Source organism: Deferribacter autotrophicus (assembly GCF_008362905.1).
In the GTDB taxonomy this organism is placed as follows: Bacteria; Chrysiogenota; Deferribacteres; order Deferribacterales; family Deferribacteraceae; genus Deferribacter; species Deferribacter autotrophicus.
In genome coordinates, this window is sequence record NZ_VFJB01000003.1 from 7,501 (window position 1) to 65,171 (window position 57,671).

At 33.5% G+C, this 57,671-nt stretch carries 59 protein-coding genes and 1 pseudogene (2 of these 60 only partly in view); 38 read left to right on the forward strand and 22 right to left on the reverse strand.

What is annotated here, in order from left to right:
* The 12 genes from FHQ18_RS02105 to FHQ18_RS02160 form a co-directional block, all read right to left on the reverse strand.
* A protein-coding gene (locus FHQ18_RS02105; protein WP_149265520.1) for a flagellin N-terminal helical domain-containing protein crosses the window boundary here: on the reverse strand, window positions 1–2,175 show its 5' portion. Its footprint begins 1,350 nt before the window's first position; 2,175 of the gene's 3,525 nt are visible here — the first part of the coding sequence; its start codon is at window positions 2,173–2,175; its stop codon lies off the left edge, out of view.
* A 10-nt stretch (window positions 2,176–2,185) separates the two neighbouring features.
* A complete protein-coding gene (gene flgK / locus FHQ18_RS02110; protein WP_149265521.1) occupies window positions 2,186–3,940 on the reverse strand; it encodes a flagellar hook-associated protein FlgK in 1,755 nt (584 codons plus the stop codon).
* Between the two features lie 9 nt (window positions 3,941–3,949).
* A complete protein-coding gene (locus FHQ18_RS02115; protein ID WP_149265522.1) occupies window positions 3,950–4,435 on the reverse strand; it encodes a flagellar protein FlgN in 486 nt (161 codons plus the stop codon).
* Window positions 4,436–4,476: 41 nt separating this feature from the next.
* Window positions 4,477–4,773, reverse strand: coding sequence for a flagellar biosynthesis anti-sigma factor FlgM (gene flgM, locus FHQ18_RS02120; protein WP_149265523.1), 297 nt, complete (start codon window positions 4,771–4,773; stop codon window positions 4,477–4,479).
* A gap of 115 nt (window positions 4,774–4,888) precedes the next feature.
* Window positions 4,889–5,239, reverse strand: coding sequence for a rod-binding protein (locus FHQ18_RS02125; RefSeq protein WP_149265524.1), 351 nt, complete (start codon window positions 5,237–5,239; stop codon window positions 4,889–4,891).
* On the reverse strand, window positions 5,236–6,327 hold the full coding sequence (locus FHQ18_RS02130) for a flagellar basal body P-ring protein FlgI (protein WP_149265525.1): 1,092 nt from the start codon (window positions 6,325–6,327) through the stop codon (window positions 5,236–5,238). The genes FHQ18_RS02125 and FHQ18_RS02130 overlap by 4 nt, the downstream gene beginning before the upstream one ends.
* Before the next feature lie 9 nt (window positions 6,328–6,336).
* Entirely contained in the window at window positions 6,337–7,044 is a 708-nt protein-coding gene (locus tag FHQ18_RS02135; RefSeq protein ID WP_149265526.1) for a flagellar basal body L-ring protein FlgH, read from the reverse strand.
* 212 nt (window positions 7,045–7,256) lie between these two features.
* Complete coding sequence (gene flgA, locus FHQ18_RS02140) at window positions 7,257–8,117, reverse strand: flagellar basal body P-ring formation chaperone FlgA (RefSeq protein ID WP_149265527.1); 861 nt, start codon at window positions 8,115–8,117, stop codon at window positions 7,257–7,259.
* Between the two features lie 14 nt (window positions 8,118–8,131).
* Complete coding sequence (gene flgG, locus FHQ18_RS02145; RefSeq protein ID WP_149265528.1) at window positions 8,132–8,920, reverse strand: flagellar basal-body rod protein FlgG; 789 nt, start codon at window positions 8,918–8,920, stop codon at window positions 8,132–8,134.
* A gap of 26 nt (window positions 8,921–8,946) precedes the next feature.
* Window positions 8,947–9,711 (reverse strand): flagellar basal-body rod protein FlgF, encoded by a 765-nt coding sequence (flgF, locus tag FHQ18_RS02150; protein ID WP_149265529.1) that lies wholly within the window; start codon window positions 9,709–9,711, stop codon window positions 8,947–8,949.
* A complete protein-coding gene (locus FHQ18_RS02155) occupies window positions 9,712–10,332 on the reverse strand; it encodes a hypothetical protein (RefSeq protein WP_149265530.1) in 621 nt (206 codons plus the stop codon).
* 131 nt (window positions 10,333–10,463) lie between these two features.
* Entirely contained in the window at window positions 10,464–12,137 is a 1,674-nt protein-coding gene (locus FHQ18_RS02160) for an IS1634 family transposase (protein ID WP_149265531.1), read from the reverse strand.
* Window positions 12,138–12,364: 227 nt separating this feature from the next.
* Here FHQ18_RS02160 and hslV point away from each other — a divergent pair, with 227 nt between their 5' ends.
* Together hslV and hslU are read left to right on the forward strand one after the other, a co-directional pair.
* Window positions 12,365–12,892: an ATP-dependent protease subunit HslV gene (gene hslV / locus FHQ18_RS02165; protein WP_149265532.1), complete on the forward strand. Its 528-nt coding sequence runs from the start codon at window positions 12,365–12,367 to the stop codon at window positions 12,890–12,892.
* Between the two features lies 1 nt (window position 12,893).
* Entirely contained in the window at window positions 12,894–14,219 is a 1,326-nt protein-coding gene (gene hslU / locus FHQ18_RS02170) for an ATP-dependent protease ATPase subunit HslU (protein WP_149265533.1), read from the forward strand.
* A 288-nt stretch (window positions 14,220–14,507) separates the two neighbouring features.
* On the opposite strand, the gene FHQ18_RS02175 is transcribed toward hslU, so the two are convergent.
* Window positions 14,508–14,750, reverse strand: coding sequence for a hypothetical protein (locus tag FHQ18_RS02175; RefSeq protein ID WP_149265534.1), 243 nt, complete (start codon window positions 14,748–14,750; stop codon window positions 14,508–14,510).
* A gap of 194 nt (window positions 14,751–14,944) precedes the next feature.
* Here FHQ18_RS02175 and FHQ18_RS12825 point away from each other — a divergent pair, with 194 nt between their 5' ends.
* Both FHQ18_RS12825 and FHQ18_RS12575 read left to right on the forward strand, forming a co-directional pair.
* Window positions 14,945–17,329 (forward strand): flagellin N-terminal helical domain-containing protein, encoded by a 2,385-nt coding sequence (locus tag FHQ18_RS12825; protein WP_149265535.1) that lies wholly within the window; start codon window positions 14,945–14,947, stop codon window positions 17,327–17,329.
* Window positions 17,330–17,346: 17 nt separating this feature from the next.
* Window positions 17,347–17,517, forward strand: coding sequence for a hypothetical protein (locus FHQ18_RS12575; protein ID WP_188020318.1), 171 nt, complete (start codon window positions 17,347–17,349; stop codon window positions 17,515–17,517).
* 26 nt (window positions 17,518–17,543) lie between these two features.
* Here the strand turns inward: FHQ18_RS12575 and FHQ18_RS02185 are convergent, their stop codons facing one another.
* The 3 genes and pseudogenes from FHQ18_RS02185 to FHQ18_RS12830 form a co-directional block, all read right to left on the reverse strand.
* A complete protein-coding gene (locus tag FHQ18_RS02185; protein ID WP_149265536.1) occupies window positions 17,544–18,200 on the reverse strand; it encodes a hypothetical protein in 657 nt (218 codons plus the stop codon).
* Window positions 18,201–18,642: 442 nt separating this feature from the next.
* Window positions 18,643–19,626 (reverse strand): annotated as a pseudogene (locus tag FHQ18_RS12755) (IS256 family transposase).
* On the reverse strand, window positions 19,596–19,730 hold the full coding sequence (locus FHQ18_RS12830) for a hypothetical protein (RefSeq protein ID WP_281285438.1): 135 nt from the start codon (window positions 19,728–19,730) through the stop codon (window positions 19,596–19,598). Before FHQ18_RS12830 ends, FHQ18_RS12755 begins: the two are co-directional and overlap by 31 nt.
* Before the next feature lie 270 nt (window positions 19,731–20,000).
* Between FHQ18_RS12830 and FHQ18_RS02200 the strand changes: the two genes are divergently transcribed.
* The 7 genes from FHQ18_RS02200 (at window position 20,001) to FHQ18_RS02230 (ending at window position 26,925) form a co-directional block, all read left to right on the forward strand.
* Entirely contained in the window at window positions 20,001–20,552 is a 552-nt protein-coding gene (locus tag FHQ18_RS02200; protein WP_149265539.1) for a Uma2 family endonuclease, read from the forward strand.
* Window positions 20,553–20,677: 125 nt separating this feature from the next.
* Complete coding sequence (locus FHQ18_RS02205; protein ID WP_149265540.1) at window positions 20,678–21,058, forward strand: hypothetical protein; 381 nt, start codon at window positions 20,678–20,680, stop codon at window positions 21,056–21,058.
* The gene (locus FHQ18_RS02210) at window positions 20,943–21,644 is read left to right on the forward strand and encodes a nucleotidyl transferase AbiEii/AbiGii toxin family protein (RefSeq protein WP_149265541.1); all 702 of its coding nucleotides are present in this window, start codon (window positions 20,943–20,945) and stop codon (window positions 21,642–21,644) included. Before FHQ18_RS02205 ends, FHQ18_RS02210 begins: the two co-directional genes overlap by 116 nt.
* 367 nt (window positions 21,645–22,011) lie before the next feature.
* Window positions 22,012–24,312: a flagellin N-terminal helical domain-containing protein gene (locus FHQ18_RS02215; RefSeq protein WP_149265542.1), complete on the forward strand. Its 2,301-nt coding sequence runs from the start codon at window positions 22,012–22,014 to the stop codon at window positions 24,310–24,312.
* 60 nt (window positions 24,313–24,372) lie between these two features.
* Window positions 24,373–24,723: a flagellar protein FlaG gene (locus tag FHQ18_RS02220; RefSeq protein WP_149265543.1), complete on the forward strand. Its 351-nt coding sequence runs from the start codon at window positions 24,373–24,375 to the stop codon at window positions 24,721–24,723.
* 572 nt (window positions 24,724–25,295) lie between these two features.
* Window positions 25,296–26,267, forward strand: a complete 972-nt coding sequence (locus FHQ18_RS02225) for a lysophospholipid acyltransferase family protein (protein ID WP_149265544.1) — start codon at window positions 25,296–25,298, stop codon at window positions 26,265–26,267.
* Between the two features lie 64 nt (window positions 26,268–26,331).
* Window positions 26,332–26,925 carry a hypothetical protein gene (locus tag FHQ18_RS02230; protein WP_149265545.1) on the forward strand — a complete coding sequence of 198 codons (594 nt, stop codon included), beginning with the start codon at window positions 26,332–26,334 and terminating at the stop codon, window positions 26,923–26,925.
* 66 nt (window positions 26,926–26,991) lie between these two features.
* On the opposite strand, the gene FHQ18_RS02235 is transcribed toward FHQ18_RS02230, so the two are convergent.
* Both FHQ18_RS02235 and FHQ18_RS02240 read right to left on the reverse strand, forming a co-directional pair.
* Complete coding sequence (locus tag FHQ18_RS02235; protein WP_149265546.1) at window positions 26,992–28,077, reverse strand: TRAP transporter substrate-binding protein; 1,086 nt, start codon at window positions 28,075–28,077, stop codon at window positions 26,992–26,994.
* 139 nt (window positions 28,078–28,216) lie between these two features.
* Window positions 28,217–29,302 (reverse strand): TRAP transporter substrate-binding protein, encoded by a 1,086-nt coding sequence (locus tag FHQ18_RS02240; RefSeq protein WP_149265547.1) that lies wholly within the window; start codon window positions 29,300–29,302, stop codon window positions 28,217–28,219.
* Between the two features lie 522 nt (window positions 29,303–29,824).
* On the opposite strand from FHQ18_RS02240, the gene dnaX reads away from it, so the two are divergent.
* Genes dnaX through recR form a run of 3 tightly spaced genes read left to right on the forward strand, consistent with a single transcriptional unit; the run spans window position 29,825 to window position 32,359 of the window.
* A complete protein-coding gene (gene dnaX, locus FHQ18_RS02245; protein ID WP_149265548.1) occupies window positions 29,825–31,399 on the forward strand; it encodes a DNA polymerase III subunit gamma/tau in 1,575 nt (524 codons plus the stop codon).
* 12 nt (window positions 31,400–31,411) lie between these two features.
* On the forward strand, window positions 31,412–31,726 hold the full coding sequence (locus FHQ18_RS02250; RefSeq protein WP_149265549.1) for a YbaB/EbfC family nucleoid-associated protein: 315 nt from the start codon (window positions 31,412–31,414) through the stop codon (window positions 31,724–31,726).
* Window positions 31,727–31,759: 33 nt separating this feature from the next.
* Window positions 31,760–32,359 (forward strand): recombination mediator RecR, encoded by a 600-nt coding sequence (gene recR, locus FHQ18_RS02255; protein ID WP_149265550.1) that lies wholly within the window; start codon window positions 31,760–31,762, stop codon window positions 32,357–32,359.
* A gap of 515 nt (window positions 32,360–32,874) precedes the next feature.
* Here the strand turns inward: recR and FHQ18_RS02260 are convergent.
* The 4 genes from FHQ18_RS02260 to hfq are packed head-to-tail and all read right to left on the reverse strand — an operon-like array spanning window position 32,875 to window position 34,982.
* Window positions 32,875–33,561, reverse strand: a complete 687-nt coding sequence (locus FHQ18_RS02260) for a class I SAM-dependent methyltransferase (protein ID WP_149265551.1) — start codon at window positions 33,559–33,561, stop codon at window positions 32,875–32,877.
* A gap of 18 nt (window positions 33,562–33,579) precedes the next feature.
* Entirely contained in the window at window positions 33,580–34,083 is a 504-nt protein-coding gene (gene tpx, locus FHQ18_RS02265; protein ID WP_149265552.1) for a thiol peroxidase, read from the reverse strand.
* Window positions 34,084–34,098: 15 nt separating this feature from the next.
* Window positions 34,099–34,476: a response regulator gene (locus FHQ18_RS02270; RefSeq protein ID WP_149265553.1), complete on the reverse strand. Its 378-nt coding sequence runs from the start codon at window positions 34,474–34,476 to the stop codon at window positions 34,099–34,101.
* A 5-nt stretch (window positions 34,477–34,481) separates the two neighbouring features.
* Window positions 34,482–34,982 carry an RNA chaperone Hfq gene (gene hfq / locus FHQ18_RS02275; protein ID WP_149265554.1) on the reverse strand — a complete coding sequence of 167 codons (501 nt, stop codon included), beginning with the start codon at window positions 34,980–34,982 and terminating at the stop codon, window positions 34,482–34,484.
* A gap of 153 nt (window positions 34,983–35,135) precedes the next feature.
* Between hfq and FHQ18_RS02280 the strand changes: the two genes are divergently transcribed.
* The 24 genes from FHQ18_RS02280 to istA all read left to right on the forward strand — a co-directional run.
* Entirely contained in the window at window positions 35,136–35,639 is a 504-nt protein-coding gene (locus FHQ18_RS02280) for a YceD family protein (RefSeq protein WP_149265555.1), read from the forward strand.
* A gap of 14 nt (window positions 35,640–35,653) precedes the next feature.
* Window positions 35,654–35,836, forward strand: coding sequence for a 50S ribosomal protein L32 (rpmF, locus tag FHQ18_RS02285; RefSeq protein WP_149265556.1), 183 nt, complete (start codon window positions 35,654–35,656; stop codon window positions 35,834–35,836).
* Window positions 35,837–35,842: 6 nt separating this feature from the next.
* Complete coding sequence (plsX, locus tag FHQ18_RS02290; RefSeq protein ID WP_149265557.1) at window positions 35,843–36,916, forward strand: phosphate acyltransferase PlsX; 1,074 nt, start codon at window positions 35,843–35,845, stop codon at window positions 36,914–36,916.
* A 36-nt stretch (window positions 36,917–36,952) separates the two neighbouring features.
* A complete protein-coding gene (locus tag FHQ18_RS02295) occupies window positions 36,953–37,930 on the forward strand; it encodes a beta-ketoacyl-ACP synthase III (RefSeq protein WP_149265558.1) in 978 nt (325 codons plus the stop codon).
* Window positions 37,931–37,940: 10 nt separating this feature from the next.
* Window positions 37,941–38,867, forward strand: coding sequence for an ACP S-malonyltransferase (fabD, locus tag FHQ18_RS02300; RefSeq protein WP_149265559.1), 927 nt, complete (start codon window positions 37,941–37,943; stop codon window positions 38,865–38,867).
* Window positions 38,864–39,613, forward strand: a complete 750-nt coding sequence (gene fabG / locus FHQ18_RS02305) for a 3-oxoacyl-[acyl-carrier-protein] reductase (protein ID WP_149265560.1) — start codon at window positions 38,864–38,866, stop codon at window positions 39,611–39,613. Before fabD ends, fabG begins: the two co-directional genes overlap by 4 nt.
* 21 nt (window positions 39,614–39,634) lie before the next feature.
* Window positions 39,635–39,871 carry an acyl carrier protein gene (gene acpP, locus FHQ18_RS02310; protein ID WP_149265561.1) on the forward strand — a complete coding sequence of 79 codons (237 nt, stop codon included), beginning with the start codon at window positions 39,635–39,637 and terminating at the stop codon, window positions 39,869–39,871.
* A 39-nt stretch (window positions 39,872–39,910) separates the two neighbouring features.
* Window positions 39,911–41,149, forward strand: a complete 1,239-nt coding sequence (gene fabF, locus FHQ18_RS02315; RefSeq protein WP_149265562.1) for a beta-ketoacyl-ACP synthase II — start codon at window positions 39,911–39,913, stop codon at window positions 41,147–41,149.
* A complete protein-coding gene (gene rnc / locus FHQ18_RS02320; RefSeq protein ID WP_149265563.1) occupies window positions 41,142–41,837 on the forward strand; it encodes a ribonuclease III in 696 nt (231 codons plus the stop codon). The genes fabF and rnc overlap by 8 nt, the downstream gene beginning before the upstream one ends.
* Window positions 41,837–42,850 carry a radical SAM protein gene (locus tag FHQ18_RS02325; RefSeq protein ID WP_149265564.1) on the forward strand — a complete coding sequence of 338 codons (1,014 nt, stop codon included), beginning with the start codon at window positions 41,837–41,839 and terminating at the stop codon, window positions 42,848–42,850. Before rnc ends, FHQ18_RS02325 begins: the two co-directional genes overlap by 1 nt.
* Entirely contained in the window at window positions 42,771–43,301 is a 531-nt protein-coding gene (rsmD, locus tag FHQ18_RS02330) for a 16S rRNA (guanine(966)-N(2))-methyltransferase RsmD (protein ID WP_149265565.1), read from the forward strand. Before FHQ18_RS02325 ends, rsmD begins: the two co-directional genes overlap by 80 nt.
* Window positions 43,298–43,786 (forward strand): pantetheine-phosphate adenylyltransferase, encoded by a 489-nt coding sequence (gene coaD / locus FHQ18_RS02335; protein WP_149265566.1) that lies wholly within the window; start codon window positions 43,298–43,300, stop codon window positions 43,784–43,786. The genes rsmD and coaD overlap by 4 nt, the downstream gene beginning before the upstream one ends.
* Window positions 43,767–44,789 (forward strand): deoxyguanosinetriphosphate triphosphohydrolase, encoded by a 1,023-nt coding sequence (locus FHQ18_RS02340; RefSeq protein WP_149265567.1) that lies wholly within the window; start codon window positions 43,767–43,769, stop codon window positions 44,787–44,789. Before coaD ends, FHQ18_RS02340 begins: the two co-directional genes overlap by 20 nt.
* A 13-nt stretch (window positions 44,790–44,802) precedes the next feature.
* Window positions 44,803–46,029 (forward strand): response regulator, encoded by a 1,227-nt coding sequence (locus tag FHQ18_RS02345; RefSeq protein WP_149265568.1) that lies wholly within the window; start codon window positions 44,803–44,805, stop codon window positions 46,027–46,029.
* A gap of 14 nt (window positions 46,030–46,043) precedes the next feature.
* Window positions 46,044–46,403 (forward strand): response regulator transcription factor, encoded by a 360-nt coding sequence (locus FHQ18_RS02350; protein ID WP_149265569.1) that lies wholly within the window; start codon window positions 46,044–46,046, stop codon window positions 46,401–46,403.
* The gene (locus FHQ18_RS02355; RefSeq protein ID WP_188020319.1) at window positions 46,400–46,867 is read left to right on the forward strand and encodes a chemotaxis protein CheW; all 468 of its coding nucleotides are present in this window, start codon (window positions 46,400–46,402) and stop codon (window positions 46,865–46,867) included. Before FHQ18_RS02350 ends, FHQ18_RS02355 begins: the two co-directional genes overlap by 4 nt.
* Window positions 46,868–46,879: 12 nt before the next feature.
* On the forward strand, window positions 46,880–49,030 hold the full coding sequence (locus FHQ18_RS02360; RefSeq protein ID WP_149265571.1) for a methyl-accepting chemotaxis protein: 2,151 nt from the start codon (window positions 46,880–46,882) through the stop codon (window positions 49,028–49,030).
* Between the two features lie 2 nt (window positions 49,031–49,032).
* Window positions 49,033–51,351 carry a hybrid sensor histidine kinase/response regulator gene (locus FHQ18_RS02365; protein ID WP_149265572.1) on the forward strand — a complete coding sequence of 773 codons (2,319 nt, stop codon included), beginning with the start codon at window positions 49,033–49,035 and terminating at the stop codon, window positions 51,349–51,351.
* Window positions 51,332–51,709, forward strand: coding sequence for a chemotaxis protein CheW (locus FHQ18_RS02370; RefSeq protein ID WP_149265573.1), 378 nt, complete (start codon window positions 51,332–51,334; stop codon window positions 51,707–51,709). Before FHQ18_RS02365 ends, FHQ18_RS02370 begins: the two co-directional genes overlap by 20 nt.
* Window positions 51,684–53,117: a response regulator gene (locus tag FHQ18_RS02375; RefSeq protein WP_149265574.1), complete on the forward strand. Its 1,434-nt coding sequence runs from the start codon at window positions 51,684–51,686 to the stop codon at window positions 53,115–53,117. Before FHQ18_RS02370 ends, FHQ18_RS02375 begins: the two co-directional genes overlap by 26 nt.
* Window positions 53,117–54,163 (forward strand): phosphoribosylformylglycinamidine cyclo-ligase, encoded by a 1,047-nt coding sequence (gene purM / locus FHQ18_RS02380; protein ID WP_149265575.1) that lies wholly within the window; start codon window positions 53,117–53,119, stop codon window positions 54,161–54,163. The genes FHQ18_RS02375 and purM overlap by 1 nt, the downstream gene beginning before the upstream one ends.
* Window positions 54,160–54,771 (forward strand): phosphoribosylglycinamide formyltransferase, encoded by a 612-nt coding sequence (purN, locus tag FHQ18_RS02385; RefSeq protein WP_149265576.1) that lies wholly within the window; start codon window positions 54,160–54,162, stop codon window positions 54,769–54,771. The genes purM and purN overlap by 4 nt, the downstream gene beginning before the upstream one ends.
* Window positions 54,755–56,023: a M16 family metallopeptidase gene (locus FHQ18_RS02390; RefSeq protein WP_149265577.1), complete on the forward strand. Its 1,269-nt coding sequence runs from the start codon at window positions 54,755–54,757 to the stop codon at window positions 56,021–56,023. Before purN ends, FHQ18_RS02390 begins: the two co-directional genes overlap by 17 nt.
* A 494-nt stretch (window positions 56,024–56,517) precedes the next feature.
* Window positions 56,518–57,671, forward strand: the 5' portion of a protein-coding gene (gene istA, locus FHQ18_RS02395) for an IS21 family transposase (protein WP_149265578.1). It continues 328 nt past the right edge of the window; the window shows 1,154 of its 1,482 coding nt (coding positions 1–1,154); it begins with the start codon at window positions 56,518–56,520; its stop codon lies off the right edge, out of view.

The following is a 57,671-nucleotide window of genomic DNA, read 5'->3' on the forward strand; positions in this document are numbered from 1 at the left end:
ATCGAGTGAAGTATTCGGATCAATAACAACCTTAATGCCATAACCTATTTCAACAGGTACCCCTCCTGATATGTCAGGTTTAGCAATTTGTTTTATCACGGAATTCCCAGATGTTATTGTTATAGTACTTCCGTCATCAGAAAAATTCCATGTAGTATCAATCCCACCTGTATATTTCCCAACAAAAACAACATCCTTGTTAACTTCAGGATAACCTATCCCCTGATTGTTTTCATTTAACTTTAGCGTCATTCTGCTTACACCGGCACGCAAATCTTCCACTACAAGTTGACCATTCTCTATCCTCGCATCTACAGTATTGTCATAAAGAGATTCTATGAACTCCACAAAATCTTTGATCTTTTTAGTTGCTTGATATGAGGGGTAAGTGTCACTCCTTGGGGTTGAAAACTGAACATCATTAGTATTTATAACTTTTGTATTAAAATAAGTATTATTATCCGGATCAATATTTACGTATTCCAAAACTAAATTAAATTGTCCATCACCAAGTGTTCCGATATCTACTTTAGCTTTAATCGTGGTTGCTAAACCAGCATTTTTTAATGCCTCATTCAAATTTGCTTGAGCATTATCCCTATTCTGCTCTTCTGAACCACTACTAGGAGCATTAAAAACCACTTTCTGCCCATTTATTATAAGTTCAACATCACCACCAAAAGATATATCATTATGAACATTCTTTAGAGGTGATTCATATGTTGTTGAATCAAGCTGTTTAAATTCATCATATCCTATAAAAAACTTTCTCCCTTTCCCTGTTGCAACATAAGGAGGATCACCAGAACCTTGAATAAAACCCAGAGTATTATTTTCACTTCCTGTAACCTTTAATCTCACATATGCGCCAGCCCTTGTAGTAGCAAGCATCACTTTATCACCGTCAGCAAAGGCTTCGATCTCATTACCAAGCCCTTCCTGCTCAAGTTTCCTATTAAGCTCAAAAACCACATCCTCAATATTTTCATAAGCCCTTTTATCCATCACAATAGAAACATTATAATTTCCATATTCAATCGTTATTGTCCTCTCTGCATCCGTGGCATTAGTCATATCAAGCTGAACATTTTCAGAACCCCACAATTTTGCAATACCCACTGGAAACCCATTGTGATCTGTACCGCTTAACTCAATATAGTCTGCTGGTGATATATTTGCATTGTCAATATCAAGAAAATTGGTTGTTTCTGTTATTGACAAACCATTCACTGAATTGAAAACAGTACCTTTTAATACTCTATTAGTTTCAAGAAAAACTTCCTTTCCTGTTAGATTTAATGTTACATCCTGACTATAACCGATTTTTGTGGTTATCTTACCATCATCACCATGATATCTGATGTCATCACCTGGCACATAATAAAAAGAGACTTTTGTACTGTCAAAACTGCTAAAATCAACATCTGGTAATTTTATCCCAAAGCCAACTCCTGTATTAACGATCTGCCCAGGCTCATATTTTAATATCATATAACTATTTGCTATATTGCCATTTTTAGCCGATTCATCACTACCATTTGAATCAAAAAAAAGTTTTTTACCCGTTGAATCAACTATTTCAATTTTAATCAAATCATTCGATCCAATAACCTTTTCAATATTGACAGTATAATTACCTTCATCAAGCTCTTTTAAATCCGCAAAGGTTTTTTTCTTAACCACATCAATTTGAAAATTATCCGTAGTCACCCCTTTTATCTGTTTTTCATCTGCAGCAAAAGGCTTTGTATCTGTTTTATAACCGGCAAATATATATCTACCAAGATAATTTGCATTCCCAATATCAACCAAACTATCTAAAATATTTTTAACATCACCTGCGAGGGCTTTTCTGCTAGTCTCATTTTGTGAAGCATTAATACCGGCAACAGCATATTCATTCTTGGCTTTACTTATTAAACTTGAAGCATTTTGTAACTCGTTATCTTCATTGGTAATCCATGTGAGAGCATTTTCTGCATTTCTTTTGAATTGATCCATTTCATCAATCATTCTTTGAATATTTATGGCACTAGCATAATAAACGGGATCACTTTCAGGATTTAAAAGATTTCTTCCTTTATTCACTTTATCATTTGCAACAGTCAATTTCTCAAGACTATTACTTATACTTCTCTGATTTTTCAGATAAAGCATATTAAAAGTTACTCTCATAAGCTAACCCCTATCGACCAACAACACCTGTCCCATTTATTAACCTATCAATCATCTGATCAACTGTAGTGATAAATCTTGCATTTGCTTCGTAAGCCTTTTGAAATTTTATCAAGTTTGTGAACTCTTCATCCAGAGAAACACCTTTTACTTCTTCCAATTTAAGCTGTAACTGGTTTACCGCTTCTGTCTTGGCATCCACAAAAACATCTACCTGTCTCTTATCACTGGCAATTTGTGCCACAAATACCGTATAAAAATCATCAAAACGTGCTCCGCCACTTTCAAAAACCTGCTCGTATTTCAAATTTGCAATTTCAAGAGCATTGCTATTATCTCCAGGCTCACCGGTTTTACTTGTTGCGATAAAACGATTATCATTTTTGACAATATCATTTAGTTCAATTGTTTTTGCATCTGTGCCTTTAAAATAACCATACATTCCAAAAGCTGCCAAAATATTGGAGTTATCTTCGGAAAAACTAAAAGTATATCCATCTGCTGACTGTATTTTTAATTTATTCCCTTCTGCTAAATATGCCTGAATTAATCCCCCATTTGGATTACCATCAGCCTGAGATATCCTTTGTATCAGCGAATTAAGGCTATCCTCTTCTGGATCAATATCGATATCATAATCAGCTACTTTTAACCCTTCATCATTATACACAGATATCCTAAAAGTCCCTTTATTAACATCAAAAGGAAGTCTACCAGGATCTTCGCTAAATTTATAAGATGGGTTTTCAACATAATTCGTAGAAGTGATTTGTGTAAGACGTTCCAGCCCTTGCCCCAAAGCATGTATCTGATTTGTTTTTAATATCAAATTCTTGGCAAATTCATCCAATGTATCAAGATATCCTTTCAATATATCATCTCTACTTTTTAATTCAGCATACAACCTTCCTGAAGTAATTTTATCACTGACATTTACCTGAGGTTTATCAATAAGTTTTGCTCCCCAATAAATATCGTAGTGACCATTGTTATTTTCGTTTTCTACTGAATATAATTTATTTGCAGTCGCTCCATCCACAATAGAAATACCACCAATGAATACACTAAGTTGACCATCAGATCTTTCAAATGTACTTACATTGGCAAGTTCGGCCATTTTGTTTAAAAGTAATTCCCTTTTATCCCGCAAATCATTGGCATGATCACCGGCTGCTTCTGTTTTCGCTATTTGATAATTCAAATACGCTATATTTTCTGCTAAGTCGTTTATCTCTTTTACATATTCCTCTATATTTTTATCGGATTGCTCTCTAATACTTTCAATGGCACCATACCCTTCATGAATCTTTTGAATCAAAGTATCTGTCTTCTCTATCAATGTTATTCTTTTTACGGTAGCTTCATCAGAGGCATCAGGTGCAGTATTGGCAAGATCAGCCCAGGCATTAAAATAATCCTTTAGTGCATCTCCCAGTCCTGAACCGGCTTCCAACTCATTGAAATAAATCTCTACGCTTTGCAAAGATTGCTGTAAGCTTTCGTAATATTTTAATGTAGAATTTGAGTTCCTTAAATTTTTTGCAAGCACTTCATCATATGTCCTTTCGACTCCAGCAATACGAGCTCCTCTTCCAAATGGTCCAGGATGAACAAGTAGAGGGATTTCTGTTTCTATACTTACTCTTTGCCTTGAATAACCTTCCGTATTGACATTGGCAATATTATGCCCCGTAACATCTATCCCAGCTTGTGAAACCATTAACCCAGATACACCGGTTTGAAAAATTCCGAATATATTGGACATAAATCACCTTTAAAGATTTTTATCTATTGCTGTCTTATATGCTGTACTTGCATTATAATTTCTTGTATACGAAGCTTTATTTTCAGTTATACCAATTTGATTGAAAAAGTCAGAAATTAGTTTAAGATTAGTATTATAAAGAATCTTTATTTTCTTGTTTTCTATAGCAATTTTCTCAGTAATCTCTAAAATCTCATCGCTGATACTTCTAAGTGTTTCTTTTTTTTCATCATCCACCAAAACTTTTAAAATCTCCGAAAGTGTAATACTATCTTTACCAAGTGATCTGGAGATTTTTTGCTCTACCTTTCTACGCGCCTCCTCAAGCATTTTTTCTTTATAAAAGAAAGTATCTTTAATTTTTGGGAGCTCCATCATTTTATCAACATCCCAATTGATAATATATTCTTTTTCCCGTAATAACAGGTCGTAAAGCTCCTTATATAAATCACGCTGAGCAGTGAGCACACCTATAAGGTTCTGGATTGTCTCCATCCTTTCCTCCGTTGTAATTGTCCTAAATTTGCTAGCTACAGTTAGAAGAGGTTGTCTATGGCAAGGTTGACTATTTTTTCAGCGACTTTTTTACCACTTATATCGTATGTGCCGGATTCTATTTGCTCTTTAATATTCTTAACTTTTTCTATCCTTACATCAGAAGCATTTTTTAACTTAATTTTTAAAGTATCTACTTCTTTTTTTGCTCTGGAGATTTCTACTCTGTCCTGTTTTTTTAATTGTACGCTATCCCTATCTTTCTTTTCCAGCTCTTTTTGCTTATCCAACCTAGCAAGACTTTCATAGCCCAATCTTACTTTGTCCTCAATCCTCATCTTTTCCTCCAGCTCCAGCTTAACTGGAATATCGGCACATACTTAAAAAACTTTAGCAAAAATCCCTGCATTAAACAACCTCTTTTAACTGCATCTAGTTCTATACAAGCAACCCTTATGCCAACAAATCACTTATAAATTGTCCGGATACTGAAACATTTTTTCCATTATTCTGGTAATTTTTTCCCTTATCCTGCAAAATACCTCTTGATAAAAAGTCGAACAAAATATCCTTTATCCCTCCCTCACTTTTTTCTGCTGCCACTTTTGACACTTCCACGTAAAACATATCTTTATAAATATCATCAGCTACAGATTGAGGTAACAAATTGCTTTTAAATGTGTTTTTAGAAGTTTTCAAAATTTCATGGTAAAATAATGACTCGAAATCAGCACATGCTTTTTTTAGTTTTTCAAGTTTCACATTATCATTTACAACATTCTTTATTGCATCCACTCTCATCATATTATCTCCAATTCACCCTGCAAAGCACCTGCAGCTTTTATTGCCTGTAAAATAGCTATTAAATCTCTTGGAGAAACTCCCAAAGAGTTAAGGGCTTTTACCAAATCACTAATTCTTACACCCTCAGGAATAACCATTAATCTTGCATCCTCTTCTTTGACTTCAACATCTTTTTGCCTAACCACAGCTGTTTGCCCTCGTGTAAAAGGCTCTGGCTGACTAATTTCCACCGTATCTGTAATTTTAATTGTCAAATTTCCATGGGAAACAGCCACTGTGCTTATCCTCACATCAGAGCCCATTACAATGGTACCTGTCCTTTCATCTACTACCACTTTTGATGAAGGCTCAGGATCTATTTCCAAACGAAGTACTTTGTCTAGAAAGTCGTAAAAATTATCTCTATAATTTTCAGGGACAAACACTTTAATAGTCTTTGGTGAATCCACCATAGCTATATTAGTTTTAAAAAAACTATTTATAACGTTTTTTGCTTTAACCAAATCAGAAATACTATCTCTTTCAAACGCTAAAGTGATATAATCTTGATCCAAGCTAAAAGGGATCTCTTTCTCCACCATAGCACCATTCGGAATTCTACCTACAGTGGGATGATTTTTCACTGTACCACCGCCACCAGCCGAAACATTCAACCCTCCTACAGAAAGAGGACCTTGAGCCACAGCATAAATCTTACCATCCGGGCCTGCTAGTGGTGTCATTAGCAATGTGCCGCCCTCAAGACTTTTGGCATCACCGATAGAAGAAACAGTTACATCAACTCTAGTACCTGCCTTTGCAAATGGTGGTAATTTTGCTGTCACCATTACTGCGGCTACGTTTTTAACTTTAACCTTCTTCTTATCAACGGTAATACCCATTCTATCCAACATATTGACAAGTGACTGGATAGTAAACTCAGTCCCAGATTTGTCACCAGTGCCGTTCAAACCCACTACAAGGCCATAACCAATTAACTGATTATCTCTAATACCGCTCACTTTGGCTATTTCTCTAATCTTAACAAGGGCATAAACATTATAAGTGAAAAATAACGCTATAATAATCGCTAAAAATCTAACTCTCATCACACCCTCCTAAAATGGCCATACCCAGTCAATGACAGATGCAAGCCATCCTTTTTTATTTGCATCTGTCAGCATCCCTTTTCCACTGTATGTAATCTGAGCATCTGCTATTGCAGTAGATAGTACAGTATTGTTAGCATCAATATCTTTTTGCCTTATCACACCCTTAACTGAAATTACCTGCTTTTCCTGATCCACTACAATCTCACGATGTCCTTCAATTACTAAATTACCTGATGGTAATACATCAATAACCCGGGCAGCAATCGTGGCAGTCACTGTATCAGACTTCTGTTTTTGGCCTTTTCCACTAAATGAGTTATTTGTACTCGCATCTATGTTTGGATCGAACTTATTCCCAGAATTTAGAAAATTAGTCATCCCAAAATGCGTAGGTAATCCTAATAAGCTTGTTATTCCTGTTTTATAGCTTGTAGATTTGCTAGTTTTAACTGTATTTGAATTTGATGCAGAAGATGACTCAATAATTTTCACTATAACAATATCCCCCACCTTTCTTCCTTTATAATCAAGAAAAAATGTCCCATAGCTGCCCATATCTGTCCATAAAGATGGAGAAGGTTTCTTTGATGCCTGATACTTTCTGTATTCCTCTATCTCTTTTTTATAATCAGTTGTAGGAACCTCTGTTACAACCTTTTTGGCACACCCTGAAAAAAGTAAGGCAGCTATTAAAAATGTAACCATCCTTTTCATATCTACCCCTCACAAACCTTTTTTGTATTATTAAGCAACATGCTTGCCAAAATTTGTAGATTGAAAATAAGAAAATTTTTCCCTTGATGAATAGATCTTGTATTTTTAGTAATCAGTATGGAATGTAACCCATACTACTTATACACCCTTGCTCCCAGCTTTGAACCTTGAACATTGAACTTTGAACTTTGAACCTTGAACTTTGAACTTTTTCAATAATCCAATATAATTGCTCTTTTATCTCCAACATATTTAGCAATGACAAATTTACCTGACGATGGATTTTTCACTTTGACAACATTGCCAATATATGCATTTTGTTCCAAAATCCCTTTTGTAACAGCTATGATACTGGCACTTTTATAAATCAGTTTTACATAATCTCCTTTAAATGCATCAGGTTTTTTTATTACATATTTATCGGTAACTATTCTATTTGTCGGGATGGTCCTTGATGCAATATACTCATCAATATCCATTACAGGCTCTCCTAGCAACCTTGTAATCTCCACACGCTTTTTTACAACTTTATTGCTAATAGGCTCGTTCTTTTTTATACGTTCTTTTGATACAAAAACTTCCTTATATCCTTTAACGTATGCATATATCCTGTAATTCTTATACCCATTCGATAACAAATAATATACAGAACCTAATCTATCATTATTCATAAAATTCAATCTCAAATCATTTATATTGGCAAAATAAATCCCTTTATTCATACTAATTTTTTCAATACTTATTTCAATATCAGGAAAACTTTTCCTGTACAGATTAGCAATCAATTGTTGCACAATTTCTTCTGTTACAAGTTTACCCTTTCTTTTCACCACAATTTTCTTAATAGAATTTAACTTTGGTTTTAATCCTGGATTCTGTTTAAGTATCTTTTGTAGAACGGAATATTGTAGTATTTTTTCATCACCTGGAGCAAAATTGCATGTCAATTTGCTATTATCACCATTTACAAACAAATCACTGTAAAGGAGACAATCTCTATCAATAACAATCTCACTCCCAAAAACTATACTACCATATAAAAATATTATTAAAGTTAGCAAAACCTTTTTCATTGTTGCCTCAGACTCTACCTCTTCAGATTATTCACAATTTGAAGCATTTCATCTCCGGTCTGAATAGCCTTCGAATTGATTTCATAAGCTCTTTGTCCAGTAATCAGATTTACCATCTCCTCCACCACATTTACGTTACTCATCTCCAAAATACCCTGAGCAATCGTACCAAGCCCTTCTTCTCCTGGCACACCAGTAATCGGCTCACCGCTCGCTGCTGTTTGGAGATAAATATTTTTACCAATTGAACGTAAACCTGAAGGGTTTATAAATTTTGCAAGCTCAATCTGACCAAGCTCTGTGGGTTCAGCCTCACCTGGCAATGTGACTGAAACTGTGCCATCTTCACCCACAATTATTTCAAGGGCATTTTCAGGTATCGCAATATTTGGCTCCAAAAGATAACCTTCTGCGGTAACAAGATTACCATCAGCGTCTATTTTAAAGGAACCATTCCTTGTATAACCAATTGTACCGTCAGGTAACGTTACCTGAAAAAAGCCATCCCCTTCGATCGTCAAATCAAGGGGATTTCCTGTTTGCTGAAAATTGCCTTGAGAAAATATTTTTTCTGTGGAAACCACTTTTGAGCCAAGACCTATTTGAATCCCAGTTGGATGATTTATACCTGTAGCTGTCACAGCACCTGCAGGCCTAATCTCCTGATATAAAAGATCTTCAAAATTGACTCTAGATTTTTTAAATCCTGCTGTGTTAACATTTGCAAGATTGTTTGCAATGTTATCAATATTTATTTGCTGAGTTGTCATACCACTTGCTGCAGTCCAAAGTGTCCTAAGCATAACTACCTCCTAATCTTTTCAAAAAACTAAGCCAATCTTCCAATATCATTGGAAGTTTTACTATTTATTTCATCAATGGTCTGCACTACTTTCTGATAAGTTTCAAATCCCCTCATAGTCTCAATCATAGTCACCATCTCTTTAATGGGATTTACATTGCTTTCCTCAAGAAATCCTTGTCTAACTCCAGGATTTTCAGATTCTTCAGGCATAAAACCGATGGCAGCATATAAGTTTCTACCCATTTTTTGTAATGTTGATGGATTCTCCACTTCTGCAAGAAACAATTGCTCTATAACAGCCCCGTTAACCACAATCTCACCATTTGGAGTAATGGTAACATCACCATCAGGAATAATTATCCCATTGGTATTCTCAAAGTTTCTTGATAAGACAGGATATCCATCTTGGGTAACCAATCTCCTGTTTTGATCAAGGGTAAAGTGCCCATCTCTAGTAAATCTGATACCATAAGGAGTGTCCACTGCAAAAAACACATTTTTATTTTCCAATGCTAAATCAAATCTATTACCTGTCTGTCTCAAATTTCCAGGAGAAAAGTCAGTATACAATGAATCAAGCTTTACAGTTTTATTTATTGTTTTGTTATACTCAGTACTTCTAATAAAATCTTGCGGCACCCTTTTATCATCATACAAATAATTACTAAAAATAGTTTCATCTCTTTTAAATGATGTGGTGTTGATATTAGCAAGATTATTACTAATCACTTCCATTCTTCTTGACTGTGCAAGGAGACCACTTGTGGCTACATACAAACCGTTTAACATCTAAGCACCTCTCACAAATGCTTTTTTAAGCTGTTTCTTAAAGGTATATTCAAGTGTTTTCAAAGAAATATAGGATACGGGCTTTGCCCTTTTTGAAGGGAAGTACCAGAAGTTTTCATCAGATTTTGAATAACCTGATATCTTTGAAAAATAAGCAACATTACCTTCTCTATCAAAAATGGTAATTTCAAGCTTTGAAAAATTTTTACCAATCACCATCTGCGGAGAATCAACAATGTTTGCCACTAAAATATAATCAGCACTTTTCTCATCTACTGCAATCTGAGCAAATTTATTTATAACAATATAATTCTTCAAAGCATTTCTGATTGTTTCATCATAAGTCAATTCACCACCATGTTCTCTTTTTACTGGGGCAATAAATACTCTGTTTTCAGGAGAAATTTTCTTGATAACAATCGGTTTATTATAATCAAATTTCACCTTGGTTTTATCATACAGTAAAGATGAAAAATTAGTATTTGCCTCAATTAAAGCTGCTATATAAATATAGCCGATGGATGGCTTTCTAACTGCATCACTGAAATCCCTCACCGTAGTTGATTCATAACTGCAACCAAAAAAAGCTATCACAAATATCAGCGGTAAAATCTTCCTCATTCCAACCTCCTGCAACTTCATAAAGCAACTGTTATGCCAAAAATAGTATTTGAAACCCAAGTTTGACAGTTGATTTTGCAAATGATATTGTTTATTAATAAGATAGCGAAAACAAAAAGTGAAATTATTTACTACAAATGTCTCAACTTAGGTATAGGACAACCCAGAGCCTTAAATATCTTCTTTTGCCTATCAGTTACACGAGTAAGCGATATACCCCTTATCCCAGAATTCGTAAGATAACTCACTGTCTTCAATTTCCTCAGCTCAAATAATGCCTTCTCCCAGCTCAAATCTACACCAGCATCTTTCAATCTCTTCTCCATTATACTCGTTACCAACATTGATAGAAAACATAAGAATATATGACCCCTTATCCGATTCTCGCTAAAATGATACATCGGACGAACTTCAAGTGAATGCTTTAACTCCCTAAATCCATGCTCCACTCTCCATAACTTCTTGTAACTCTCTATTATCTCTTCCTTACTATAGTCAAGCTTACTTAAATTACTTACAACCATAAACCAGCCAAAACCAGATTCCAAACGATTAAGTACTTCCATATTAGGCTCTACATCAATCTTTCCATCTGATAATGAAAGTTTATACCACCTGCTCATGCCTTGCGACTTTAAAAAAGATTTCAACAGATGATACTTATCCGTAACACTTATCCGCTTCTTATTTATCTCTTGAAATTTGTTCTCAAAAAGAGATAACTTCTCACGATAACGCTTCATATTCAACCTGTAAGTCTCAGGATTAAACGATAATACATACCTCAATTTTGCCAATTTACCATTAGAGGTCTCATAATCCAATTCCTTCTCAAAAATAAATTCCTCTTCCTTATTTCTCTGATTCAAGTTTGCTTCTGATAAAATTTCTCTGCTAATCTTCTTATTCTTATCCTCTCCTATAATAAATGTCTGATCTCCTTCTATAAGCTTATCCAAATTTGAAGAACTTATCATTCCCTTATCTGTCACTATCGATACCTCTATAAGCTCTCCAAATCTCAACTTAATATCCTCAATAACTGATATTAACGTTGTCTTATCTACTCTATTACCTTCAAAAACATAATGACATAATGGAATACCTTCTTCTGTCATTACAACTCCTATCGTTACCTGTACCCTGTCAGGACGATTATCCCTAGAATATCCATACCTCCTAATATCCGATGAATCTAACTCTGATGAAGTCTCAAAATAGCTCGACGTTATATCATAAAAACACATCTTCAAATTCAAATCAAACATAGTCAACACTCTTTTAGCCAACTTATTCTCAATCTCTTTCTTATGTTTTATCAAAAAATCCATCGTACGTAGTAAATTCTCATAACTTATATCTTTTCTCTTCAATCCTGGAATATATACCGTCTCAAGCCAAGAAAGTAACTTTAGTTTACTCGATGGCTCCGATATCCTATTCGTCAATAATGCTTTAAAATGTGATACCACATCAAACTGTATCTTACTCTCCTTATCCTGCTTCTTTTTCAATTCTTGAAATAATTTCAGCTCCTTCAATATCGATAAAACCACAAATATATCACCAAAATCTTTGCTCTCACCAAATTCCTTTATGCTTTCGTAAAAAACTTCACCTTTTAATTTCATTATACTATCTACAAATTTATCTGCATCAGTTTCGAGAAATTTATCTAATGGACCGAAATGATATAATATTCTTGTTCTTGGTTTACCTTCTTCATTACGGTAAGATTCTACTAACTGTACAGCTTGGTGAATTTTACCTGAAGAGCTTTTTGATTTTACGACTCTCAAAAACATACATATAGATACCATAATAAAAACATTAAGTCAAGAAATATGAGACATACAAGAACAATATACGTACTACATCACACATTTTTTTTCAAGTTTTTTCAACACAAAAATCCTTTATTTAAAGCATTCCTGACAACGAGTATCTTGAAATACCCTCAGATTCTGTCAAACTTGGGTTGAAACTTTCAACAATTTGCATATTATAATCAGGGTCTACAAGGGAGGTCAGAATGTTTAAGGGGACAACTATTGTTGCTGTAAAGAAAAATGGCAAAATTGCAGTTGGAGGGGACGGTCAGGTTACTTTTGGTAATACTGTATTAAAACATAATGCTAAAAAAGTTAGAAAAATTTATAATGATAAAGTCATTTGTGGTTTCGCAGGTTCTACAGCTGATGCCTTTACTTTAATGGAAAGATTTGAGAAGAAGTTGAATGAATATAGTGGTCAACTTTTGAGAGCTGCAGTAGAGCTTGCAAAAGACTGGCGTACGGATAAATATCTTAGAAGATTAGAAGCAATGATGATTGTGGCTGATGAAAAAAGTCTATATCTTTTAACAGGAACTGGAGATGTGGTAGAGCCAGAAAATGGAATTGCTGCAATTGGCTCAGGTGGTCCTTTTGCTCAAGCTGCTGCCACAGCCCTTGTGGAAAACACCGATTTAGACGCTAAGGACATTGTGAAAAAATCTCTGGAAATAGCTGCATCAATTTGTATTTATACGAATAACAGCTTAATAATAGAGGAGTTTTAACATGGAAAATTTAACACCAAAACAGATTGTAGCTGAACTTGATAAATATATTGTAGGACAAAAAGCTGCTAAAAAGGCAGTTGCCATAGCCCTTAGAAACCGCTGGAGAAGACTGCAACTTCCAGAAAAATTGCAGGATGAAATCGCACCAAAAAATATAATAATGATTGGCCCCACAGGTGTCGGTAAAACTGAAATAGCACGCAGGCTTGCAAAACTCACAAAATCACCCTTCATCAAAGTGGAGGCAAGTAAATTTACTGAAGTAGGTTATGTGGGACGAGATGTTGAATCGATGATAAGAGATCTCGTAGAAATCGCGATAAATATGGTAAGAGCAGAAAAGAGAAAGGAAGTATTGGAAAAAGCTAAAAAAAATGCCGAAGAGAAGATACTTGATCTGCTTTTGCCAAGACCATCTGGATTTGCGAGCTCCCCTTCTGATGAAGAAACAAGGGAAAAATTCAGAAAGATGCTAAGAGATGGAAAGCTTGATGAAAGATTTGTTGAAGTAGATGTGGAAGATGCCGGGCCTCATATCGAAGTATTAACAAATGTAGGAATGGAAGATCTTGGAATGAATTTACAGGACATGTTTAAAAATCTTTTCCCAGGTAGAAAGAAGAAAAAGAAAATGAAAATTAAAGAGGCCATGTCCTTATTGGAGCAGCAAGAAGTAAACAAGCTCATAGACATGGATGAAGTGAAATCCACTGCAATCAAAAGGGTAGAGCAATCAGGTATAGTCTTTATTGATGAAATAGACAAAGTTTGTTCAAGAGATAGCGGTTCATTCAGAGGTGCTGATGTATCAAGGGAAGGTGTGCAAAGAGATTTACTACCTATTATCGAAGGCTCCACTGTAATGACAAAATACGGAATGGTCAAAACAGACCATATCCTTTTTATTGCTGCAGGAGCTTTTCACATAGCAAAGCCCTCTGACCTGATACCGGAACTTCAAGGGAGATTTCCCATTAGAGTAGAACTTGATTCTCTTACAAAAGATGATTTTATAAGAATACTTACAGAACCTGAAAATGCTCTTACAAAACAGTACAAAGCTTTACTTCAATCAGACGGAGTGGAAATTGAATACACGCCAGACGGCATAGAAAAAATTGCAGAAATTGCCACATATGTAAATAAAACTAATGAAAATATTGGTGCAAGAAGACTTCACACCATAATGGAAAAACTACTTGAAGAAGTTTCTTTTGAAGCACCTGATATCGAAAATAAAAAGGTAATTATTGATGCAAACTATGTGGATGAAAAACTTTCCGGCATAATAAAAGACGAAAACCTCACAAAATACGTACTTTAAAAAAAATGGGTAAATGTGTGAAAAGGTAAATGCGTATATGGAAAAGGGATAGATTGGATGTGAGGATGTGAAGATTTGAGAACATGAATCTTTTCGGTGGATAAAATCCACCTTATTAATCTTAACCTTAACCCCAACCCTCTCTAACTTTGAACTTTGAACTTTGAACACGTGTAATAAAGCATTTGTATAGTATATTGACTACGCACAACTCAAGTTTTATTGTTTGGAAATTACAATACGTACGGTATTATTACACGTGTTGAACCTTGAACATTGAACATTGAACTAAAAAATCGCTTTGGTTACAATCTCTTCTAATTTCTCTTTTGAATCCAGCTTTATTTTTGTTTTGCCGTCAATAACTACTTCAGGTGGATTTATTGTTCCGTAATCCTCAGGAGTTTTCTCTTTTGATGTGTCAATCAATTTCACTTCAACTTTATCACCAAATCTGTGTTTAATACTTTCCACAAGCTCTGGTGTCTCTTTATCCTTTTCTCCATTATAAAAAATTTCAACCTTTATCATACTGTCCCCTCCTATCGGTTCTTTAATTTATTATAGCACAATTAAAAATTTTTGCATAATTTTACCTGCACAAGGTTAACATAAAATTTTGTTAAAGTTTTTTTAAAGCATTCCGATTTTTTACCTGACGCAAGGAAGCGTCAAAAAAGTTAAATAGGGGAACATCCTCTATTGAAACAATCAAGGAGGATAGTATGGCACTTACAATTTATCAAAACATCATGTCTTTGAACTCTCAAAGACATCTCACCGGCACTCAATCCGCATTGGGCAAATCTCTCGAAAGATTATCAAGCGGTCTAAGAATCAACCACGCAGCAGATGACGCATCCGGTTTAGCAATTTCAGAAAAACTTCGCTCACAAATTAGCGGTTTAAAGCGTGCAACTATGAATGCTCAGGATGGTATTTCTATGCTTCAGACTGCTGAAGGGGCTCTGGAAGAAGTATCTTCTATGCTGCAGCGTATGAGAGAGCTTGCAGTTCAAGCTTCCAACGGAACTTACACTACAAATGACAGAGTAGAGCTGCAAAAAGAAATTGAACAGCTCAAAGCTGAGATTAACAGAATATCCACCGCAACAGAATTTAATACTAAAAAACTATTAAATGGTGATGGAACTGCTCTCTGGTCAGCCAGCGACAGCAAAATCAATGCAATTGTCCGCGGCAATGTAAAAGAAGGTAACTATGCAATTAAAATTGAAAACCTAAATGCCACAGAGGCAAAAAACCAGGTCTTTCAGACAGACATTATGACATTAGCCCACGATGTCGAAAAAGCAACGATTAACTCTAACCTAACTACCAGTCAAATTGAAAATATTAATAATTTTTCAGATAATTTTATCACAACAGACTCATCTGGTAACCCAGTTACTTACCAGGTAGATATAACAGATGCTGGTAATGTAGCAACTGCTGACCATGACTTCAAAATTGTAGACTACAATATAGCTACTGGTAGTGAATTAGCAGATAATGATGGAGATGGTACGACTACGCCAACATTTGCTGAAGCTATTACAGATGATACTAGTGGCATCCAATTTTCTAGTGGCTCAGGTTATATTGAACTCACAATCAATAACAATTTTGATGGGAACGCAATAACTGGTACAATTAATAATTTTGCTACTGTTAAAGTATATAGCATAGATGGAACATATATTGGTAGTGCCGATTTAGATTTAGTTGGTGATGGAACGAACGTAACATTGGACTTTTCTGTATTAAATTCTCTAGGATTTACAGTAAGTAGTAATGCAACACAAGATTTGACAGGATATAATGTTTCTAAAGGAGATAAAGTACTTCTCAGTGTAAACGATGTTACGGTTAATGAATTTGAGGTTACATTAACAAATCCTAATTCAACAAAATTTACAACTACTAGTCCAACAATTTCGGTTTCATACTCAACTCTAGACAATAGTACTAAAACATTCGCTTTGGCTAATTACGACAGCAATGGAAATTTAAATGTTCAAACTTTTGACATTACTTTCGACACAATAACTCAAGATGAACAAATAACTTTCACTGTTGATCAACTAGGTGGAGCTGGCGATATCGCTACTGTTGATACAAAATTAAAAGATATAGCTAGATTTGTTGATGCTGATGGAAATAATATTTTCGAAAATAAACAGGAACTGACCATCTGGGGCAATGGCAAATCAGCCACAATATATTTAGAAGGTGACGACACTCTTGCCGATTTAGAAGATAAACTCACTGATGCAATCGTAAATAAACTTGGTATGGGCTCTGATGATCCCCAGATCAATGACCATCTGGTAGATTATATTACCCAACCTGATCCAAATAGTAAATTTAGAACAGTAAAAGGCACTTTTGTAATACAGACTGCAATGGTTGGAGAGCAGGGTGAAATCGCATTTAGTGGAGACCAACGATTAATAAATGCTTTATCCCTTGCTGAAGTTCAAAAACCTGTCAGCAGCAGTCTAAAAGTAACAATTACCGACGCTACCACAGGGAATCTAATTGGTATAGATGAAACAGGCAATGATAGAGTGGATGGGATAATAGAAGGAATAGAATTAGTTATTGATTCTCGTACAAGTGTAGAAGCAAAATTATCTTCATCTACAAATGAAATATATTTTGAAGAAAATCCAAACTTAGCAAATGAAACGTTTTATATCCATATAGTTGACAACTCAACAGACCTTCAAATCGGTGCAAACGAAGGACAAACATTATCCGTATCTATACCTCAGCTTGATACCGTAGGTTTAGGAATTGATAAAATTTGGGTTGTTTCTCAAGACCTTGCTAAAAAAGCAATCCCAGACATTGACAACGCCATAGGTCAGGTAGTTACAATTAGAGCCACTATAGGTGCTCAGATTAACAGATTAGAACACACTATATCAAATCTTGAAGTGGCCAGAGAAAATATGACTGCAAGTGAATCTAGGATTAGAGACCTCGATGTGGCTGAAGAGATGGCCACATTTACAAGATATCAGATTTTATCTCAAGCAGGTACAGCGATGCTTGCACAAGCCAATCAAATACCTCAAATGGCTTTACAACTACTTCAAGGATAATTAGGTAGGAGGATTTTATGGCAACAATCAAATTATCTGAAGCAGAGACAAAAAAGAAACAACAACTGAACGAGCTTTATAAGATGTTAAAAGAACTATTTGAATCAAATTTTTATGGAGCTCTTGAAATAAAATTTGAAGCAGGTAAAGTTACAATCGTTAAAAAAACAGAAAGTATAAAAATATAAGGAAGAGAGGATTTCTCCCTCTCTTCCTATTTGTTTTCAAATTCATCCATGCTTTTAGGGTTTGGCAATAAACTTAAAAATCTTGCCAATACAAGTATTGTCATAAATAAACCTATTATAGCCTGCAATGTGAATATAGCTAAAGCAGTACTGGATTCTGCAATGATTTTATCGGAAGTATATGCAAACATCAACAACAGGCTTTCATGAAAAACTTGCCAAAACGAAGGTATTAAGACACCGTTAAACGAAATATGCCCATTTAAACTAAACCACATGTAAGAGATTCCAAACCAACAGGCAATTTCGAGATAGTTATGTAATAGCAGAATTACAATTCTTCGATAACCGTACAAAGCGTATTTTTTACCAGCAAGTAAAGCTCTGAATTCATCAAATAGCAGAACGTTTATTTGATAAATTATTATTTCAAAGGTTCTCATAAATCCGTAAATTGAAAAAAACATCAAAATAGAATCACTTATATAATTTACTGTCGTTGTCAGGACTAAAAAGAAAAATGATGTTATTGTATTACAAAAAACATAAAATTCAACAAACAGATATGATCTCCTTAATGACGGAAAAATTAGTCTTATTGTGTTAAATAGGGAAAAATAGCTTAAAAATTCAAAGACAGCAGCCCAAAAAAATACTATCCAGGATTTAGGAGTACGCTTCATAGTTATTATATTATTTTACAAAACAATTTTAACAAAGTAGTGATCATTTTTCAACCTGGTAAAATCTATAAAAAATTTTCTAAAGTTTTTTAGGAACTGTTCGATTATTAAACCAGAAAATTGAATAAACGGTACTGAGACAATCAGGCCGATGTAATCTGCCATAGGGTGGATTGCATCGGCCTTTTTTCGTTTCAGTGCCAGAAAAATGTAGAAGGAGGTGATGTGGATAGAGTGTGAATGTGAGTGTGAGAGTGAAAGTGAGAAGTGAAGAGATTGCTTCGCTATCGCTCGCAATGACAATCTCTTTATTCATCGCGAGGAGCGAATGCGCCGAAGCAATCTCGAGACTTCATCTAAAAATTGTGTATAGCATAATCATATTCTTCACTAAAGTTAAATTTTAGTAAAAACATCTGTTTTAAATCATATGCTTTTCTTTTTAAAACAGGATAGGTTTTGTTAACCAACTGTCATTCAAATTAATAAGCTGAACAAAAAGATTTATTTCTATCGTTTTCATAAAACCAAAATAACCACCAACATCATATTTCATCCTCTCCAAGCCAGAATTAATCGATTCAACTATGTTGGTAGTATATACATACTTCCTGATATCTTCCGGATATTTCAAAAAATTCAAATAATTCTCTTTATATTTCTTCAAATATTTCGCATAATCAGCTTTATTATCTTCTACAAGAGATAATAACTCATCATAAAGCTTAGAACCTTCATCATAATCATAAGCCATCTTTATCCTTTTCCAGATTGCAATGGCCTTTTTCGATACTTTAGGAGAAAGTTGATTCCTGAGATTCCTTGCAAAAGGAACAAAAAAAAGCTGATGATCCGATAAAGGGAAAAACTTCTTCAACAGCTTATTTAAACCAGAAAAATTATCCGTAACAAATACAAATACCCTGCTCAATCCTCGATTTATCAAATCCTGAAATACTTCTTGCCATAAATTCAAACTCTCATTACACTTATGTACCTAGTAACCAAGAATGTGTTTATATCCATCTAAATCAATACCAACTGCTACAAATATACTAACTTTTACCATCTTCCCTTCTTCTCGTATTTCACAATGATATGCATCTATAAACACAGAAAACCATTCCGATTTCAATAGCCTTGTTTTGAAATAATCAAGCTTTTCGTAAATCAATTCATCCACCATTTCCAATGAATCTTCACTGAATGATAACCCCAATTTGCGTACTGTCCTGGCTATCTTTGACTTTGTAAAACCATTGGAAAGCATTGCAAGAAGTAATTCCTCGTATTCTTTATCAACCCTCTTCCAGCGTGGTGGTAACAACGATAGACGAAAAGTGTTGCCAAATCTTACTCGGGGTACTTTAATATCAAGTTCTCCATACTTTATGTTCAATCTACGATTATAAAATCCATTAGCCAAATCAAAGGGATTTTCTTCAAATACTCTTCTCGTTCTTTACTCATTACGTAGTTTAATAATTCTTTCAACAAGTAAGTTATACCTGGTTTCTTACCCTTTTCCAAATATTCATCGATCTTTGAAAAGAGTTCTTACATATCAATATCTAACTTCTTGTTCTTACTCATATCGCTAACCTCCTATAATTTCATCATGTAATATAATTTAAAAAACACTTCTTAATTAACTCAAGTATTTTTTTCCATACACAATTTTTCGCCCAATCCCTTACAGTATAATTTTAATAGATAAATTTGCTAAAAAATATTATTATAATTAGTAGGAATTCTGTTTCTATAAGTAGTTTAAAATTATAACAATGGTGGGGAGTAAAAATGGGCACAATAAAAATTGAAGATTTACCAAGATATACCTACGAAGATTATAAATACTGGGAAGGCAAATGGGAGTTAATAAATGGAATTGCTTATGCTATGTCGCCATCTCCTAATGCGAAACATCAAAGAGTAAGCAGCAAAATTAATTGGTTGTTGGAAGAACTTTTTAAAGATTACAAAAAGTGTAAAGTTTACCTTCCTATTGATTGGAAAATATCAGATGATACTGTAGTTCAACCAGACAATTTAGTATTATGCTATGACGCTGGTGATAAACCATACATTACAAAAGCACCAAAAATCATATTTGAAGTATTGTCTAAATCTACATTTAGAAAAGACACTGTGATCAAATTTAACATATATGAACAAGAAGGTGTTAAGTATTATGTTATCGTCAATCCCGACGACAAAATTGCTAAAGTATACGAATTAAAAGATGGTAGATATATCAAAATATGCGATGCTACAGATGAGATCATAGAGTTTTACATCGAAGAATGCGATAACAAAATCCAGTTTGATTTCAGTAAAATCTGGGATGATTAAAAATACAAATTTACGTTTTACGCATTTCTCGTTACGGTTTTTTTATGTTTCGAATTTTTGCACTTTTAAATTTTCTGTGAAATATTTCTTGCAATAATTTTTGAAATTATCAATTATTAAAAAATATGGATAAGCAAATAAAGGAAGCTCGTAAAAAGCTAATAAAAAAATTGTTGTGGGATTATAATATATCACCAGAAGATGCTTTAGACGTCCTTTACAAAAAAAAGGTTCAATATTTGCATTTAACATTCGATAAATTGGTGGTAAGAGCATTGGAAAGACTATCCTATTATGATTTGCTATTTTTGTTTGGCAAAGAGGGACTAAAAGAAGTTTTAAGTGAAAATATCTTAAATCAATTAAGAAATAATGATCTGAGAGAAAAGTATGAAAGATTACGAAAAATTTTATCTGGAGAACCTTTATCCTTTTCAAGATGGGATATTGAAAATCGTAAAAAAACTCAAGACACCCTTTTATTTAACAGGTGGAACCGCTCTTAGTCGTTGTTATTTTCGTCATAGATATTCAGATGATTTGGATTTTTTTGTCAATTCAAAAAATTTTTTTAAAAAATATGGTTCATTGCTTATTGAAAACTTTTTAAATAATGAAAAAGAATTCAACTACAAAGTCGATACCGAACGATTTCAGAAATCAGAAAATTACATATGTTTATATTTGATCAAAAATGAGATTCAATTGAAAATTGACATCGTATGTGATGTAAAGTTCAGAATAGACAAACCGTATTATGATAAGAGATTTGGTCTGGTTGATTCATGGAAAAATATTTTAGTAAATAAGATTGGTGCTCTTTATAGATTTGAGCCGAAAGATATAGCTGATATATGGATAATCTCAAAAAATTTTACATTCGACTGGAGATTGATTTTTAAATATGCTACTCAAAAAGACATCGGTATAGATACTCAAACTATCTATGAGATAATATCAACTATTCCCAAAGAATTTTTAATGTCATTGAAGTGGTCTTCTGATGAATATGAGAAAGAAATTTATGATGATTTACAAATAATAGCTTCAGATATCATTAATGGTAATATTAACTCCTTAGCTAAATTTTAAATATTTTCTAAAGTTTTTCTAAAATTGTTCGATATAAAAATTGAAAAATAAAACGGTACTGAGACAATCAGGCCGATGTAATCTGCCATAGGGTGGATTGCATCGGCCTTTTTTCGTTTCAGTGCCAGAAAAATGTAGAAGGAGGTGATGTGGATAGAGTGTGAATGTGAGTGTGAGAGCAAAAGTGAGAAGTGAAGAGATTGCTTCGCTATAGCTCGCTGGTGACAATCTCTTAGTCATCGCGAGGAGCGAATGCGCCGAAGCGATCTCAATTATGAAGCAAATTTTAAACATTGAACTTTGAACGTTGAACATTGAACTAAATTTGGCAGGGAAGCCATAAAAAACAAAACAAGGAGGTAGTGTTATGGCACTAAGAATTTACAACAATATTTCATCACTTAATGCTCAAAGATATTTGGGTATAACAAACAGTCAGATGTCAAAATCTCTTGAAAGACTATCAAGTGGTCTCAGAATCAATCATGCTGCAGATGATGCATCAGGTCTTGCTATTAGTGAAAAATTGCGTGGACAGATTAGTGGTCTTAAACGCGCAAGTATGAACGCTCAGGATGGTATCTCCATGCTTCAAACTGCTGAAGGTGGTTTGCAGGAAATTCAGAGTATCGTTCAAAGAATGAGAGAACTTGCTGTTCAAGCTTCTAACGGAACTTATACTGCAAACGATAGAGCAGAGCTTCAAAAAGAAATGGAACAACTAAAAGGTGAAATTAACAGAATCTCTGCTTCTACTGAGTTTAACACTAAAAAATTGCTTAACGGAGATGCATCCGCCCTATGGTCAGCAAGCAGTAATAAATTAGAAGCAATAATTAAAGGCAAAGTAGATCAAGGAGAATATACTATTTCTGCAACAGCAACAGCGGGCAAAAACTATATTTATAAAACAGACATAATGACCTTGGCCCATGATGTTGAAAAAGTAACAATTACAAACGATGATAATAATCAAATTAAATCTATTAAAAATTTGTCTTCAAATTTTATCACAACAGATAGTAGTGGAAACAATATCCAATATAATATAACGTTAACAGATGGTACTTCAACTGTCAACAACACAACTACATCAACAGTTGATTATTTTACAACAAATTCTACATCATCTAGCATATCAACAGTTACAGGTGAAGTTACCACTGCATTAAACAATGTAGCTGGACCAGCTGGATATTTTGAAATTGAAATTAACAATGATTACGATGGATCGGCAATTAATGGAACAATAAACGGATTTGCTACTCTAAAAGTTTATTCTTTAGACGGAAAACTACAAGGTACTGCTGATTTAAACTTAACTGGTGACGGCACAAACAATACTTTATATTTATCTCCTCTATCTTTATATGGGTATGATTTAACCTCTGCAACAAGTACTACTATCGATTTAACTGGCGATGCACTTTTGAAAGGAGATAAAGCTGTATTTGCCATTAATCAAGTTACAGCGGGAGAGGATGCTATACAAATTACTAATCCAAATGCTATTAATACATCAAATCCAACACTTTCAGTATCATTTGCAAACAGTTCAAATCTATCTCAAACTTTTGCTTTAATAAATTATACTAATGATGGTCAAACTCATATACAAACATTCGATTTAACTTTAGATTCAAACGGAATTACAACAGATGACAATGACATTTATTTCACAGTTGATAAATTAGGTGTGGCTGGTGATATCGCTACTGCTGATACAAAATTAAAAGATATCGCCAGATTTATAAATGCTGATGGTAGAAATATTTTTGATAACACCCAGGAACTCACAATATTTGGTAATGGGAAATCCACTACAATTTACTTAGAAGGTGACGATACTTTATCTGATTTTGAATCAAAACTTGAAGATGCTCTTGTCAACGATTTAGGAATGGGTGACGCCTCTGTTAAAAATGACCTGGTCTATTATGATACCACCACTGGTACTTTTAAAATTCAAAGTGGATTGATTGGAGAAGATAGTAAAATATCTTTCATAGGAGATCAAAAATTAATAGATGGCTTATCACTTACCACTATTCAAAAAGGGGAAAACTCTTCTCTAACAATTACGGTAACAGATTCTAATAACAATACAGTGGGTTCAGATACTGTAAATGATTATACATTAAGAGGAGTGATAAATGGTGTTGAAATTAGCTTTGATAAAAATTTAGGAGTTTCAGTATCTGGAGACAATGCAGGAAATCTCACTTTTACAGCTTCAACAAGTGCTACAACTATAAATTTACATCTTGTGGACAACTCAACATCATTGCAAATCGGTGCAAACGAAGGGCAAGATATTAACGTAAATATAGCACAAATTAACACCAAATCTCTCGATCTTGATAATGTATTAGTAGTAGATCAAGATTCAGCTCAAAAAGCTATCACAAAGCTTGATAAAGCTCTTGAGTTTGTTTCAGATGCAAGAGCAACAATAGGTGCTCAAATAAATAGGCTTGAGCATGCGATAACAAACCTTGACACCGCAAGGGAAAATCTAACTGCATCCGAGTCCAGAATTAGAGACCTTGACATTGCTGAAGAAATGGCAAACTTTACAAGACAGCAAATTCTTCAGCAAGCTGGTACTGCAATGCTGGCACAAGCTAACCAGCTTCCACAACTCGCTTTACAGCTTCTGGGTAGATAATAATGTTGGTACGGGGCTTTTTGCCCCTGCCAACTAAATTAAGAAAGGTGGTGAAATAAAATGTTAGAAGCAGTAAAAAACGCTACAGTTAGCAAAATTGATCATGCACCATCTAATAACGAAGTAAAAACTACCCAGAAAGTTGTGGAGCAAAATGCAAAACAGCAGGAAGCTCAAAAGCGAGTAAATGAGCAAGAGTTTAAAAAGCAAATTCAAGATTTGAACAAAGCTCTTGATATGATGAATGTAAAAAGGGAATTTGTCATTGATAAAGAGCTAAACGAAGTGGTGGTCAAGATAGTTGATCCAGAAGAAAACAAAGTAATAAGGCAAATCCCTTCTGAAGAAGCATTGAAATTAGCAAAAAATATCAAAGAGATGGTAGGACTTCTCTTTGACAAAACCACCTAAAGAAGGCTGCCAGTTGGCAGCCTTTTTAATATAATAATTTTACTTAGTCTGTGCTCTAATTCTAAATTAGAATATTTACATTTAAATCTGGCGTCACCCCATTTTTTTCGGAGAGTATTTTAAATGTTGATTGTATATCAATGTATTATGTCAGTTTGTTTATGGAAAAATATTTTTCTCATTCTCTTTGGAACATCCAGTTTTTGTTATAATGATTGTGGTGTCACCAGCGAGGAGCGAACAAGGTGAGGGACGAAGCAATCTCTTGAGAATGAAGTGCGTTGGCTGAAATGGGCAACGTGAGTATCCGATATTTTCTATGAGATTGCTTCGCTTACGCTCGCAATGACGGGGTGTCGTATGTGTCATTGCGAGGAGCGAACAAGGTGAGCGACGAAGCAATCTCTTGAGAATGAAGTGTATTGGCTGAAATAGGCAACGTGAGTATCCGATGTTTTCTATGAGATTGCTTCGCTAGCGCTCGCAATGACGAATTGACTGTGCAAAAAATGGGGTAACCCCAAAGATTCAAATAACTTGAAATTTCATCGTAAAAAAACTAAAAATATTATATGGATTATGAAAAACTCTTAGATCTTGTAAAACTTGAACCTATACCTAAAGGTCAACTATTTGTTGCCAATTATTTACTTAAACCTCTTTACAAATTCAGAAAACTAAAAATTGTTTTTGAAGGGATTGAAAACTTACCAAATAGACCTGTAATTTTTGTAATGAATCATACTGATAGATATAATTACTGGCCTTTTCAATTTCAACTCTATATGCTTAGAAACAAAATTATGTATTGTTATACCACAACATGGGTAAAATTAAAATATTACGAAAGCAAACTGCTAGCAAGATTTTTCAACTGGACAGGTAACCTACCCATGCCTTCAAAAGGGTATTTAATGGTTAAAGATTTGCAAAAATATTTTGGTGATGATAAATCTATTTTAAATAAATATTTTAGAAAACTTAAAAGTTTTATAAATGGAGAACTTTCAGAAGAAGAACTAAATAGTGACAAAAAATTTCTAAGTTTTATACGCAACTTTGGTGATTACAAAAAATATCTTGAAGAAAGATATAAATCTTTAATGACAAAAGCATATCATCTTTGCCATGATGCAATATACAACAAAAACCTCAATCTTCTTATATTTCCAGAAGGCACAAGATCAAAAAAACTTATAAAAGGAAAAACTGGAGCTGTACAGTTTGCCTTTAGTTTGAATGTCCCCATTGTTCCAGTTGGTTGTAATGGAAGCGATAAAGTCTACACAAGAAACGCCCCTTGGATTGAAAAGAATAAAACAATTATCTACAGAATTGGAAAACCTATTTATTTTAACCAAATTAATGAATTTAAACTTGATACAAATTTTATCCCCTTCACAGAAAAGGCTGAAAAAAACAAAAATATATTCGAAAAAGCAACCGAATACATGATGGAAAAACTTGCTGAACTTCTCGATGATGAATACAAACCGTCTAACAATACCTTAGAAAAATATGATATAAATAAGTTTATCCTTTAAAAATCTTCTTGAAAATTAAATTCATCAAAATAATGTATTAATATATAAACAACGAGGGAAAATCATGAAGAGCTATCAAAATCTTGATGAGCTCTTCTATGATCTAATAGAATCCGCTGAAATCGAAATCAAAAAATCTCTATCAGAATATTCTAAACTTTATATTTTAAACCTTTTAAAAAAACTTGCAAAAACCAATGATCTCTTTACCAACGAATTTGTAAAAGAAATGGCAATTGCAGAAATTTTTATGGAAGCATTTCACAGAAATCTTTTTGAAAAAATTAATATGCTGAAATTGGCTGGTGATCTTTCTCTTATTCTGTCAGGTCTCTATCCAGAATCACTTAACAAAAAATTAGTGGATATTGACTACTATATTAAAATGGGACGAAGTTCATATAAAGAGCTTGCCAACATCTACGCAAACTATTCGTCAAAATTAGATATAATGAACTTATATGTTCAGCTAAAAAGAGAATTTTTAAACCTTGTTGAAATTCTCACTGAAATAGCAGATGAATTAAACTTCATCAACAGAAACAACTTATCTAACATACAATTACGCTGGCATAAATCCGGCATAAGTAAATATAAAAAAATCTTAGATGAAAATAAAATCATCCCTCTATATGATAATTTTACAAATAAAAATTAGTTTTATTTAATATCTTTAATTTGCAAAATAAGAAAGGATAGCCCAGTAAAGGGCTATCCGATAATTTTATAAATTAAGAGTTTTTGCGTATGCAATTTCTGAAATGTTTGCCCAAGCAACTACATTTTTCTTAAATGCCAAAAAGTTTTCATACACTTTTTTGCTCAAAGGATCTTTTTCTACAATCTCTGCTAACACTTCCTCTGAGTATTTTTTAAGTTGTTTTAAAACAGGTTGAGGAAACTGCTTCAGTTTTACACCATGTTCATTTATCAATTTGTTGAGATAAAAATTGTTTTTAGCTTCAAATGTAGAAAGCATCCAGAGGTTTGAACGATAAGCAGCGGTAATTATTATCTCCTGTAAATCTTTTGGAAGGCTTTCAAATGCTTTTTTATTTACGAACATTTCCAATACAGTACCTGGTTCATGCCAGCCTGGATAATAATAATATTTTGCTACTTTGTAAAATCCCATTAAATAATCGTGATATGGGCCAACCCATTCAGTAGCATCAATTACACCTCTTTCCAAATTGGTGTAAATCTCTCCACCAGCTGACAATACTGCAGTACCTCCAGCCTTGGCAAGCACTTTACCACCAAGACCAGGTATTCTCATTTTAAGACCTTTAAAATCACTAATAGAATTTATTTCTTTATTAAACCAACCACCCATCTGAACGCCGGTATTTCCAGCTGGCATTGGCTTTAAATTAAATGGAGCATAAACTTCTTCCCAGAGCTTTTGCCCGTCACCAGCATAAATCCACGCATTCATCTGCTGAGCATTCATGCCAAATGGAACAGCTGCAAAAAACTGAGTAGCTGGAGATTTACCTGCCCAGTAATAAGCCGCACCATGACCCATTTCTACCATACCACCACTTACTGCATCAAAAGTTTGTAAAGGTGGAACTAGTTCACCACCACCATATACCTGAATTTTAAGTCTACCATCGGACATTGTCTCAACCCACTTTGCAAGCATATCGGCTGCTTCACCCATCACAGGGAAATGTGGTGGCCAAGTTGTTACCATTTTCCAAAGATAACGTTTTTTAGCATGTACTGCAGGTGCACCAAATGATAAAGCTGCACCAGCTGCTGCTGTAGTTACTGCTGCCTTCTTCAAAAACTCACGTCTTTTCATTATTACCTCCTAATCTGATAATAAAGGATACTAAATTTTTAGAAATAAAAAATCAACGTTTTTTTAACATGACTATACATGGTTTAGTTATACTTAATCTTCAAAACAAAAAGAGAGGGGCGATCCCCCTCTTCCTGGTTTAGAGATAATTAATTTCCATGTAAGCGAATTCTGAAATTTTATCCCATTCCACAACTTTTTTCTGAAATGCTGAATAGTTTTCATGTACTTTTTTACTCATTGGATCTTTTGCTGTAATCTCAGCAAGTACTTCTTTTGTATACTTTCTAAATGCTTTCAGTACATCTGCAGGAAATTTTTTCAATTTCACATTGTGCTCATTAATAAGCTTTTGCAAATAGTAATTGTTTTTAGCTTCAAACTCTGCAAGCATCCATGCTGCCGAACTTTGAGCTGCATACGCAATTATCTGCTGTAAGTCTTTTGGCAATTTTTCATAAGCTTTTTTATTTACAAACATCTCAATAGCTGTGCCTGGCTCATGCCACCCAGGATAGTAGTAATATTTAGCTACTTTATAAAATCCCATCTTATAATCATGATATGGGCCAACCCACTCAGTTGCATCGATTACTCCTCTTTCAAGGTTTGTATAAATTTCCCCACCCGCAGAAAGCACCGCTGTACCGCCAGCCTTTGCTATAACCTTACCACCAAGTCCAGGTATTCTCATCTTAAGCCCTTTAACATCACTGATAGAGTTTATCTCTTTATTAAACCAACCACCCATCTGAACACCACAAGTACCAACAAGAAATGGTATAAGGTTGAAATTTGCATAAAGCTCTTTCCAAAGCTTATGACCATCACCTGCAAGAATCCAGGATGTCATCTGCTCGCTGTTCATACCAAAAGGAACAGCACCAAAAAATTGTGTTGCAGGTGCTTTACCAGCCCAATAATAAGCACAGGCATGACCCATTTCTACCATACCACCGCTTACTGCATCAAAAGCCTGTAATGGAGGAACAAGCTCTCCCCCACCATAAACCTGTATTTTAAGGCGACCATCAGACATCTTCTCAACCCATTTTGCGATAAATTCAGCACTTTCACCAAAAACTGGAAAATGTGGCGGCCATGTTGTTACCATTTTCCATAAATAACGCTTCTTAGCGTGTACTGCCGGAGCACCAAAAGATAATGCTGCACCAGCTGCCGCTGTAGTTACTGCTGCCTTCTTTAAAAACTCACGTCTTTTCATACTTTACCTCCTGCTAGTTTAAAATGACTTAACGATTTATAAAACCCGGTTATATAATATACCAGCTTTTCAAATTATTCAACATTAAATTATTGTTAACAAATTTTTATTAAATATAAAACTGTGCTAAAATAATTATCGATAATTATACTTATTATATCTTTCAGTTTTGCTTTATACTTTTATTTCTAGCATCACCAAATTTTTATAAATAACCCTAATCATTAGAAAAACTAGCGAAATGGGGAAATACTTAAATCGTGAATCGTAAAGCGTGAACCGTAATGGAGAAAGCGTGTAAGTGTAAGTGTAGGTGTAGGCGTGACACGTAATCAAAAGGTGTAACCTTAACTTTATTCTTAACCTAAGCCTTAACTTTGAACCTTGAACTTTGAACCTTGAACCTTGAACTTTGAACATTGAACCAAACAATCCTCCAGCTAATAAAAAATTGGGGTGATGACAGTTTTATTTTTATTGATTAAATACCAATCTTTGATATATTTGTATGAGGTGGTGAATATGGGTTATGTTGCATTAGCTAGAAAATATAGACCTCAAACATTTGATGAAGTTGTTTTTCAAGATTACATTGTAAATACTCTTAAAAATGCCATTGAATTAAACAGAATCAGCCATGCCTATCTATTTACTGGACCTAGAGGCATTGGTAAAACAAGTACAGCAAGAATTTTTGCTAAAGCTTTAAACTGCCTAAATCCCCAAGGAGTAAACCCTTGCAACAGTTGTGAAAACTGCAAAGAGATTACAGAAGGTGTGTCATTAGATGTTTTCGAAATCGATGGTGCTTCAAACAGAGGAATCGATGAAATAAGACAGCTCAGAGAGTCAGTAAAATTCCTTCCTGCAAAATCAAAATACAAAATCTATATCATAGATGAAGTTCATATGCTCACAGAAGCTGCTTTTAACGCACTACTAAAAACTTTAGAAGAACCACCTGATTTTGTAATATTCATCCTTGCCACTACAGATGCACATAGAATACCTGCTACGATACTTTCAAGATGTCAGAGGTTTAATTTTTCAAAAATACCTTTTGATGAAATGTTTTCTCACACCTCAAATATTCTAAGAAAAGAGGGAATAACATTTGAAGATGACGCTTTAAGCTTAATTATAAGAAACTCTGACGGATGCATGAGAGATTGTTTATCACTAATTGACCAGATTATCGCTTACACCAATGGCGAAATAACATTGGAAAAAACAAAATTTTTATTAGGACTCTCAGAAGATAAAATCATAAATGAACTTTACAAATCAATTTTAACTAATGATAAAAACAGGACAAAATCACTTCTTGATGAAATTAGTTTAAAAGGTATAGATTATAAATATATTTCTGAAAAATTCTTACACTACACAAAACTGCTTTTACTTATGCATACTTTTGAAAATCCAGCAAAAAAAGAACTAACTACCGAGGAAGTTAGTTTCTTCAGCGACTTATTACAAAACACTAGCGAAGAGAAACTTTTTGCAATCTATCAAACTCTACTAAAGGTTTACAACGACTTAAAATATTTTTCGTTCGAACAGGACATTTTTGAAATGGGAATTTTTAAAATATTACATATTGATAGAATAATCCCATCATCAAAACTTACAAAAAATACCCCTACCAAAATTGCAAAAGAAAACATAGATAATCCCTCTAAGCCAACTCTTTCTTTGGATAATATAGAACAAAAATGGAAGAAATTCTTGGATTTTATTGCAGAGAGAAAACCAAGTGTGTCTTCAAATCTTGGGTACGGTTATTTGATTTCTATAGAAAACAACAAAATGATCGTGGGTTTTGCTGAAGAAAAAATGTTTCACTATAAAATTGTAATAAAAGCCGAGAATATTGATTTTTTGAAAAGAGCTGCCAAAAAATATTTCGGCAATGTAGATGATATAATAATAAAACTTGAAAATGGCAGTAAAAAAAAAGGGGTGATTGAGAAAGTAAATGAAATCGAAACTTTTAAAGAAAAAATGTTGAAAAAAGAGTTAAAAGAGAATAAAGCTGTAGAACTTCTTTTAAAAGAGTTTGATGGAAAAATAGTAGACATTGAAATAAAAAAATAATTGGAGGTTTTAATGAATATTCAACAACTTATGAAACAGGCACAAAAAATGCAGAAAAAGATGATGGAAATACAGGAAGAAGTTGCTAAAGAAATAGTAGAAGCCTCAGCTGGTGGTGGAATGGTAATTGCTAGAGTTAATGGAAAACAGGAACTTGTTGAAATAAAAATTGAAAAAGATGTAATTGATCCTGAAGATGTGGAAATGCTTCAAGATTTAATTATAGCCGCAGTAAATGAAGCTATCAAAAAATCTCAAGAGTTAATGCAAGAAAAAATGAGTCAACTTACCGGTGGTTTAGGATTAAATTTTCCTGGAATTTTTTAGCTCTCCCACATACACTAGCTTAAAAGAACAACAATGTTTCAACTAAAAGATTTTGAAAAGTGTGTCTTTGAACTTAGCAAATTACCAGGCATAGGCAGAAAAACTGCCACTCGCCTTGCCCTTTTTCTTCTTAAAATGGATAAAAAAGATGTCCTTGCACTAACAAAAAGTATTGAAGCTTTAAAAGACAAAATAAGATTTTGTAAAATTTGTGGTTCGTTGACAGATGAAGAAATATGTTCAATTTGCAAAGATGCCACAAGAGACAAAACCACAATATGTGTGGTAGAAGAAGCTAAAGATGTGATACTCATTGAAAATAGCGGCAATTATAACGGACTTTATCATGTGCTTGGAGGTAGAATTTCACCTCTTGATGGAATAACTCCAGATGTTCTAAGTTTTGATAAACTAATTTCTAGAATAGAAGAAGGAAATATAAAAGAAATTATTATTGCCACCAATCCTGATGTAGACGGAGAAACAACTGCCTACTATTTGAAAAAAATTTTATCTGATTACAGCATGCTAAAAATCACAAGAATCGCTACTGGACTTGCCGTGGGTTCACATTTAGAATATTCTGACGAATTTGCCATCCTTAAAGCTCTCGAAAACAGAAGAGAAATTTAATCAACAATTAGTTGCCACGGAAAAAGAGTCAGCTACATAAAGAGGATTTTGCACAATAGTAGATTATTGGTTTTATAACTCATTGAAAAACCAAGGATTGCTTCGTCACTACTAATCCTCGCTGGTGGCAAAGGACGTCATACCGTCATTGCGACCGAGCACCTAACATGAGGACTCATCCCGCAAATACCATATCTCATTTCCAAACAAAACCAACTCAAACATCATCTTTTTTCAAATTAGGTACTCGGGAAGCAATCTCTTTGTGCGAAGGGGATAAAAGTGGTAGACAGATGAGATTGCTTCGTCACTTCGTTCCTCGCAATGACACCACGAAACTCGTCTTGCGAGCGTCACCAAAGCAATCTCTTTGTTACCAATATGTTGAGGATATAGTTATGCAATAACAATATTTTTTTGTATTGTGCAACATCCTTTGCTTTTACAACCATCACAAGCATTAATACCCATTTTTCACATTTAATAATATTATGGGAGTGGCTCAAGGAAATTCATCACTTGTAAATCGCAGCTATCAACATCATACTATCTTTTAAAAAGAACTTCCCTCCCTGAAAATCTCCAAAAAACTGCACAAAGCCAGCACCTGCCCTAGCGGCTGCATTTTTCACATCCTCAAGAAATATGGGTGTAAGTTTTGAGCTTAATGTTCTTACTTCTTTCGTATGCTTATCTGTAACCTTCATTTCAAAAATAAGCTGCTCCTCATTATCATAATGATAAATACGATTAACCATGTAATGCTCTGTCTCAATATCAGGTAATCCTTTCAATTCATATCCATATATCCTGTCGTAATTTATTATCTGTATCAGAAAAAAACATCTTTCTTTAAGAAGACTCATGACATTTCTAACAGTATTGTAAAAATCCAACTTTGAATTTACATGAACAAGAGTATTTCCAATGGAATAAATAAAGCCAAACTTAGTAGAAGATTTTAATGGAAGTCTCAACATATCTGCATAAATAAATGGACCTTGCAATTCAAAGGCAGTTTCTTTTTCTACACCAAAAGCTTTAAATCCATCTTCTAAAAACCTGTTTACATAAACACCGGTAGCACAACCTATATCAAGTACAGGGAAATCCCCTTTTGCATAACTTTTTAGAAAATTGTAGGTATTTTCATCAAAAGGAAAAATTTCGTTGTAAAATCTACTCAACTCTTTGTAAAACACAAATCAAACCGATAATCTTTATATTATTTTTTCGAGCGCCTTCAAAACATCATCATAATCAGGCTCGGTGGTAATTTCAGGCACAACCTGTCTGTAAACTACTTTTCCCTCTTTATCCACAATAAAAACCACTCTTGCAAGAACACCTGCCAAAGGCCCATCAGTAATCAATACACCATATTTTTTACCAAAATCTTTCTCCCTAAAATCAGAAGCTACCGTAATATTTAGCCCCTCTGTAGTGCAAAACCTTTTTGCTGCAAAAGGTAAATCCATGGAAACAATAACGGGATCAACACCATTTAGAGAAGAAACCTTTTCATTAAACTTCCTCGCTTCTGTTGCACAAACAGGTGTATCAAGAGATGGTACTGATATCAAAAGCTGAACTTTATCTTTTGAACCGCCTACAGTAATCTCTGCCAAGTCACTATTTACTAATTTTACTTCAGGAGCATTATCTCCCTCTTGAATCATCTCACCAAAAAGTGATACAGGATTTCCTTTTAAAGTAACAGTCATAACTCCACCCCTAAACTACTCCACATTCAAACCTAAAACCTGTATTACGGCATCTTTCAAATCTTTGGCTCTAACAGGTTTATTCAAGTATGTAACAACTCCTAAATTTCTACTTTTTTGATACGATTTATAAGTACCAAAAGCTGTAATTATTACAATTTTGGCACTTTCATCAAATTTTCTCAGATTTTCAATAAAGGTAAGACCATCCATCTCTGGCATACGTAAATCGGTAACAATCACATCGTATTTGGTAGCCTTTGCCTTTTCAAGCCCCTCCAAACCAGTTTCTGCTATATCTACCTCATATCCATCAAGCTTTAAAACTTCAGCATATCCCAACCTTGTATGTTCTTCGTCATCTACAACCAATATCTTATAAGGCTTGTCCATAACCATTACCTCTCATCATCATATTTAATGATTTCACCCTGCTGATATAACGGAAATACAGTAGAAATTGCGCTTTTATAAATGAGTTGCTGTCTGTCTTCATAAGAAGTAAGCAGTACATAATCATCAAACCCTATCAATAACCCTCTAACTTTTACGCCATTTGTAAGATAGGCAATAACCGGAGATTTTGATTTTCTTACTTCATTCAAGAAAATATCCTGCATTGGTGGCCTGGTGTGCTTTGGATGCCTTCCACGGTGAGCTTGATAATAAGTTTTACTTATATAATCCACATCAATAATGGTTTTTGCTGATGCTACAGTGGCAATATCCCTTTTAAAAATGTGTATTTTAACACCTGCATCATCAATGATTACAGAATATGGGTCAAACTCATAAATTTTACCCCTAAATCTTTCCTTATTACGCATAATAAATAGGAGTGGAGCATCTTTGACCCTTGCATTATGTAAATACACAAACTCAAGCTGAGCATACAACATAAGAAAACCTCGAAATAAATTAAATATGTGTTATAATAGATTATAAAGAATATTGAAATAAAAGTCAAATAGTCTTTTTATAAGAAAAGAGTGTTTAGTCCTTGACAAACAAGGACTCATTAAATATATTTATCCGCTACTTTGGAGGCCATCATGAAAGTATATTTTGAACAAATCACTATTGATGGAATAGATGTTGATACAGCATTTGAGTTTGATGATTTTTCATCACATATTACCGTCGAAAATTTTAACGGAAAGCTATACCCAATTAAAAATGCCTATTTCCTTGATGGAAATGTTGTTTTCTCAGTAGAGGATAAATGCGACAGGTGCGCTGAAACATTTAAGAAACAGTTCAGTGAAAGGATTCAGGTAGAAATAGTGAGAAATAAAATCAATGAAGAAGATGAAGAGGAAGAGATTGAATTGAGCGAAGAGGATTTATCATATTACACTATTATAGAAGACTTCATAGATATAGATGAAATAGTTAAAGAAGAAGTCGCTTTGTTAAAACCAATAAAATGGTTATGCAGCGAAAGCTGCAAAGGGATATGTCCTGGCTGCGGAGCTGATCTAAACAAAGAAAAGTGTAGATGCCAGGGGGCTAGCGTAGATCCAAGATTTGAAATTTTAAAAAAACTGAAAAAATAATAAAGAGGTGAATTATGGGTGTTCCTAAGAAAAAAACCACAAGAATGAAAAAAGGGCATAGAAGAAGCCATCACCATGTTACACCAAATGCTTATGTAAAATGTGACAATTGTGGTGAGCTCAAACTTCCTCATGTAGTATGCCCTTCATGTGGCTACTACAAAAAAGTACAGGTTATAGAAACAACAGAATTTTAAGAAATTATGCGAATTGTAGTTGATGCTATGGGGGGTGATCACGCCCCTCGCGAAATTGTTAAAGGTGCTGCTTTAGCTGCTGCTGAATATGATATTCATGTTATACTAGTAGGAGATCAAACCTTAATTTACCAGGAACTAAAAAAACTAAAAGATTACCCTAAAGAAAAGATTTCTGTTATTCATGCAGAAGAAGCCATAACTATGGATGATTTACCCTCTGTAGCTGTCAGGAGAAAGAGAAAATCTTCAATACATGAGGGACTTAAACTTGTAAAAAAGGGAGAAGGCAGAGCTTTTTTTAGTGCTGGAAATACCGGCGCTGTGATGGCTTGTGCAAAACTTATTTTACGACCACTGGAAGGTGTAGATAGACCTGCTATTGGAGCTGTGTTACCAAATGCTAAAGGGCATTCAGTAATTCTTGACATTGGTGCCAATGTGGATTGTAAACCCCTACATTATCTACAGTTTGCCATAATGGGTTCTGCCTATGCAAAGTTTGTCTTTGACAAAGAAAATCCTACAGTGGGACTTTTAAGTATCGGTGAAGAAGATTTAAAAGGGAACGAAAGCACAAAAAACGCCTTTAACATACTAAAAGAATCCCCTATTATAAACTTTATAGGAAATGTTGAAGGTAAAGAGCTTTATAAAGGCAAATCTGACGTCATTGTATGTGACGGCTTTGCAGGTAATATCGCTCTTAAAGTAAGTGAATCGGCAGCATGGTACATAGGAAAACTTTTAAAAGAAGAATTAACAAAAAATTTTATTAGAAAAATAGGCGCCTTTTTATTAAAACCCGCCTTTAAAGCACTGAAAAAAAGAGCTGATTATACAGAATATGGTGGCGCACCACTGTTAGGTGTAAATGGTGTATGTATCATAGGTCACGGGAGTTCCAATGCAAATGCAGTGAAAAATGGAATTAGGGTAGCTTACGAACTTGCAGAAAAAAGAATTAACCTCTACATAGAAAGAAACATTCAGGATTCTTTAAAAAGATTAAAAGTTGACAAAGTTGAATCTTTTTGGAACAATATCAAAGACAAATTTAAAAAGATCACATCAGAGTAGTTTTTTTGTTGTTTTGTTTTAAAAAAAAGGTGTGCCATGAACTGTTATTCAAGAATTATCGGGACAGGTTCGTACTTTCCTTCTAAAATACTTACCAACAAAGATCTTGAAAAATTTGTAGATACTTCAGATGAATGGATTGTAACACGTACCGGAATCAAGGAAAGACGTATCTCTGAAGATGAATCGACTAGTGAGATGGCTCATAAAGCCTCACTAGCTGCCATTGAATCTGCCGGGATCTCAAAAGAAAACATTGATGGTATAATTGTTGCTACTTGTACACCTGACTCTTTAGTCCCTTCCACAGCATGTTACTTGCAGGGAAAACTTGGGATAAAAGGCCCTTTTGCCTTTGATATCAATGCTGCTTGCTCTGGTTTCATTTATGCACTTGCAATTGGCGATTCTTTAATAAAAAACAATTTAGCCCAAAACATATTAATCGTTGGAGTTGAAAGATTATCATCCATTTTAAACTGGAACGATAGAAGCACCTGCGTCCTTTTAGGTGATGGCGCCGGAGCTGTCATTTTATCAAAAAGTGATGAACCTGGTATCAGAAGTATTTTGCTCTATGCTGATGGAGAATACACAGGATTACTGGAATGCAAAGCAGGCGGTTCAAGTTTCCTTGCAAAACGTAAAGAATTGAATATAGAAGATTACCTATTCTTTATGAAAGGAAACGAAGTATTTAAAATTGCTGTTAGGGCAATGAAAGATGCTGCAGTGGCTGCCGTGGAAAAAAGTGGTTTGAACTTTGAAGATATAGATTATTTTATACCTCATCAAGCAAATTTACGAATTATTGATGCTGCAGCAAAAAGATTGAATTTAAGTGAAGATAAGGTAATTATTACTCTCGATAAATTTGGTAATACATCTGCTGCATCTATTCCCACAGCTTTAGATATTGCAGTGAAATCAGGGAAGATTAAAAAAGGAGATAATATCGTCTCAGCAGCATTCGGTGGTGGTCTCACCTGGGGCTCCACAGTATTTACATTCTAAGGAGAGAGTTATGAGTAAAATAGCAATTGTTTTCCCAGGTCAAGGATCGCAATTTGTAGGAATGGGTAAAGATTTTTATGATAAATTTGATAGCTATAAACATTTTGTTGAAAAAGCCGACAAGCTACTCAATTACAGTTTATCCAAATTAATGTTTGATGGTCCAGAAGAAGAATTAAAACTAACATTTAACACCCAACCAGCTCTACTCACAATGAGTATCGGGATTTACAACATAATTAAAGATAAATTTGAGCCTGACGGCTTTGCAGGACATTCTCTTGGAGAATACTCTGCTGTCGTGGCAGCAGGTGGCCTTTCTTTTGAAGATGCTCTTTTAGCAGTACACAATAGAGGAAAATTCATGCAAGAAGCTGTCCCTGTCGGAATAGGTGCAATGGCTGCTGTTATTGGAGCAAATACTGAAAATGTGGAATCACTTTGCAATGAAATATCAAAAGAAAATTATATAGTAGAACCTGCAAACTACAATTCACCAAATCAGTTAGTAGTAGCAGGCCATAAGGAAGCCGTTGACGAATTTATTACAAGGGCAAAAGAGATAGGTGCAAAACGAGTGGTAAAACTGCCGGTAAGCGCACCATTTCACTGTTCCTTGATGAAACCTGCCGAAGAGAAAATGGCTGAGTATTTAATGAACACAAAAATTTCCGACTTAAAAAAACCTGTTTACAATAATGTTTCTGCACAAAAAGAGCTACTAGCTGATGAAGTCAGGGATGCACTAATTAAACAGGTATCATCTCCCGTTAAATGGACTCAACTGATAACAAACATGATTGAAGATGGATTCACAACTTTTATTGAAGTGGGTGCAGGAAATGTGTTGACAGGATTGATAAAAAAAATTAACAGACAAGTCAAAACAATTAATGTTTCAAAAGTGAATGACCTCGAAAAATTGGAGGAAATATGAGCTTCAAAGATAAAGTGGTTCTTGTTACTGGGGGATCAAGAGGTATTGGTAAAGCTATCGCCATAAAATTTGGTGAATTAGGGTGCAAAGTTGCCATAAATTATAATCAAAATAAGGACAAAGCTCTTGAAGTAGCGGATTATATAAATAAAAATTGTGATGGGATTTGCAAAATTTATCAATGTAATGTTACAAAGGAAGAAGATGTAAAAAAAATGGTATCAGAGATTGAAAAAGAGCTTGGCTCAGTGGATATTTTAGTAAATAATGCAGGAATAACAAAAGATAATATTATTCTAAGATTAAAAGAGCAGGACTTTGATGATGTTTTTGATGTAAATATTAAAGGGGCTTTTTTCTGCATCAAAGCTGTAAGTAGAGGGATGATGAAAAAACGTTACGGCAAAATCATCAATATAAGCAGTGTAGTTGGTTTCACCGGAAACATTGGACAATCAAATTATGTAGTTACAAAAAGTGGCTTAATTGGCCTTACTAAAAGCGTTGCTTTAGAATTATCATCAAGAGGTATTAGAGTAAACGCAGTAGCTCCAGGCTTCATAGAAACAGAAATGACAGAGTCACTACCTGATGATGTTAAAAAAGTGATGCTTGAAAAAATACCTCTTGGGTATTTTGGTAAACCTGAAGATGTAGCAAATGCTGTAGTTTTTCTTGCATCTGAAGAAGCCGATTATATAACAGGAACAACAATTCATGTAAACGGTGGTATGTATTTACCTTAATAAAATAACTAGGAGGAACAAATGGCAGATATTGAAGCAAGAGTAAAAAAAATCATTGCTGAGCAACTCAACATTGATGAATCAGAGATCAAACCAGAATCTTCTTTCGTTGATGATTTAGGTGCTGATTCTCTTGATACTGTTGAGTTAATTATGGCATTTGAAGAAGAATTTGGGATGGAAATCCCAGACGAAGAAGCAGAAAAAATTAAAACTGTCCAAGATGCTATAAACTACATCAAAGAACATATGGAATAAGGGAATTCCCCTTATTCCTTTTAAATGCAGGAGGATTTTGTGAAAAAAAGAGTAGTTATCACTGGTATTGGTCTTGTAACTCCTATAGGAATTGGAGTAGATGAAAATTGGCAAGGACTTTTATCTTGTAAATCTGGAGTTGGTCAACTCACAAAGTTTGATGCCTCAGAATTCCCTGTAAAAATTGCAGCAGAGGTAAAAAATTTAACTCCTGAAAATTATGTGGACAAAAAGGATGTAAAACGTTTCGATGAATTCATTGTTTTTGCACTTGTAGCAGCTGAATTAGCATCAAGAGATGCTGGCTTAAATTTTGATAATATAGAACATGAAGAAGCTGGTGCAATAATTGGATCAGGCATTGGTGGTTTCCAGACCATTGAAGAACAACATGAAATTTATCTTAATAAAGGATATAGACGTGTATCACCTTTTTTTATCCCTTCTGCAATTATCAATATGGCCAGTGGTGCTATCTCTATTAGGTATGGTCTTAAAGGACCAAACAGTAGTGTTGTAACAGCCTGCGCTACAGGTTCACATGCTGTAGGTGATGCTTTTAAAATTATTCAGCGTGGTGATGCAAAAATTATGTTTGCTGGCGGTGCTGAAAGCGCCATTACACCATTAGCTGTTGCTGGCTTTGCAAACATGAAAGCCCTTTCAAAAAGAAATGATGAACCGGAAAAAGCAAGCAGACCTTTTGATAAGGATAGAGACGGCTTTGTAATGGGAGAAGGTGCAGGAATTTTAATTTTAGAAGAACTAGAACATGCTTTGAAGAGAAATGCAAAAATATATGCTGAAGTTGTAGGATACGGAATGACTGGGGATGCCTACCATATCACTGCTCCTGATGAATCTGGTGATGGTGCTGTAAGAGCAATGAAAATGGCCATTAAAGATGCAGGAATTAACCCAGAAGATGTTGATTATATTAATGCACATGGTACATCCACACCTTATAATGATGCAATTGAAACAAGAGCAATAAAAACTGTTTTTGGTGAACATGCTTATAAACTAATGGTGAGCTCAACAAAATCTATGACGGGTCACCTTCTAGGTGCTGCAGGTAGTGTTGAAGCAGCATACTGTGCTCTGGCACTCAAAAATGGAATGATACCAGCTACAATAAATTTAGATGAACCTGACCCAGAGTGTGACCTGGATTATGTACCAAACAAACCAAAAACAGCAAATATTAAATACGCTCTTAGCAATTCTTTTGGTTTTGGTGGAACAAACGCCTGTCTCTTGTTAAAGAAATATGAATAATTACGAGCAGTTAGAAAAAATCATAGGCTATTCTTTTAATTCAAAGTCTCTTTTATTGGAGGCTATTACTCATTCATCTTATGCCTATGAAAAAAAATTAAAGAAAAATTATGAGCGTTTAGAATTTCTAGGTGACGCAGTATTACAGTTGATTATTACCGAATATATGATAATAAAGTATAAAGATTTAAATGAAGGTGTACTTTCCCAATATAGATCCTTTTTTGTAAGCGAAGATTTTATCAGCGAAATAGCAAAAAAAATTAATCTATATAACTTTATAAGGCTTGGTAAAGGTGAGATTGTAACTGGTGGAAATAGAAAGCCATCGCTTCTTGCAGATACCTTTGAATCACTTTTGGCTGCTGTTTATTTAGATGGTGGATACAATGAGGCAAGAAGAATAGTTCTTGAGCTTATGTCTGACCTGATTGACGAATATATACAAGGAAAGAAGGTTATTGATCCTAAAACAGAATTGCAGAAGATTACTCAGAAAGAATTTGGTTATTTGCCTGAATATAGAATTGTAAAGGAAGAAGGTCCTGAGCATGACAAAGTTTTTACTGTAGAAGTAAAATTGCATAACTGCACTTTTTTAGGCACTGGCAAAAATAAGAAAAAAGCAGAAATGGATGCAGCAAAAAAAGCATTAGATCATATTCAATCAATTGTAAAAGCTGACTAATGTCTAAATATAACATTCTCCCCATTTTTATCCCTTTTCAGGGTTGTCCCAGAAAGTGTATTTTTTGTGACCAAAATATAATCTCTGGCACAAATATCAAAGACTTTAAAAAAGATATTCTAGAACAATTTGAGTTTTATAAAAAGTTAAAAGATAGTTGGGATGAAATAGCTTTTTATGGTGGAAGTTTCAATTACTTGTCTGATGATAAAAGAGCTTTTCTTTATGAATTAACTAAGCAAATCGATGTTAAACAAGTGAGAATATCTGCATACCCAAAAAGATTTGATAAAAATTTTATAAAAGAGCTTCAAAGTAATAATGTTAAAACTGTTGAACTCGGTATTCAGAGTTTCTCTGATGATGTCTTAAAAAAAAATAGACGATTTTACACAAAAGATGACGTATTAAACACAATAACTCTTTTAAGCAAAAATGGCTTTAACATTGGTATCCAGTTAATGGTAGGAATGTATGGTGAATCATTGGAAGATATTTTATTAAATCTGAATTATCTTTCTAATTTGAAATACAAGTTCTTAAGGATATATCCCACAGTCGTTTTAAAAAGCACACATCTTGCAAAACTATTAAAAGAAAAATTTTCACTTAATTTTACATTTCCTGAAGTATTAGCTATTTCTACTATTTATCTGATTAGTGCAATTAAACTAGGCGCTACAGTTTTAAGAGTTGGCCTACATAATCAATCAAAAATTGAAGACAATATAGTGGGAGGCTATTTTCATCCATCTTTCGGTGATATTGTTAAAACCTTTGCGATATACCTCTACTGTAAAATTACGACACACAAACCAAAGCTTTTCAAAAACTTTCCTAATTATAAAGGTATTATTGCAAAAACCTGGGACATTGAATATACTAATGAGGTAAATTTTAAATCAATCGCAGATCAAGTGTGGGGGATGTATATTGAGAATAACAGGTGGTTCACTGAAAGGGTTATCTTTAAAATCGCCGAAGAGTTCTGGGGTAAGACCTACCAGCGATAAGGTTAGATCAGCAATATTTTCAAAGCTCTATGACAAAATCAACAATGCTACAGTTTTAGATCTATTTGCTGGATCTGGAGCTTTTGGTATTGAAGCTCTTAGTAGAGGAGCCAAAGAAGTTGTCTTTGTAGACAAAGATACAAGATCATTAAAATCCAATCTCAGTTTAATTAAACTAAGTAACTTTAAAGTAATAAAAGGGGATGTTTTTAAAGTTTTAAACAAACTAAAACTTGATTTTAATATTATTTTTATTGATCCCCCTTATGGCAGGGTAGATTCAAAAAGATTGTTAACAACAATTTTTAAAAATCAAATCATTGCAAATGATGGAATTTTAATATATGAAGAAAGTATTAGAACAGAATTTGAAGTAATAGACAAATTCTGTTTGATAGATGAAAAACGATATGGAGACACAAAAATCTATTATTTGGAGCTTGCTCAATGAATGCGATTTATCCTGGAACTTTTGACCCTCTCACAAATGGCCATTTAGATATTATAGAAAGAGGCGCCAAAATGTTTGATAGCCTAATTGTGGCTGTAGCTGAAAATAAAAGGAAAAAGCCTCTTTTCACCCTGGATGAGCGAGTAAAAATGATTAAAGAATCTGTTGCCCATTTACATAATGTCGAGATAGAACCATTTTCTATATTGCTTGTTGATTTCATGAAAGAAAAAAACGTAAATATTATTTTGAGAGGTTTACGAGTTGTATCAGATTTTGAATACGAATTACAATTAGCCTTGATGAATAGAAAACTTTATCAGGAATGTGAAACGGTTTTTCTCATGCCTAATAAAAAATATATATTCTTAAGCTCAAGCATGGTAAGAGAGATTGCTTCACTTGGTGGAGATGTAAGTTGCTTTGTACCCGAACCTGTGAACAAATATATATATAGGAAATTTCATGATAAGAGAGGAACTTGAAGCTTTAGAGGAAAAATATTTACATTCTAAAGCTGCAAAGTCAATTAAAAGTAAAGGACGGAAGAAAAAAGAAGAAAAATGTGAGCTTAGAACAGATTTTCAAAGAGATAGAGATCGTATAATCCACTCAAAAGCCTTCAGAAGACTAAAGCACAAAACACAAGTTTTCTTATCTCCAGCTGGAGACCATTATAGGACAAGACTCACACACACTTTAGAAGTAATGCAGATAGCAAAAACAATTGCTAAAGCACTTCGTTTAAACGAAGACCTGGTGGAAGCAATAGCATTGGGGCATGATTTGGGTCATACTCCATTTGGACACGCCGGAGAGCAAATTTTATCCGATATTATCGGTAAACCATTTAAACATTATGAGCACTCAATTACTGTTGTCGAAAAAATTGAAAAAGACGGCAAAGGATTAAACCTCACCTATGAAGTATTGGATGGTATCCTAAAACATTCAAAAGGAAAAGGTCCCATTTTTGATGAAAAAAAATTAGCAAAAACCCTTGAGGGGCAAATTGTTAGAATTGCGGATATTATTGCTTATGTAAACCATGATCTTGATGATGCCATAAGAGCAAAAATCATCTCAGAAAATGACATCCCTAAAAATATCATAAAAAATTTGGGCGCATCTCACGGTGAAAGGATCCACAATGCAGTGAAAGATGTAGTAACATCTACAATAAAAGCTGATTATGAAAAGATTATGATGAGCGATAACATGCTATTACTTATCGAAAATTTAAGAGAATTTTTATTTGATAAAGTTTACCTTTGTGATATAATAAAAAAAGAGTTTGATAAAGCTTATAAGATTTTATTTGATTTATACAAGTACTATGAGGAAAACTTTGATATGGTTCCCAAGTCTTTTAGATCTATTACGGGGGATAAAAAACTTTCCATTGTTTATTTTATTGCTGGGATGACAGATAGATACGCTTTGGAGGAATATAAAAGCATATATATCCCTTCATACTGGCATATTTGATTTGGAGGTTAAAATGTCTAAGATACTTGCAATAGACGATAGCCCAACTATGCATCGTCTTTTCAAAATGATCTTTACTGAAGAAAATGGTTATCAGTTAGAATCTGCATATAACGGTGAAGAAGGATTAGAAATCCTGAAAAGTTTTAATCCAGATATCATACTACTCGACTTCATTATGCCAAAATTAAACGGTTTTCAATTCGCAAAACTTATCAGAAACGAAATGAATAAAGATACTCCTATTTTACTAATTACCAGTAGAGCTGAAGACGTAGGAACAAGATTTCAAGAAAGATTTACAAATATAGACTTTATTGCCAAGCCTTTTCAAGCAGACGATTTAGTAAACAAAGTTGAAGAGATGCTAAATACCAAAGCAGGTAACACCGCAGAAAAATCCGCTGACTATTTTAGCTCTTCAGATTATGAATCATTACAAGCAGAAGAATCATCTGTTTCTGTACTTCCTATCAACAAACTTCAAGATAATGTAATGACTAAAATAATCAAACAAGTAGAAGATGGCGTATTACCATCTTTGAGAGCTTTAATTGAAAAGACATTAAAATTTGAAACAGGATACATGATAAGTGATGTTAAAGGTACTGAGATTACTCTAGAGAAACTAAAGGAGCTAATCGATAAATTTGAAGGGGTTCTTACTTTTTTTAATAATGAGAGGGATATTCATTTCTACATTCAACATGGATTTATAATTCATGCATGGATTGGAGACAATAAATTTCATGATGTTTACGAGCTATTCCAAGATATTTGCAATACATGCCTAATGGAAGTAGAAACATTATCCGAGCTTTATGAACAATTAAGAAATTTGAACTTTGATGACAGCTACATCCAAAAATACTATGAATCATATCTTCTTTCAATAATTGAGCAGATTTTAGAGGAAGATTTTAGGTATTACCTAGATGAAGTAGATATACCAGAAACTTGCCACTCGCGATTCAAATATGACGTTTCCAACCTTATTCCTTCATACCATGTATTTAAAGAAGAAAAAATCGAAATAAACAAAATAATTTTTGACGACAATTTAAAGCCCAAAAAAGTGGATACTAATATTTCATCGCTAAGTAGATTTGAGAAAAAAATTTATGAACTATGTGATGGAAATAAAAATGTTGGAAAAATTGTAAAATACTTTGGCAACAACAAACAAATAGCCAAAAATACAATTGGTGCATTAGTATTAACTGGTTTTCTAGAGATATAAAATAGGAGGCAAAGATGAAAAAAATCCTAATTGCAGAAGATAGCGCCACTGAAAGAGAAATTATGAGAAAAGCGTTAGAAGCTGAAGGGTATATAGTAGTACCTGTTGAAGATGGTGATAGAGCTATTGAAGAAGTTAAAAAGAATAACTATGACCTTGTTATATTAGATGTTATTATGCCAGGTAAAAATGGATATCAAGTATGCAGAGAAATTAAAAAAGACGAACTTATAAAAGATATACCAGTAATTATCGTAACATCCAAAGGGCAAGAAAGTGATAAATTTTGGGGTAAAAAACAAGGTGCTGATGAATATATCGTAAAACCTTTTAATATTGATGAATTGATCAAAACTGTGAAGAGGTTTCTGTGATCAAAGAACTCCTTGATAAAAAACTAAAAAAAGATGTCTTCGCAGATAAGGTAGAAAAAGAAACATTTATTGAATGTAAAGTAGGAAATTTTATATTTTTTATCAACTTAAAAGATGTCTATATAATCTTAGATTTTAAACCACTTGTGGAAATCCCTGGTGCACCACCACATCTACTCGGTTTAGTTTATTATCAGGGGGAAGTAATACCAATATTAGACTTGAAAAGTTATCTCAATCAAACATTAGTTCAAAAGACAATTGACACAAGATATGTTATTATAAAAGCAAAAGATGAATTATTGGGTATTTTTGTGGATGAATCATCTAAAATGATATCAATACCAAAACCTTCTATTGAACCCGTTGACGAAGAATTATTTAGCTTTAAATGTAAATATCAAAATGATGAAATCAAAATTTTAGATGTGTTAAAGTGCTATAACGTATTCAAAATTGATTAAAAGGAGTGGACCATGAGACTTAGTTTGAATGTCAAGCTTTTCATTTTGATCCTTTTACTGATTTTCGTTACAGGATTTATTTCTTCTTATTTTATCTACAAAAACTCTACAAACTTGGCTCTATCTCAGGTACAAAAAGAACTTTCTGGTAAGGTTAATAATGTCCGTGTGATTTTAGACCAGATAAATGAGGATATAATTTCTACAGTATCAGTTACCTCTAAACTTCAAGAACTAAAAGATGCTTTTAAAAATAATGAAGGTAAGAGAAAACTTAATAAAGTCTTTAATGACCTTTTAGCCAGAAAAGAAATCGGATATATTAAGGGTTTTTTTGTAATAGACCAAGATTACAATTATGTGAATAAAAAGTTTTTATTTAAAGGAGACGTACCTGGTATCGATGAATTTATATATTTTGAAGACTTAGAAAAAGAAAAGATTTATTTCGAACCTATACTCTCTTTAGATTTCCCTTATTTTGTCTACTACACAGGAATTTTTGAAAAAGGTAAAGTAATTGGAGCCCTTGGCGCAGTAATTGATGCTAACTACATATTCACTTCAATTAACAAATCATTTACTGTGAGTGACACTCATAATGCTGAGCCAACATGTCAGAGCTGCCATACAGGAGCAAAAAATCTTTTAAATTATGGTTTTGTTATAACTCTAGATGATGATGGTAATGTACTTTTAAATACTCTTGTGCGGGATACACTTATTATTGCTCCTGATAAGTTTTTTACAAATATTGTAAAAAAAGAAAAGAACAACCTTTTTAAAAAATCATCAATCAATAAAGAGATTTCTTTCCAAAACAACAGTTTTGTAGGCTCTATTGGTAGAGTAAAACTTAATAAATTTGGTATTATAGTAGGATTTTTTAAGAATAAAGCCTATATCTTAGGTCAAGTTGAAAAAGGTAGACAGCAATCAATCCTTTATACTATAGGTTTTGCTGGTTTAGTGTTTATTTTAACTTTCATCCTCTTCAAAATACTTTTCTCCCCATTATTCAAAATAAATGAAACAATGCGTAAAATTCAAAAAGGTGATTATGATGTAAGGGTTAATATTAAAAGAAAAGATGAACTGGGTGATATTGCAAATACTTTGAATGAAATGCTTGATGAATTAAAAAATTATATTCAAACGGAAGAAGACAGAAATAGGCTACAAAGACAAGCAATACATCTGATGGATGTAGTTTCGAGTGCCGCTGATGGTGATTTGACCGTTCAAGCAGAAGTTACCGCTGATGAATTAGGAGCGGTAGCAGACGCTTTTAACCTCATGACAGAAAGTATAAAAGAATTAATTGCTGAAATTAAAAAAGCTGGTGACTCCATTGTTGTGTCTACAGAAGAACTGCTTAAATCTTCAGAAAAAACAACTTCTGGAGCACGTACTCAGATTGAAGAGCTTGAAAAAGTTGTTCAAAAATTGGAAGATTTTAAAAATAGAATGACTGAGGTTGTGAATAATGCCACCAAAACCCTTGATATAGTTTTACAGGCAAACGAAAGTGCTAAAAGCGGTAGTAAGCTACTTCAAGAAACCATTGAGGCTATGAGTGACGTTAGAAGGTATTCTCAACTCGCCAGTAAAAAAGTTAAATCCCTTGGTGAAAAATCAATGGAGATTAACGAAATCACAAGAGTGATTAGTGAAATTTCTAACCAAACAAACCTTCTTGCTCTCAACGCAGCTATAGAGGCAGCAAGGGCAGGTGAATATGGACACGGATTTGCAGTGGTTGCTGATGAAATCAGAAAGCTTGCAGAAAGAACAAATGAAGCAACAGAAGAAATTACTAATCTTATAAAAACAGTACAATCAGAGACAAGTGATACAGTAAAACTCGTTGAAGAAAGTTCCTCCAAAATTGAATTTAGTTCGAAGAAAACCGAAGAGGCAGGAGATGCGTTAATTGAAATTAATGTAAGCCTTGAAAAAGTGAGTAACGCGGTAAAAGGGATGACAGAAAGTATTTCCTCTCAAGCTGAAGAGACCAATGAAGTAATCGAAGTAACTGAAAAAGTGAAAGAAATTGCAGTAACTACTGCTCAAGACGTTCAGAAAACCAACAAGATTATTACAACTCTATCCCAACTTGCTGAAATGCTCAATGAAGCAGTTAACAAATTTAAAGTAGAGTAAAAATGGCAAATATTAATAAACAGGAATTAGTAAATTTTTTCCTAATGGAATCTGGAGAACATTTTGATACCATATTTAACGGTATCAATGTTCTCCTTTCTGATCCTGATAATTGGTCTATTATTGAAGAAATTTTTAGAAGCACTCATACCTTAAAAGGCTCTTCTGCAATGGTGGAATTTAATAACTTCTCAGAAGTTGCCCATTCCCTTGAAAATTTACTGGAAGGGATCAAAGGGGGGAGAATAAAACGAAATAAAGAAATCTTTTTATTTCTATTAGAACTCTTTCACAAGTTGGATGAACATTTAAAAAAAAATAAGAATGATTTAGATGAAAATATAAAAGAAAAATATATAAACAAGATAACATCTTATTTAAAAAGCAATGAAACAATACCAGCAAAAACAAAACCGGAATTACGAAAAGTTGCTAAGCCATCGAAAAAACTAATAGACCAAGAATTTCCTATCAGAACTCCCGATTCTATAGATTCTTATATCCGTATAAATATTGAAAAGATTGATTTTCTTATAAACCTCGCAGGTGAATTAATAGTTGCAAGAAACAGACAAGGAGAATCTTTAAAAGAGATTCTTGCTCTTACAAAAGAACTTGAATACTCAAAACAACGATTAAATAAAATCCTTGATGAATTCAGGGAAAAATATATGTATTCATTGCAACAAGAAGGAAATAATGAAGACAATGAAAGCATAATATTATCAGATTTTTTTGAAGGAGAATTTGATAAATACACCGATATTAATATATTAACCAGACAGTTAGTTGAAGTCGGTAACGATATTTCAAGCTTGATTTCTGAACTTTTCCACAAATTGTCCCAATTTCAAACTGATATTCTTTACATAAATAGAGTAACTGACTCCATTGAAAAAAGTCTTACAAAAATGAAATTGGTTCCTGTAAAAAACCTGTTCAATACTGCTATGCGAACAGCAACAATTACTGCAAACAATGAAGGTAAAAGTGTTAATATTTTCATCTCTGGGGAAAAGATCGAAATAGACAAATCTATTCTCGACATGATCAATGATGCCTTTTTACATCTTGTAAGAAATTCTGTTTCACATGGTATTGAAACAGAGAAAGAAAGAAAAGAAAAAGGCAAACCAGCTACTGGAAGTATATATTTAAGAGCTTACAGATCGGGAACTTCCATAATTTTTGAAATAGAAGATGATGGTAAAGGGATTGATATAAATACAGTAAAAGAAAAAGCTGTATCTTTAGAACTTATACAAGAATATGAAGCAAATAATCTAAGAATGGACGATCTTTTGCAATTTATATTTACACCAGGATTCTCTACAGCAGAATCCATCACAGATGTTTCAGGCAGAGGAATAGGCCTTGATGTAGTAAAACGTATTGTTGAAAATCTTGGAGGATCAGTATCTGTCTACACAGAAAAAGACAAATTTACAAAATTTATCCTTGTTATACCCGTAACTCAATTTATTGCCGAATATTTGATCGTCAAAGAAGATAAACATATCTTTGCCATACCACTTCAATCTGTATACGAAATCATCCCTCTGGAAGTTAATAAAATCAAAAAAATTGGAGAGCATTTCTTTTACAATCTGAGAAATGAAGTTTATGAAATTGTAGATTTAATGGTTGCTTTGGGTGTAAAGAAAAAAAATGAATTCAGGGAAAATTCATTTGGAATACTTGTAGATGGTCCACAAAAAAAATATATGATTCAAGTGGAATCTATTTTAGGTAGAGAAACTACTATAACCAAAAAATTTAAGCCATTTTTAGTGAAAATAAATAAATTCTTGGGAACTTCAGTAAGTCCCAAAGGCGACGTAAGACTAATTTTAGATACTGTTCGTCTGTTCTCAACAAAAATCAAGGTAAGAGATTTCACAAAAATTGATAAACCAAAAGATGAAAAAACCATCTCATATCATTCAAATGGAATTCTAATTGTTGATGATTCAATTTCGGTAAGAAAATACTTATCAGATATTTTAGTTAAAAATGGCTATAAAGTCGTTCAAGCAAAAGATGGATTAAACGCTTTAGAAATTCTTGAAACAAGTAGGTTTCCTTATATTATTACTGACCTGGAAATGCCAAACGTTAATGGTTATGAATTAATTGATAAAATAAGAAATTCTTTACAGGACAATGAAGTTAGGATATTTGTCGTAACTTCAAGAGCCACTGAAAAACATAAAGATAAAGCATTAGAACTAGGTGCGAATGGCTTTATCATTAAACCATTTACAGAAGATTCCATACTAAAAGCTATAAAAGGTATAGATCATGAAAGCATTGATGTTTGAATGTGGAAAAATCGGTTTTTTAATTGATCTAAACAACTTATTGCATGTGTCAGACATTAATGACATACAAAGACAAGGAGAAGATGAAATATTAATATTTGATTTTAGTAAGTTCTTAGATGGAAATACTAAACCACAATATGTAATATTTTTGACCGATGAAAAAAGATATATTGGGGTGCTAGCTGACAAAATTTATGATATAATAAGTTATAATGAATTTAAACCTTTCGAAAAAAACAGTTTTGATGTAGAATTTATAAAAGGTGTTGTGGAATATAACCATAAATTGTTATATTTACTTAACGCTGAAAATTTGATAGAGGTTGCTTATGAAGAAAAAAATAATGCTAGTTGATGACAGTGTTACAATCCACAGAGTTATTGACCTTTCTTTGGATGATGAACTGTATGAAGTTGCAAAAGCATTCTCTTCAGATGAAGCAAAGCAGAAACTACTAAACTTTTCTCCAGACGTTATTTTAATTGATAATAAGCTACCTGACATAAAAATTGATGAGTTTGTAAGAGAATTAAAATCATCTTATCCTGATACTAAAGTTGTCTTACTTGTAGGTGCTTTTGATAACTTTCAACAAGAAGACTTAGAAAAAGTTGGTGCCGATTCTTATCTTTTAAAACCATTCAATTCTACCGCATTGGAAGAAGTAATTGAAAAATTTTCAATCAAAGAAGAAGTTCCCGCTGCTGAAGTTGCACAACAAAAGGTAGAAAGGGAAGAAGATGTAGAAGAACTTCTCGCGACTGTAACTTCTGAAGCACAAAAAGAAGAGACAGAACAATTCGAAGAAATTTTAGGAGAAATAGAAACTGAAGAAGAAAAACAAGAAAAAATCACTGAAATTGATACTGAAAAAGAAGAAAGCGTAGAAGATCTTTTCAAAGATCTTGAAAAAGAGATACAAGCAGGCGAAGAATTAGAAAAACCTGCAGAAGGCATCGAAGATATTTTTTCTGATTTAGAAGTAACTGAACCATCTGTCACTGAAGAGATTCCTAAAGAAGAAGTAAAAGAGCAAGCTGATGTTGATTTATTGTCGGAACTTAGAGAATTAACAGAGGAGAAAGAAGCTGAAGAACAAGTAGGTGAAGACAAAGTTGACGAACTCTTCCAGGAGCTTGAAGAAGAGCTAACTTCAACAGAAGTGCAGACTGGAGAAGGATTATCAGAAGAACTTTTTGAACATTTAGAATCTGAACAAGCTGAAATCCCAGAAGTCAAACCAACCACCAGCGAAGAACTTGAAGAAAAAATTGAAGCAGAACCATCTCAGATAGATGCAAAGGTTGAAAACCTTCTTGAAAAAGAATTGCACATAACCGAAGAAGCTCCTCCTTTGGGTGAAATTGATAAAGAAATTGAACCTTCACTGGAAGAAACAGAACCTGAAACTACCGTAGAACCAGAAGCTGTTCGTTTGGAAGAAGAAATTGAAAAAGAAGAAATTGAGGAAAAACCTGAAGAAGTGTCCCTGCGTTTTGATACTGAAACTTTAGTAAAAACAATAGAAAATTCTCTTAACAATTTAAAAACTGAGCTTTTAAAAGATGTAAAAGCTCAAATTTCAACTAATATTATCAAATCAGCACTATCTGAAATAATCAATGAAGATTTTATAAAAGAAACACTTAAAGATGTTTTATCAAAAACTATCGAAAAAGCTGTATGGGAGATTGTCCCAGAACTCGCCGAAAAACTCATTATAGAAGAAATCGAAAAACTAAAAAAAGGTGAAGTTGAATAATGGATAAGCTCAATTACAAAAAAAGTGGTGTAAATATCGACGAAGGTAATTTATTTGTAAAAAAAATAAAAGGTTATGTAGAATCAACTTTTAATGAACATGTACCTGATTCTATAGGCGGTTTTGCTGGACTTTTCGACATATCCTTCATAAAAAATTATAAAAAACCTCTTTTAGTATCAGGCACAGATGGTGTTGGTACTAAATTAAAAGTAGCTTTTATGGCGGGGAGGTATGATACCATCGGCATTGACCTGGTAGCCATGTGTGTAAATGATGTAATTGTGACAGGGGCTAAGCCCCTGTTTTTTTTGGACTATTTAGCCACAGGGAAACTAGACTCTAGTAAAATGGCTGATGTAGTAAAAGGTATTGCAGAAGGGTGCAAAGAGGCAGAAACTGCGCTAATTGGTGGTGAAACTGCTGAAATGCCAGGGATGTATGGTCAAAATGAATTTGATCTTGCAGGCTTCTGTGTCGGTGTTGTGGATGCAGAAAAAATTATTGATGGAAAAAAAATATCAGAAAATGACGTTGTAATTGGTATAAAATCAAACGGATACCACAGTAATGGTTATTCACTTTTGAGAAAAATATACTTTGATTATTTAAATCTTAAAATCGACGATAAAATTAACGATTATCAAACTGTAGCAGATATTCTTTTAAAACCCACAAAAATATATTACCAAGAAGTAAAAAAACTTTTACAGGAAAATATAAAAGTGAAAGGGATGGCTCACATAACAGGAGGAGGATTCTACGAAAATATCCCGAGAATACTTCCTGATAACTGCTCAGTAAAAATATTTAGCGAAAAAATACCTGAACTTTTTGAATATACTTTTATCAAGCAAAATACAAATATTGAAAACAGAGAGCTTTACAGAGTATTTAATATGGGTATTGGATTGATTGTGGTTGTGGCAAAAGAAGAAAAAGAGCGTTTATTAAATATTTTAAATAAAGATTCTACCATAGCCTACGAAATTGGTTTTATAGAAAAAGGTGACAAAACAGTAAAAATTTCAGGAGTGGACTTTTGAAAAACATTGCTGTTCTTTTATCTGGAAGAGGAAGCAACTTTAAAGCTATCTATAACGCTATAGAAACAAAAAAAATCAAAAATGCTCAAATTTCAGTGGTTATAAGCGATAAAAGTGATGCGCCCGGCTTAAAATTTGCTAAGGAAAAAGGGCTCAATGCTTTTTTCGTTAATCCAAAAGAATTCAGTTCAGTAGAAGAGTTTGACAAAAAAATTGTTGAAGTTTTAAACAGCTTTAAAATTGATCTTGTATGTCTTGCTGGTTTTATGAGAATCATTACTCCATATTTTGTAAGAACTTACAAAAACAGAATAATAAATATTCACCCTTCACTACTGCCAAGTTTTCCTGGATTGAATGCACAAAGACAGGCTCTGGAATATGGTGTAAGATTTTCTGGATGTACAGTGCATTTTGTAGACGAAGAGGTAGATCACGGTCCTATAATTTTACAGGCCGTTGTCCCTGTATTACCAAATGATACTGTAGAAACCCTTTCAGAAAGAATTCTTAAAGAAGAACACCGAATATACCCTGAAGCTGTAAAATTGTTTGTGGAAGATAAACTTAAAATTGTTGGGAGAAAAGTCATTGTTAAAGAAGATTAATATAACCATTCTATTAATTATTTTCTTTGCTTCACTTTCAATAGCTGGAGGGAAAATTGTGACACTAAAAAATGGAGCTGTTTTGATAGAAAATAAAAGGGATTACAATCCTACATTCAGCCTTGTTATCATGATAAAAGGTGGAATTTTTAGAGAAAACCATGAAAACAATGGTATTGGAAATTTGGCTTTAAACAGCTGGGAAAAAAGTAGCAAACTTCTGAAAGTTGTAGAAGACCTAGGCGGTGCATTTAATACTTCAAATCTTTCAGATTTTTCTGAGATCTCTTTATCTATACCATCAAAATACCTTGATGAAATATTACCACTATTACAAGAGTTCTTAACAAATATAAAAATAGATAAAGATATTTTCGAAAATGAAAAGAGAATCACATTAATAAAACTCAAAGCTATTCAAGACAGACCTGATGAACTTGCTATAAAATCTTTTATGAAAGCTACTTATGGTAGCTTCCCCTACGCTATGGATACTCTTGGTGAAATAGAAACAGTAAAAAAACTCACCATTAATGATGCAGAAAATTTTATAAAAAATCTATTGCAGGCAAAAAATATGGTGGTCTCCATTGCTGGTTTTTATTCAGAAAAACAAAAAAACATATTAACTGATATTATTTCAAAATTACCCAAAGGAGAAAAATTTCAGATAAAATGCGAAAAAAGCAATATTGAGAATGATAAAATTGTGGAAAAACCTCACCCAAACATTAAACAGGCAAAACTTTTCATGGGCTACACTGCTCCTGATGCTACAAATGAAGATTATGTCCCTGTAAAAATTCTATCAGAAGTTTTAGGAGGAGGGATGAGCTCAATATACTTCAATATTTTACGTAAAGAAAAAGGATATGCATACTCTGTAGGCTCTTTTTATCCATCTAAACTTTGCAATTCACGATTTGTAAATTATATTGGGCTTGATTACAAAAATGTGAAGGATGCACTTGCCACTTTTGATGAAATAGGAAAAAACGCCGAAAAATATATAAATAATGAAAAAGTTGACAAAGCTAAAAACTATCTTACAGGAAGAATCTTAATGGAAGCCCAAACTAATTATAAAAACGCATGGTATGCAGCCTTTTTTGAAACACTCGGACTTGGTGGACGTTTTTTTGATAACTACATCTCTTCTATAGAAAACACATCCACTGAAGAAGTGATAAAAGCTGCAAAAAAATATCTTTCAGGACACAAAACTGTTTTTATACTAAAAGGCGAAAATTAACTTTATAAATTGATATTACACAAAGAAAAGTTATAACCTAGATTTTCTAATTCCATATTTCTCAACATCAAGGATGTTGCACAATAGTAGATGATTGGTTTTATAACTTCTTGATAAGCAAAAGATTGCTTCGTCACGTCGTTCCTCGCAACAACAGGGTATGGTAATGTGTCATTGCGAGCGTCAGCGAAGCAATCCCTTTATTACCAACATATTACGGATCAACTTATGCATTAGCAATATTTCATATTTGTATTGTGCAACATCCTCCATCTTAAAAATATACAATTCTTTAGAAATAAATAAATCGAGGATATTGCACAATAAAAAGATATCATAGATATATAACTTATTAATAACAATAGATTGCTTCGTCGCAAATGCTCCTCGCAATGATGTTAAAGGTACAATAATTCCCCAGTAAAAGGCCCTTAAAATTCCCCACCTGTGTATGTTAACATCCTCCAACAAATACACAGGTTGGAGGAAATAAAATGCTGGGGGTTGAAATGTATTACACAGTCCAAACACTATTAAAGCAGGGCAAAAACATTTCCCAAATAGCCAGGGAATTAGGGATCGACAGGAAGACAGTGAGAAAGATAAGGGATAAAGTGAAAGACGGCAAAGTAGAACCACCTAAATTTTCAAGAGTAAGTGTTTTAGAGGCTTACAAAGAGGAAATAATCGAATATCTTTCAGAAGGTTTAACAGCAGTATTGATCCATGAAAAATTAATAAGAGATCATGACTTATCAGTAAGCTACAGTTGTATGAAAAAATACGTTAGGAAACTAAAGGGCCCAAATGGAATTTATGTCCCTTTAATTTCCCCACCAGGCGAAGAAGCCCAAGTGGACTTCGGCTACATAGGTTATCTTTATGATAGCGAAAAAAGCAAAAAAGTAAAAAGCTGGATATTTTGCATGGTGTTATCTCATAGCAGATATAAATATTATGAGATAGTTAGGAGCCAGGACGTAGAAACATTTTTAAGATGCCACATTAATGCATTTGAATATTTTGGAGGAATACCCAAGGTAATCAAGATAGACAATCTAAAATCTGGAGTATTGAAAGTAAATTTTTATGAACCAGTAATTCAGAAAGAGTATGCAGCAATGCTTGAATATTACGGCAGTAGTCCATTTGCTTGTAAGGTGAGATATCCTCAGGAGAAAGGGAAAGTAGAAAGCGGAATTAAATATGTGAAGAATAATTTTTTCAGATCAATTCAAGAAAAAGATTATTATAAGGTCAAAGATCTTTTAAGGGAATGGCAAGAAAATGTGTGTAACAAGAGAATACATGGCACGACAAGAAAAATTCCTTTTGAACAATTTGTAGAGAAAGAGAGGAGTAAATTGTTGCCTTTACCCTCTCAGAGATACGAGGTTTATGACATATCAGAAAGAATAGTAAACCGCTATGGTCACATTACCTACAAATATAATTACTACTCAGTACCTTACAATTATATAGGCACCAAAGTAAATATTCGCTGCAATGGTAATATATTAAAAATTTACAATGAAAAATATGAAGAGATAGCAATTCACAAGGTATCTAAATCAGTAGGAGAATTCATAACAAATGAATCCCATAATCCGAAATTAAAAACTAAAGATTATGAAGCAAAATCACTCGG

Bases quoted from the DNA above. Each gene is read 5' to 3' on its own strand.
- flgK (WP_149265521.1), bottom strand. From the start codon at position 3,940: ATGTCCAATATATTCGGAATTTTTCAAACCGGTGTATCTGGGTTAATG.
- FHQ18_RS02115 (WP_149265522.1), bottom strand. From the start codon at position 4,435: ATGGAGACAATCCAGAACCTTATAGGTGTGCTCACTGCTCAGCGTGAT.
- flgM (WP_149265523.1), bottom strand. From the start codon at position 4,773: ATGAGGATTGAGGACAAAGTAAGATTGGGCTATGAAAGTCTTGCTAGG.
- FHQ18_RS02125 (WP_149265524.1), bottom strand. From the start codon at position 5,239: ATGATGAGAGTGGATGCAATAAAGAATGTTGTAAATGATAATGTGAAA.
- FHQ18_RS02130 (WP_149265525.1), bottom strand. From the start codon at position 6,327: ATGAGAGTTAGATTTTTAGCGATTATTATAGCGTTATTTTTCACTTAT.
- FHQ18_RS02135 (WP_149265526.1), bottom strand. From the start codon at position 7,044: ATGAAAAGGATGGTTACATTTTTAATAGCTGCCTTACTTTTTTCAGGG.
- flgA (WP_149265527.1), bottom strand. From the start codon at position 8,117: ATGAAAAAGGTTTTGCTAACTTTAATAATATTTTTATATGGTAGTATA.
- flgG (WP_149265528.1), bottom strand. From the start codon at position 8,920: ATGCTTAGGACACTTTGGACTGCAGCAAGTGGTATGACAACTCAGCAA.
- flgF (WP_149265529.1), bottom strand. From the start codon at position 9,711: ATGTTAAACGGTTTGTATGTAGCCACAAGTGGTCTCCTTGCACAGTCA.
- FHQ18_RS02155 (WP_149265530.1), bottom strand. From the start codon at position 10,332: ATGAGGAAGATTTTACCGCTGATATTTGTGATAGCTTTTTTTGGTTGC.
- FHQ18_RS02160 (WP_149265531.1), bottom strand. From the start codon at position 12,137: ATGTTTTTGAGAGTCGTAAAATCAAAAAGCTCTTCAGGTAAAATTCAC.
- hslV (WP_149265532.1), top strand. From the start codon at position 12,365: ATGTTTAAGGGGACAACTATTGTTGCTGTAAAGAAAAATGGCAAAATT.
- hslU (WP_149265533.1), top strand. From the start codon at position 12,894: ATGGAAAATTTAACACCAAAACAGATTGTAGCTGAACTTGATAAATAT.
- FHQ18_RS02175 (WP_149265534.1), bottom strand. From the start codon at position 14,750: ATGATAAAGGTTGAAATTTTTTATAATGGAGAAAAGGATAAAGAGACA.
- FHQ18_RS12825 (WP_149265535.1), top strand. From the start codon at position 14,945: ATGGCACTTACAATTTATCAAAACATCATGTCTTTGAACTCTCAAAGA.
- FHQ18_RS12575 (WP_188020318.1), top strand. From the start codon at position 17,347: ATGGCAACAATCAAATTATCTGAAGCAGAGACAAAAAAGAAACAACAA.
- FHQ18_RS02185 (WP_149265536.1), bottom strand. From the start codon at position 18,200: ATGAAGCGTACTCCTAAATCCTGGATAGTATTTTTTTGGGCTGCTGTC.
- FHQ18_RS02200 (WP_149265539.1), top strand. From the start codon at position 20,001: ATGGGCACAATAAAAATTGAAGATTTACCAAGATATACCTACGAAGAT.
- FHQ18_RS02205 (WP_149265540.1), top strand. From the start codon at position 20,678: ATGGATAAGCAAATAAAGGAAGCTCGTAAAAAGCTAATAAAAAAATTG.
- FHQ18_RS02210 (WP_149265541.1), top strand. From the start codon at position 20,943: ATGAAAGATTACGAAAAATTTTATCTGGAGAACCTTTATCCTTTTCAA.
- FHQ18_RS02215 (WP_149265542.1), top strand. From the start codon at position 22,012: ATGGCACTAAGAATTTACAACAATATTTCATCACTTAATGCTCAAAGA.
- FHQ18_RS02220 (WP_149265543.1), top strand. From the start codon at position 24,373: ATGTTAGAAGCAGTAAAAAACGCTACAGTTAGCAAAATTGATCATGCA.
- FHQ18_RS02225 (WP_149265544.1), top strand. From the start codon at position 25,296: ATGGATTATGAAAAACTCTTAGATCTTGTAAAACTTGAACCTATACCT.
- FHQ18_RS02230 (WP_149265545.1), top strand. From the start codon at position 26,332: ATGAAGAGCTATCAAAATCTTGATGAGCTCTTCTATGATCTAATAGAA.
- FHQ18_RS02235 (WP_149265546.1), bottom strand. From the start codon at position 28,077: ATGAAAAGACGTGAGTTTTTGAAGAAGGCAGCAGTAACTACAGCAGCA.
- FHQ18_RS02240 (WP_149265547.1), bottom strand. From the start codon at position 29,302: ATGAAAAGACGTGAGTTTTTAAAGAAGGCAGCAGTAACTACAGCGGCA.
- dnaX (WP_149265548.1), top strand. From the start codon at position 29,825: ATGGGTTATGTTGCATTAGCTAGAAAATATAGACCTCAAACATTTGAT.
- FHQ18_RS02250 (WP_149265549.1), top strand. From the start codon at position 31,412: ATGAATATTCAACAACTTATGAAACAGGCACAAAAAATGCAGAAAAAG.
- recR (WP_149265550.1), top strand. From the start codon at position 31,760: ATGTTTCAACTAAAAGATTTTGAAAAGTGTGTCTTTGAACTTAGCAAA.
- tpx (WP_149265552.1), bottom strand. From the start codon at position 34,083: ATGACTGTTACTTTAAAAGGAAATCCTGTATCACTTTTTGGTGAGATG.
- FHQ18_RS02270 (WP_149265553.1), bottom strand. From the start codon at position 34,476: ATGGACAAGCCTTATAAGATATTGGTTGTAGATGACGAAGAACATACA.
- hfq (WP_149265554.1), bottom strand. From the start codon at position 34,982: ATGTTGTATGCTCAGCTTGAGTTTGTGTATTTACATAATGCAAGGGTC.
- FHQ18_RS02280 (WP_149265555.1), top strand. From the start codon at position 35,136: ATGAAAGTATATTTTGAACAAATCACTATTGATGGAATAGATGTTGAT.
- rpmF (WP_149265556.1), top strand. From the start codon at position 35,654: ATGGGTGTTCCTAAGAAAAAAACCACAAGAATGAAAAAAGGGCATAGA.
- plsX (WP_149265557.1), top strand. From the start codon at position 35,843: ATGCGAATTGTAGTTGATGCTATGGGGGGTGATCACGCCCCTCGCGAA.
- FHQ18_RS02295 (WP_149265558.1), top strand. From the start codon at position 36,953: ATGAACTGTTATTCAAGAATTATCGGGACAGGTTCGTACTTTCCTTCT.
- fabD (WP_149265559.1), top strand. From the start codon at position 37,941: ATGAGTAAAATAGCAATTGTTTTCCCAGGTCAAGGATCGCAATTTGTA.
- fabG (WP_149265560.1), top strand. From the start codon at position 38,864: ATGAGCTTCAAAGATAAAGTGGTTCTTGTTACTGGGGGATCAAGAGGT.
- acpP (WP_149265561.1), top strand. From the start codon at position 39,635: ATGGCAGATATTGAAGCAAGAGTAAAAAAAATCATTGCTGAGCAACTC.
- rnc (WP_149265563.1), top strand. From the start codon at position 41,142: ATGAATAATTACGAGCAGTTAGAAAAAATCATAGGCTATTCTTTTAAT.
- FHQ18_RS02325 (WP_149265564.1), top strand. From the start codon at position 41,837: ATGTCTAAATATAACATTCTCCCCATTTTTATCCCTTTTCAGGGTTGT.
- coaD (WP_149265566.1), top strand. From the start codon at position 43,298: ATGAATGCGATTTATCCTGGAACTTTTGACCCTCTCACAAATGGCCAT.
- FHQ18_RS02340 (WP_149265567.1), top strand. From the start codon at position 43,767: ATGATAAGAGAGGAACTTGAAGCTTTAGAGGAAAAATATTTACATTCT.
- FHQ18_RS02345 (WP_149265568.1), top strand. From the start codon at position 44,803: ATGTCTAAGATACTTGCAATAGACGATAGCCCAACTATGCATCGTCTT.
- FHQ18_RS02350 (WP_149265569.1), top strand. From the start codon at position 46,044: ATGAAAAAAATCCTAATTGCAGAAGATAGCGCCACTGAAAGAGAAATT.
- FHQ18_RS02360 (WP_149265571.1), top strand. From the start codon at position 46,880: ATGAGACTTAGTTTGAATGTCAAGCTTTTCATTTTGATCCTTTTACTG.
- FHQ18_RS02365 (WP_149265572.1), top strand. From the start codon at position 49,033: ATGGCAAATATTAATAAACAGGAATTAGTAAATTTTTTCCTAATGGAA.
- FHQ18_RS02370 (WP_149265573.1), top strand. From the start codon at position 51,332: ATGAAAGCATTGATGTTTGAATGTGGAAAAATCGGTTTTTTAATTGAT.
- FHQ18_RS02375 (WP_149265574.1), top strand. From the start codon at position 51,684: ATGAAGAAAAAAATAATGCTAGTTGATGACAGTGTTACAATCCACAGA.
- purM (WP_149265575.1), top strand. From the start codon at position 53,117: ATGGATAAGCTCAATTACAAAAAAAGTGGTGTAAATATCGACGAAGGT.